Source organism: Acidovorax sp. NN32 (assembly GCF_057597245.1).
Window position 1 is genome coordinate 5,214,208 of the sequence record NZ_CP199679.1, and the last position, 55,504, is coordinate 5,269,711.

Here is a 55,504-nt window from a genome sequence, read left to right on the forward strand (position 1 = left end):
TGGTGCACAAAGCCCAGCTCACCCCCGATTGAGGCCCCAGAAATACCCTCGCACCCCTTTCAGATTTCAATCAGGCAGGAGACATCTATGAGAAAAAGAATAGGCAACATCGGTGCGCTTTGTGCCGCACTGGCCAGCAGCTGCATCGCGGCACAAACCAGCGGCGTCACGCTGTATGGAACCGTGGACCTGGGGCTGCGCCACGGCAGCGGCCTCACGGCGGCCAATGCGGCAGCCCCCGGTTCGTCGCATAGCCTGGGCAGCGGCATACACACCACCAGCCGCTGGGGGCTTCGCGGCAGCGAAGACCTGGGGGGCGGTGCCAACGCGCTGTTCCAGTTCGAGAGCGGACTGAACGCCGACACCGGCGCTTCTGCCAACGCCAGCAAGACCTTTGATCGCGCATCCTGGGTCGGTCTGGAGGGCGGATGGGGCACGCTGGCCCTGGGCCGCCAGACCACCACACTGGCGGATGCCATCTCGCCCGTGGACCCGCTGGGCATGCGCTTTGCGAGCTTCAACCCCAGCATCGGCGTGGCCGCGCTCAGCCAGCATGGCCTGGGCATCGAGTTCGGCAGTGCGGGGTCCACGTCAGGCTCGTACCGGCTGGACAACGCGATCAAGTACACAGCGCGATTTGGCGGCCTCACCGCACGGGCGATGTTGGGCACGGGTGAAGTGGCTGGAAAGACATCGGCCCTGTCGTCGCGCGGGGTCGGCATGGCCTATGCGGCCAGCGGCGTCACACTGTCGGGCGCATTCCAGACCTTCAAGGACACGAACCAGCGCACCCTGGACGGAGCCACCCTGGGCGCGGCCTACCAATGGAACACCGTGCGCCTGGCGGCCAACGCGGCACGCAGCGATGCCGAGACAGCGGTCGGCAAGCACACGGTGCAGCGCGTGTTCTCGGCAGGCGCGACCTGGTCCGTCACGCCCCTGTTCGATCTGACGGCTGCCTACTACAAGGTGGACCGCACCCGCACGGGCGCCGCCGACGACGGCTACGGCCGCCTGGTGGCGTTTGCCGAATACAAGCTCTCGCGCCGCACCAAGGTATATGCCGAGCTGGACAACACCCGCTGGCGCAACGGCTTCCAGGGTGCGGCGAACAAGGCCACGGCCACCGGCATCTCGGCCGGTGTGGTGCATACGTTCTGAACCTGCCTTACACGAACTTGCCGGTGATGCCCCCGTCCACCACCAGCTCGGTGCCGGTCACGTAGGCGGCGGCATCGCTGGCAAGGAAGGCGCAGGCATGCGCCACATCCCACGCCGTGCCCATGCGGCCCATGGGCACCTGCCGGGCGCGCGCGGCGCGGGCCTCGTCGAGGCTGGTGTCCGAGAACATCTTCGCCACCGTGGTGGCAATGCGCGGCGTGTCGATGAGCCCGGGCACCACCGTGTTGGCGCGCACGCCCTGGCCCGCGTACTGCTGCGCCACCATGCGTGTGAAGTGCGTGACGGCCGCCTTGGTCACGCCATAGGCCAGGTGCGGGTAGCCGAGGTAGCGCATGCCCGCGATGGACGAGATCGCAATGATGGAACCCCGCCCGCGCTCCACCATGGCGGGCAGCACCTGCTGGCAGGCCAGCAGCAGGCTGTTCACATTGACGGAATGGATGCGGTCGAAGTCTTCAACGCTCGTCTCCAGCGGGCCGCCGGTCTTGCCGATGCCCACGTTGTGGTGCAGCACATCGATGGCGCCGCCAAAGCGCTCGCGTGCCTCGGCAAACAGGCGCTGCACATCGGCCGCGTCCGCCACGTCGCCCACCAGGGTGGCGGCCGTTCCGCCCTCGGCGTGGATGAGCGCCGTGGTTTCTTCGGCCGAGGCTGCGTCGCGGTCCGCCACACACACGCTGGCACCCAGGCGCGCGTAGGTCACGCAGGCGGCGCGGCCAATGCTCCAGCCCGGGCCGGCAGACCCGCCTCCGGCCACAAAGACGACGCGGCCTGACAAATCGAGCGGCAGGGCAGGTGAATGGGCTGGCGGGGCGCTCATGCGTCCGTGCCCTGGCCGGCACTGCCGCCAACGAAGGGAATGGCGTGCTCCACCGTGTCCCAGATGAAGCGGCCCGAGGGGCTTTGCTGCTCTTCCACGATGTGCGCCACCAGCCCGGCCGCGCGCGAGATCACGGCAAAGCCGCGCATCACGGACGTGGGCACGCCGATCTCGCCCAGCAGCGCGGCCACCGCGCCGGTGGCGTTGATGGTGATGGGGCGGCCAGCCACCTCATCCACGGCCTTGGACAGCGTCTCCAGCGCACGGATCTTGTCGCCCTGCAGCTCGGGCTCGGCGCGGCCCATCTCCAGCAGCTTGTAGGCGCGTGGGTCCACGGGCTTGTGCAGGTGGTGGCCAAAGCCGGGCACGGGGGATTTGAGGCCCTTGTAGTCGCGCGCAATGGTGAGCGCTTCCGCCTCAGGGTCTTGCGCCGCTGCAATGCGGTCGAGCAGGCCCGAGCAGTTCTCCATGGTGCCCACGAAGGAGCTGCCCACGGCCAGCAGGCCCGCGCTTACGGCGCCCTGCAGGTTCTCGGGCGCGCTCATGTAGATGAGCCGCGTGACAATGGCGCTGGGCGTGAGGCCGTGCTCCATGAGCACGATGAGCACCACGTCGGTGATTCGCAGGTCCACGCCGCGCGGGGTGCGGCCCAGGATCTGCATGAGCATCACCTCAGTGAAGGTCTTCTTCCCCATCAAGTCCTCGACCAGGTCCGCATCGCGGTAATGCAGGCTGGTGAGGGTGTGGGTGCACAGGCGGGTGACGGGGGTCTTGGAAGCGGGGTGGGTCATGAAATGGGTTCCTTCATTCAGGCAGTGGCCGTACCGGCCGTGACGGCCATTGCCGCATCGCGCACGGCGGACTTGAGCACCTTGCCCACGGGCGAGCGCGGCAGGCTTTCGTGGAAATGGATGCGCTTGGGCGTCTGCACCGGGCCCAGGCGCTCGCGCACAAAGGCGATCAGCTCGGCCTCGCTCGCGTGCTCACCGTTGCGCAGCTGCACGGCGGCCTGTACGGTCTCACCCCACTTGTCGTCGGGCAGGCCGAACACGGTGCATTCGTGCACCGCAGGGTGCTGGCCCAGCGCGTTCTCCACGTCCACCGGGTAGACGTTGAAACCGCCAGTGATCACCATGTCCTTGAGCCGGTCCTTGAGGTAGAGAAACCCCCGCTCGTCGATCAGGCCCCGGTCGCCCGTGTGCAGCCAGCCGTCCACCAGGGTCTCGGCCGTCTTCTCGGGCAGGCGCCAGTAGCCGGTCATCAGCAGGTCGCCGCGCGCCACCACCTCACCCACTTCGCCCGGGGGCAGCAGGCGGCCATCGGGCGCCATGATGCCCACGTCGCTGAACCAGGTGGTGCGGCCCACCGAGGCCAGGTTGCGCTCGTCCTCGAAATCTTCGGGGCACAACACGGTGAGGATCTGCGGCGCCTCGGTCTGGCCGTAGGTGGTGCCCAGCACCGGGCCAAAGAAGTTGCGCACCTGGCGGATCTTGTCGGACGGCATGGGCGCGCCGCCGTAGATCAATCGGCGCAGGCGCGGAAAATCCGCGCGCGACGCGCCGGGCAGCGCCATCAGCATGTAGACCAGCGTGGGCGGCATGAAGCACACCGTGCCGCCGCGCTCGCGGAAGGCTGTTCGCACCGCCTCGGCGCCCGCGCCCGCCAGTACCACGTGGCAGCCACCCTGCGCCAGGATGGGCAGGATGTACGTGGAGGTGCCGTGTGTGATGGGTGCGGCCACGATGTAGCGCTCGTGCTCGTCAAAGCCCCAGGCGTGGATCTGGTTGGTGATGTTGGCCATCCACGCGCGGTAGGGCTGCATCACGCCCTTGGGTGCGCCCGTGGTGCCGCCAGTGAACTTGATGGCCTGGGTGGCGTCGTCCGGCAGGTCCAGCTGCGGGCGGGGTGCGCCAGCGTGCGCAGCGGCCAGGTTGGCCAGCGTGGTGGCGTCCTCGGTGGCCGGCGCCCCAGTCAGCACGCGGGCGCCGGGCGCGCCTTCGAGGAGGTCGGCGCACGCGGCGTCCAGCACCAGCAGGGTGGGCTCGGTGGCGTCGATGATGCGGCGGATCTCGGGCCGCGTGCTCTTGGGGTTGAGCGGCACCCACACCTTGCCGCAGGCCAGCACGGCCAGCAGCGCGGCGATGTGGTCGGCGCTGTTGCCCGCGCAGATGCCCACGCGGCTTTGGGGTGTGGGGTCGATGGCTGTGAAGCCCGCCGCGAGCGCTGTCACGCGGGCGGCCAGCGCGTCGTAGCGGATGGCGCCCTCGTGCGCGTCGATGGCAATGCGGTCGGGCCAGCGCTGGGCGGCCCGCCAGAAGAAGTCGATGGGGAACATGAAAGAGGTGAGGTTGTGTGGGTGATCTGTCACTCGGCGGATGCGCCCGACTCTTTCACCACTTCGCGCCAGCGCTTGATCTCGGCGGCGGCAAACTGGCGCATCTTGTCGGGGGTGCCACCATCGGGCGTGGCGGCCAGCTCCTGCAGGCGCGTGCGCACCTCGGGCTGGGCCAGCACCTTGTTCAGGGCCGCGTTGGCCTGCTCGATCACGGCGCGCGGCGTGCCCGCCGGTGCGGCCAGGCCAAACCACGACTGCACATCAAAGCCCGTGTAGCCCGACTCGGCCAGCGTGGGCACGTCCGGCAGCAGGGGTGAGCGCTGGGCGCTGGTGATGGCAATGGCGCGCAGCTTGCCCGCCTGCACATGCGGCAGGGCCGACGGCGTGTTGTCGAACATCGAATCCACCTGGCCGCCCAGCAGGTCGGTGACGGCGGGTGCGCTGCCCCGGTAGGGCACGTGCAGCATCTTGAGCTTGGACTGCATCTTGAACATCTCGCCCGAGAGGTGGATGGACGAGCCGCTGCCCGAGGATGCAAACGTGATGCCGTCCTTGGACTCCTTGGCGTAGCGCACGTAGTCGGCCAGGTTCTTGATGGGCAGCTTGGGGTTGACCACCAGGATGTTCGGAATCTTGGCGATCATGCCGATGGGCTCGAAGTCCTTGACCGGGTCGTAGCCCAGCTTGGGGTACAGCGTGGCGTTGATGGTGTTGGCGATGGTGTAGACGTAGAGCGTGTAGCCATCGGCCGGCGCGCGCGCCACGGCCTCGGCGCCCACGTTGCTGTTGGCACCGGCGCGGTTGTCCACCACCACCGGCTGGCCCAGCTGGTCACCCAGCTTCACGGCCACCAGGCGCGCGATCACATCCGTGGCGCCGCCTGCCGCATAGCCCACCACCAGCTTGACCGGCTTGGCGGGCCAGCCGGACGCATTGGGCTGGGCCTGCAATGGCATGGCAACGCCGCAGGCCAGGGTGGCCGCCAGCGCCAGCAGGGCACGGCGTGGCAGGGATGGCGAAGCTTTGCGCTGACCCAGCGCGGCGGGGGTGTGTGGGCTCATGGTGTCTGTCTCCGTTGGTTCTTGGAAAAATGCCGTCGTGGCGCCCTGCTGCGTGCCCTGCGGCACACTGCGCACTGGTTGCGTTGACGAACAAATTCTTTCCCATGCCCTCCCGACCTGCGAATTCAAACGTCCGACAACCGGACGAAAATGCGAGTACACGCACCCCCGACGAGCCGGTCGAAGACCCTGGCAGCCGCACGCTGCGCCGCGGCCTGCAGGTGCTGGACGCCGTGCTGGCCCATGGCCGCGACGGCGCGCGCGTGGTGGACCTGTGCCGCGCCGCTGCGCTGGAGCGGGCCCCCGTGTACCGGCTGCTCTCCACGCTGATGGAGGGCGGCTATGTGGCGCAGCGTGGGCGCTTTCGCTATGTGGCGGGCCCGCGCTTGGCCGCCCTGGCCGAGCCCCCGGGCCAGCCCAACCTGGCGGTGCGCCTGGCGCCTGTGCTGGAGCGCGTGAGCCGCGCCTGCGGTGACGCAGCCTTTGCCATCGTGCGCGAAGGCCCCACTTCGCACTGCATTGCACGCCATGTGGGCACGCACCCGGTGCAGATCCTGGTGATCCAGGTGGGCACGCGCCAGCCGCTGGGCGTGGGCGCTGCAGGCCTGGCGCTGCTGGCGGCGCTGCCTGATGCCGCTATGCAGGCCTGCATCAATGCCAACGCGCAGGAGCTGCCGCGCTACGGCGGCATGACGCCCGAGCGCCTGCAGATCCTCGTGCGCGCCACGCGCGAGCGCGGCTGGTCGGTGGTGGGCAACCATGCCACGCAGGGTGTGCTGGCGGCTGGCATGGCTGTGCGCAACGCGGCGGGCGAACCCGTGGCGGCGATCAGCGTGGCATCGACCGTGGACCGCATGCCGCGCGAGCGCCAGCAGCTGATTGCGCGTTGGATGCGCGAGGCGCTGTCGGCGCACCTGCCCAATGGCATCTGAGCGGGTCTGCGGCACACTCTGGCAAGCCGCAGACGGACGATGCCAGCCAGCCGACGCCGCGAACGCCACCGAAGCAATTACTATAAAAATGATAGCTCTCAGCGATGAATGGACCAGCGCCAGATGGCAATTTGGCTTCAAACCAATGCTTCCCCTGCATTTCCACCACCCTGTTGACCGCCCTGCATCCGAGTCACGCCACGCACCCTGAGGCACGCCCATGGAACTGAGACAACTGCGCTATTTCGTGCGTGTGGTGGAGCAAGGCTCCATGAGCCGCGCTGCGCTGGACCTGGACGTGGTGCAGTCCGCGCTGAGCCAGCAAATCACCCGGCTGGAGAGCGAGCTGGCCACGCGCCTGCTGCAGCGCACGCCGCGCGGCGTCACGCCCACAGAGGCAGGGCTGGCGTTCTTTCGCGAGGCGCAGCTCACCCTGCGCCATGCCGACCAGGCCGTGCGCGCGGCGCAGCAGGCGCGGCTGTCGGGCACCGTCACCGTGGGGCTGGCGCCCACCACCTCGGGCGTGCTGGGTCTGCCGCTGATGCAGGCCATGCGCACACGCTACCCCGACGTGCGGCTGCACATGGTGGAGAGCATGTCGGGCCACCTCACGGCCATGCTGCATGCGCGCGAGCTGGACCTGGCCGTGCTGTTCGACACCCGCCTGCACCAGGCACAACAGGCCACGGGCGCGCGCCGCTGGGACATGGCGCCGCTGCTGGAGGAAGACCTGTTCCTCATCTGCGCCCGTGACCGAGGGGAGGGCCCCGGCAACTCCCGCGGCCGGCAGCTGCCGGAAACCATCACCGTCGCCGAGCTGGTGCAAGAACCGCTGATCCTGCCCACCGGCCCACACGGCCTGCGCAGCACCCTGGACACGGCCTTTGCCCGCGACCGCGTGGCGCCACACGTGGTGCTGGAGGTGGACTCGCTCGCCATGGTGATGGCCGCCGTGGACGCGGGCCTGGGCTCCACCGTGCAGCCCTGGGCCGCCATGGGCCGCTACCCCGATGCGGCCGAGCGCTTTCAGTGCGCACGCCTCACCGATGCGCCCGCGCGCCGCGTCAACCTGCTGTGTAGCCTGCCCGACGAAGAACTCTCACCCGCCGCCCTGGCCGCTCGGGTGGTGCTGGCGGACTGCGTGCGTGAATTGGTCACTACGGGTCAGTGGTTTGGCACGACATGGATAGGCGGACAAGACACCAGCGCCTGAGCGGCCACCCCGCAGCCATCACGATCCGTGATACCCCCATGACCTGAACCCGCTGCACGGCGGGCCTGCGTCTCCCTACAGTCGCCATCACCCGATGAACGACACGGCGACCGCGCCAGGAGACACCCCATGGGCCCCACACCCCCTTCTTCATTCCCCCCCGCGCAGCGCACCGCCTGGAGCCACCAGCCATGAGCGGCGATGCTGTGGTCGATGTGCTGGTGATCGGTGGCGGCAACGCCGCCCTGTGCGCCGCCCTGATGGCACGCGAGGCGGGCGCCAGCGTGCTGCTGCTCGAATCCGCCCCGCGCGCCTGGCGCGGCGGCAACTCGGCCCACACCCGCAACCTGCGCTGCATGCACGACGCGCCGCAGGACGTGCTGGTCGATGCCTACCCCGAGGAAGAATTCTGGCAAGACCTGCTCAAGGTGACGGGCGGGTTGACCAACGAACACCTGGCGCGCCTGGTGATCCGCGCGTCGAGCACCTGTCGGCCCTGGATGCGCCGCCACGGCGTGCACTTCCAGCCCGCGCTGGCGGGCACGCTGCATGTGGCGCGCACCAATGCGTTCTTCATGGGCGGCGGCAAGGCGCTGGTCAATGCGTACTACCGCAGTGCGGAGCAACTGGGCGTGCAGATCCGCTACGAAGCGCCCGTGGAGCGCATCGAGATGGACGGCAGCCGCTTCATTGCCGCCCACCTGGCGAGCGGCGAGCGCATTGCCGCCAAGAGCTGCGTGCTGGCAGCGGGCGGCTTTGAATCGAACCGCGAGTGGCTGCGCGAGGCCTGGGGCCAGAATGAGCGCGGCGAGTGGCCGGCCGACAACTTCCTGATCCGCGGTACGGCCTACAACAAGGGGGTGTTGCTCAAGCACCTGCTCGACGACCATGGCGCCGACCGCATCGGCGACCCCACACAGGCGCACATGGTGGCCATCGACGCGCGCGCGCCGCTGTACGACGGCGGCATCTGCACGCGCATCGACTGCGTGTCGCTGGGCGTGGTGGTCAACCGCGCGGGCGAGCGCTTCTACGATGAGGGGGAGGATTTCTGGCCCAAGCGCTATGCCATCTGGGGCCGCCTGGTGGCGCAGCAGCCGGGGCAGATCGGCTACTCCATCATCGACAGCAAGGCCATCGGCCGCTTCATGCCGCCCGTGTTCCCGGGCGTGAAGGCCGACACCCTGCCCGAGCTGGCGCAAAAGCTGGGTCTGCCGGTGGACACCTTCACGCGGACGCTGACCGACTACAACGCCGCCTGCCGCGTGGGCCAGTTCGACCACACCACGCTGGACGACTGCCACACCGAAGGCGTGGCACCCGCCAAGACGCACTGGGCCCGGCCCATCGACACCGGCCCGTTCTATGGCTATGCGCTCAAGCCCGGCGTCACCTTCACCTACCTGGGCCTGCACACCGACGACACCGCTGCCGTGCGCTTTGGCAACGTGCCCAGCCCCAACCTGTTTGTGGCTGGCGAAATGATGGCCGGCAACGTGCTGGGCAAAGGCTACACCGCCGGGGTCGGCATGAGCATTGGCACCGCGTTTGGCCGCATTGCAGGCACGCAGGCGGCATTGGCATCAAAACAGGCCCCAGCGAACATCCCACAAGCGCAAACAGCTATAAAAACAGGAGTAAACGATGCAAACGCTTGAAGCCCTGGCGCGTGACGCTAAAGCGCTGGCGAATGGCGGCATTGTGCTGTCGGCCCCCGAAACCGAGGTGGCGCGCCAGCTGCAGATCTGCAATGCCTGCCGCTACTGCGAAGGCTTTTGCGCCGTGTTCCCGGCCATGACACGGCGGCTGGAATTTGGCAAGGCCGATATCCATTTCATTGCCAACCTGTGCCACAACTGCGGCGCCTGCTTGCACGCCTGCCAGTACGCACCGCCGCACGAATTTGCGGTGAACATTCCTCAGGCCATGGCCCAGGTGCGCGGCCAGACCTATGCGGACTACGCCTGGCCGCCCGCGCTGGGCCAGCTGTACCAGCGCAACGGCCTCACGTTGGCCCTGGCGCTGGTGGCCGGGCTCACGCTGTTCCTGCTGCTGGCCGTGGCGCTGCACGGGCAAGGGCTGGCGGCGCTGTGGCACGCGCCCGTGGGCGGCTTCTACGGCATCTTCCCGCACAACCTGCTGGTGGGCCTGTTCGCGCCGGTGTTCCTGTTCGCCGTGCTGGCGCTGGGCCTGGGCGTGCGCCGCTTCTGGCGCGATATCACACCTGCCACCAGCGGCGCGCCGCTGAGCGCGCCCGCCACGGCCGAGGCCACCGATGCCGTGCTGCGCCTCAAGTACCTGGACGGCGGCCATGGCGACGGTTGCCACAACGAGGACGACGCCTACACCTTGTCGCGCAGGCGCATGCACCACCTCACGTTCTACGGATTCATGCTGTGTTTTGCGGCCACCAGCGTGGCCACGCTGTACCACTACCTGCTGGCCTTGCCTGCACCGTACGACCTGCCCAGTTTGCCGAAGCTGCTGGGCGGCGTGGGCGGCATCAGCCTGGCGATTGGCACGGCCGGCCTGTGGCGGCTGAACCTGCGCCGCCACCCACAACACGGCGACGCCGCGCAAAAGCCCATGGACCGCGCCTTCATCGCCCTGCTGTTCCTCACCGCCACCAGCGGCCTGGCCTTATGGGCCGCGCGCGGCACCGCAGGCCTGCCGCTGCTGCTGTGCCTGCACCTGGGCGCGGTGATGGCGCTGTTCGCCACCATGCCCTACGGCAAGTTTGCGCACGGCATTTTCCGCACCGCTTCGCTGCTGCGCCACGCGGTGGAAAAGCGCCAGCCCCACCCCATCGGTTTGAGCGCCGACTGAGCCAACGATCCATACACCACCCACGATGAAGGAGACACCCATGAAAAAACGCACCCTGCTGCACTGTGCCCTGGCACTGGCAACCGCCCCCCTGGCGTTCGGCGCTGCTGCGCAAGACTTTCCGCCCAAGAAGCCCGTCACGCTCGTCGTGGGCTTTGCCGCGGGCGGTGCAGCCGACGCGGCGGCGCGACTGATTGCCAAGAAGCTGGGTGAGAACATCGGCCAGTCGGTGGTGGTGGACAACAAAGGTGGCGCCGGCGGCAATATCGCGCACCAGTTCGTGGCCAATGCGGCACCCGACGGCACGGTGCTGCTGTTCGGCTCGGTGGGCCCGCTCACCATTGCGCCGCACTTGATGAAACTCACCTACGACCCGTTCAAGGACCTGGCGGCGATCTCAGGCGGCGTGAACTTCCCCAACGTGCTGGTCGTGCACAAGGCTGCAGGCGCAAAGACGCTGGCAGAGTTTGTGCAGCTGTCCAAGAAGAAGCCTGGCAGCGTTGACTTTGCCTCCACGGGCGCGGGCTCGGCATCGCACCTGGCGGGCGAGCTGTTCAACCAGCGGGCGGGCATCGACATGACCCACGTGCCCTACAAAGGTGGGGCACCCGCCTTGCAGGATTTGCTGGGCGAGCGCATCACCTCCTACTTTGCAGCCCCACCCACGGCCCTGCCGCACATCGAAACGGGCAGGCTGGTCCCACTGGCCACCACGGGTCTCACGCGGCCGGCCTATCTGCCCAATATCCCCACCGTGGCGGAATCGGGCTTTCCGGGCTTTGAGGCGCTCAACTGGTATGCGTTTGTGGCGCCGGGCAAAACGCCGGTGCCGCTGCTGGAGCGCTGGAACCAGGAGATCGTCAAGGTGCTCAACGACCCGGCCGTGAAGGACGCACTGAACAAGCACGGCCTGACGCCCCAGCCCACCTCACGCGCCGAACTCACCGCCTTCATGAAGAAGGAGTCGACCCAGTGGGCTGCCATCATCAAGGAGCGCAAGCTCACGGCGGACTGAGCTGGCCTCTGCGGGAAAGCGGTGCCCCGCCGCCCCATGCAGGTCAGGCCATCTTCTTGCGCGCCGCGCTGCCGCGTGCTGAAAAGCCGGCCCGTTCGCTGCTGGCCTGGGCCTCACCCACCAGCCAGCGTGTGAACCGCGCGACCGCTTCGTTCTCGGCCAGTGCTGCACGGCTGCACAGGTAATAGCCCCGGTCCGTGTTCACGGCCGGGCTGAAGGGCAACACCAGCTGGCCCGACGCCAGTTCGGCTTCGATCAGCATGGGCTGGATCACCGTGACCCCCATGCCCGCACAGGCTGCAACGATCAGGTTGTTGCCCAGATCAAACCCCGGGCCCAGTACGGGGGCTAGGTCTATCCCTGCGGCCTTTTGCAGCCACAGCGCCCAATTGCCGGGAAAGTTGATGTGCTGCAGCAGCGTTGCCTTGAGCAGATCACGCGGTTGGCGCAGCGTGGCCGCCAGCGCCGGGGTGCAAGCGGGCACGATCTCCCGCCCCGTCAGGTAGCGTGCACGGATGCCGCGCGGCCAAGCGCGCCCGGGGCGCTTCACATTGACCCACAGGTCCACGTCGTCGCGCGTGAAGCTCTCATCGTGGTGGAACGGCCGCAGCTCGATCTCGATGTCCGGGTGCAGCATGTGGAACTGGCCCAGCCGTGGGACCAGCCAGCGGGTGGCAAGGGTGGGTACTACGCTGACCCGCAGCCGACGCTTTGTAGCGCGCACCCCGAACCGGCTCACGGCAGTCTCCAGGCCTGCCACATGGGCCTCCACCAATTGCTGGAACTCGCGGCCCCGCGCCGTGGGTAGCACCCGGGGGCCGGAGCGGTCCAGCAGCGTGCATTCCAGCCGCTGCTCCAGCCGCTGCACTGCCCGGCTGACAGCCGCCTGGGTCACGAACAGCACACCCGCCGCCTGTCGAAAACTGCCAAGCTGGCAGACCGCAAGAAAGGCGTGCAACTCGGGCAGCGAGGGGGACTTGAACTGCATGGTGGTGATTACATCCGGTTATCAGCGCAGATCAAATTGTCGTTTGCCCGCAGGCACCTGGCTCCCTACGCTTCGCCCATCTGTCCCACCTTGATTCCCGAGAACCATGCAGCTACCCGAAGCCCTTCTCCCCGCCGCGCCCGTCCAGGTGCTCCGGCCCGCCACCGATGCCCCCATCCCTTTGGTCTGCGACTCTCCGCACAGCGGCACCGACTATCCGCCCGACTTTGGCTATGCCGTCTCCACCGCCGATCTGCGCAAGTGCGAAGACACCCATGTGCACTGGCTGTGGGACGCCGTGCCGCGTGTGGGCGGCACGCTGGTGCACGCCACCTTTGCGCGCAGCTACATCGACCCAAACCGCCATGAGCACGACATCGACCCCACCATGCTGGCCGATGCCTGGCCCGGCAATACCGCCCCTACCGCCCGCACCCTGGAGCTGGGCATGGGGCTGGTTCCCAGCCACACCCCCACGCACCAGCCCATCTACGCGCGCCGCCTGTCGGCCCAGGAGGTTGCGCATCGCATCACCCACTACTGGCGCCCATACCAACATGCGCTGGCACAGGCACTGGAGGCCGCCGCCCAGCATGGCCCGCGTTGGCACCTGAACTTGCACTCCATGCCCAGCAACGCCTACGAGCGGCTGGGCCGCGTGGCGCCCGGCCCGCTGGCCGACGTGGTGCTGGGCGACCTGAACGGTCGCAGCTGCAGCAGCGCATTCACCCAGCGCGTGGCCGAAGCTTTCCGCCGCCGCGGCTACTGCGTGGCCATCAACGACCCCTATGCAGGCCAGGAGCTGCTGCGCCGGTTCGGGGCGCCTTCGCGGGGTCATGAAAGCCTGCAGATCGAGATCAACCGGGCCATCTACCTGAACGAGCAGACGCGGGAGCCGCTGCCACACGCTAACCGCGTGCGCGCGGACATCACCGACCTGCTGCACGAGATGGCCGCCCATATCCGCAGCGTTTGCCTGGACAACGCCTGATTTCAACCAAGAGGACCCACCATGCCCACCCCCATGAACCGCCGCCGTTTTATCGCATCGACCAGCGCCGTGACGAGCGCCATTGCCCTGCCGGCACTGGCCCAGGCGCCCGACCGCTATCCCACACGTCCGATCACGCTGGTGGTGCCGTTTCCGCCCGGAGGCGCCGTAGACAACTCCGGCCGGGCGATAGCCGACAGGCTGGGCCGAGTGCTGGGGCAGCCCGTGATTGTGGAAAACAAAGGGGGCGCTGGCGGCACCATCGGCACCACGCAGGTGGCCAAGGCCCAGCCCGATGGCTACACGCTGATCGTCACCTCGCAGACCACGCATGTGATCAACCCCGCCCTGTCGGCCAGTCTGCCCTACGACGCGGTCAATGACTTCGCCCCCATCACGCTGATTGATCGCCTGGCCAATGTGCTCTTGATCACCCCCGGCCTGCCCGTGAAGAACTTCGCCGAGTTCGTGAAATACGTGAAGGAGAACCCGGGCAAGCTGAACTACGCCTCCTCGGGCAATGGCTCGCTGGCGTACCTGAGCATGGAGCTGCTCAAGGCCAAGCTGGGGCTGTCCATCACCCACATCCCATACAGGGGCGCTGGCCCGGCGCTGACCGACCTGCAGGCGGGCCAGGTGCACATGACCTGGAACAACCTGTCCTCCAACCTCAGCATGGCTCAGAACGGTCGCCTGCGCGCTCTGGCGGTGGCATCGCCAATCCGCGCTCCCCAGCTGCCGGATGTCCCGACCTTCGACGAGCTGAAGTTGCCGGAGCTGAACCTGACTTCCTGGACAGGTCTTGCCGCACCTGCAAAAACGCCGGAATCCATCGTTGCGCAGCTCTACGAAGCGATGCGTACCGTGTTGCGTGATCCGCAAACACAAAGGGCATGGAATGACCGCGGCGCTATGCTGCCTGATACCGTGAAGCCCGCAGAGTTTCGCAAGGAGATTCAGCAGCGCATCGGTTTTTACAAGAACATCGTGAAGACCCACAAGATCTCCGTGGATCAATAGTGCCCACTCCCCATTCGTGCGGAATGGGCGAAACATATCCCCGACCTCGTGCGCATGCGGGCATGTGCGCAAGCCATCAGTACGTTGGAACATCGCCTTCAACTGGCCCATCCGCTCGCACCAGCCCATCATCCAGCAACTGCGCAAGCCAGCCGCCGAGCACGGTGGGGTCGCCTTGCCACAGGCCGCTGCCCAGCAGCGCCGCGCAGGCGTCGTGCACCGAGGCACCGGCGTGCAGCGCTTGCACCCAGGCGACCTCGGCCGCGTCGAGCGTGCGAAAGTGCGGCTGGTGGCCTTTGCGCCAGACCAGCAGCGTGGCCGGTGCAGGCAGGGCCACGGCCTCGGGCACGTCGTCGTCGGTATGGATGGCGTTCCACACCCCCACAACGTTCGTCGTGATCGCGCGCAGCAAGGCGCTGGGGTGCAGTACACCAGGGCGGGTGGTCCAGGTGTCCGACGCCTGAGCAGCCGCAGTCTCCAAGGTCGACACATCGGCACTGTCAAAGCGGGTGCGCAGATCCCAGTCGAGCTGGGCCAGTTCATGCAGCTCGGGGTTGTCGGGGTACGCCGCGCGCAGCGTGCCCACCAGGCCTTCGCCATAGCGGTTCAGGCTGCGCGTGCGCGGCGGATGGGCCACGGCGTAGTCGCGCGCATGGGCCTCGAAGGTGTCTGACCCCATGTAGAGGCAAGTCTTGGCATAGGTGTCGGCCAGCACCTCGGCCAGCCGGGCGCGGTAGGCATGGTGGTAGATGGGCAGGCGACCTGTGATGAGGTCTTCGGGCATTTCGGGCGGCAGCGCATTCGCCAGCACGCGGTCGGCAAAGTGGCGCTGCACCACAGCCAACCCTGCCGGTCCCACTATGGGGTCCAGGGTGATGGCGGAGATAGCGGGGATGGCGACGGGCACAAAAGAGGGGACAGGCGAGGCCACATGCTCCGCGGCAACGCGCCGGGCGATGGCCATTTCATCCAGCAGCTCGGCCAGCGGCGGGATGTGGTCGTCGCGCTCGATCATCGCGGCCACGGCGCCAAAACGCTGGCAGGCCTGTGCATACAGGTCCCACACCGGCAGCGCCACCGGGTGGTCGTGCGTGTCGATGATGTGGTCGCCGTTGTCGCTGTGCCCAGCCAGGTGAATTTGCTGCACCCGGTGTGCGGGCAGGGCATGCAGATAGCTCAGTGGGTCAAAGCCATGGTTCACGCTGCTCACGTAGATGTTGTTCACATCCACCAGCAACAGGCAGTCGGCCTCTTGCGCAATGTGGGCCAGAAACTGCCACTCGCTGGCGCTGTCATGCCGGTAGCGGATATAGCTCGACACGTTCTCCAGCACCAGCCTGCGTCCCAGCACATCCTGTGCGCGACGGATCTGTGCGATCACATGGCGTGCAGATTCGTCGGTGTAGGGCAGCGGGTACAGGTCGTGCAACTGCTCGGGGCCAGGGCCCGTCCAGCACAGGTGGTCGGACACCCACAGCGGCTCGATACGGTCAGCCAGCGCCTTCACGCGCTGCAGATACGGCACATCCACGCCCTGCGACGCACCGATGGACATGGCCACGCCATGCATGGCCACGGGGTAGTCGCGCCGGATGGCATCGATCACCGCCAGAGGTTTTCCACCGTCGATGAGGTAGTTGTCGGTGATGATTTCCAGCCAGTCGAGCGGCTGCTTGCGCGCGAGGAAATCGGCGTAGTGCTGCGTGCGCAGTCCCAGGCCAAAGCCGGTGCCGCGCGTAGCGATGAGGTCATGTGCCATGGCGAAATCAAGGTATCAAAGTGCGGGCACTGGGCATGATCGCCGAGACTGGCACGCCCTGATGCCAGCACCGCCGCGCAAGGGCCGCCCCGCCGCGCTGGCGGTGTCCCCCTGGGGGGATGGCGCGCAGCGCCTCAGGGGGGCTTGTTGCCTTATCCCTTGATGTCGCCGATGGTGCCCTTCTCCATCAGGCACTGAGCGGCTGTCTTGGCCTTGAAGCCGTGGCCCTTGCATGCGTTCTGGCCCTTGCAGCTGTGCTCGGCCGTGGAGCAGTCGCTATTGCCCTTGCAGTCGTGCACGTTGTAGCAGTGCACCTTGTCGTTGGCGCCGATGGCGGCGCCTTTGGAGCCCTTGGGCGCGTCGGCTGCAAAGCTGGTGGATGCCAGTGCCAGCAGCGCGGCAGACAGGGCGAAAGATGCAGTGGTCTTGGTGTTCGTGGACAGCATGGCGGGTAACTCCGTAGGCGTTAAGGGATGAGTAATCAGGTGGTTAGATCGCGCTGCACCGTGCCGCGCTCTCTGCCTGGTAATTCGTCCCCCGCACGCTGCGGGTTACATGCAGTCCAAAAAAACTTTTTTGCGTGGTGCCTCGGCGCTATTGCGCAGAAGGTTCGGTCACCGAAATGTCGGTGTGCACCAGCGTCAGCGGAAACCGCTGGCCCGCCAGGTAGTCCTCCAGGCAGCGCAGCAGCAGGGGGCTGCGATGGCGCTCGGGGCAGGCGCGGATCTCATCGGCCGTGAGCCACAGCGTGCGCACGATGCCGGTGTCGAGCGTGCGCCAGTCGTGGTGCGTGCCCAGCGAGCCCGCAAACGCAAAGCGCATGTAGGTGATGTCGTCGCCCGTGCGCGTCTTGATGAAGCGGTTGAGGTACACGCCGATCAGCGCCGTGGGCTCGAAGTCGTGCGCGGTTTCTTCCAGCACCTCGCGGGCGCAGGCCTGGATGGGCGATTCGCCCGGGTCCAGGTGGCCGGCAGGGTTGTTGAGCTTGAGGCCGTCGGTGGTTTCTTCCTCGACCAGCAGAAAGCGGCCATCGCGCTCGATGAGGGCGGCCACGGTGACGTTGGGTTTCCAGCGGTGGGGCATGGCGCGCATTATGACGAGGGGCGGTGACGCCAAGCCTACAGCGCTCGCGCCATGTACACCGCGCCTTCGCCGTAGCTGGCCAGGCGGGCCTGCTGGGTGGCGTCCTGCAAGGGGTGCAGCGCATAGCCCTGCCGCTCCCAGTAGGCCTGCGAGCCCTGCACCGAGACCAGCGCGCTGTGCCGCAGCCCTTCTGCGCGGGCCTGCGCCCACAGGGGCTGCAGCAACGCGTGGGCCAGGCCTTGCCCCGCATGGGCAGGGAGCACGGCCATGTCGTGCAGGTACAGCGTGTCGTGTAGCGCCACGGCCTCAAAGTCGCCGTGCAGCGGGGTGACCTTGCCGAGCACGCTGCGGTAGGCCGCCAGGTAGGCGCACACCGTGCCGCCGCGCTCCAGCACCACCGAGCAATTGGCGGGGCTGGCGAGGCGGCGGGCAAACACCTCGCCACTTTCCACAAACCCCTCGCCATAGCAGGCCAGCTGCACGGCCAGCAGGTCGGCCAGATCGCGCAGCGCCAGCGGGCGCACCACCACGGACATGAGTGAGCTTGGTTTTGGTCAATCAGTGCGGCAGCACGGGCGCCTGCACAAAGTCGTCGAGCGACAAGCCCTTTTCCTTCAGCAGCGCCTCCAGCACGGGCTGCAGGCGGCCCAGGCTCTCCTGCACGGCCTCGCGCACGGTGTCCACCACCACCTGGGTGCTGCGCTCGATCTCGATGTTCAGGCGGTCGCCCACCTTCTTGGCTTCAAACACCGTGGCACGGCGCGTTTCGGGAATCATCCAGATCTCGAACCAGCCCTCCTGCCGGTTCACCTCGGCCACCGTCAGGCTGGCCCCGTGGATGGCGATGTAGCCCTTGGCGAAGATGTAGCGGCGAAACGCCTCGGGCACAGCCACGCGCCACACCAGGTTGTTGTCGAACTCGCGCCGCTCGATGAGTGTGCCGGTGAAGTCCACATGGCCCGACAGCGGATGGCCGCCAATCTCGGCACCGTCCTTGGCCGCGCGCTCCACGTTCACGCGGTCGCCCTGGCCGTAGCTGCCCAGCGTGGTGATGTTCAGGCTCTGCAGCATCACGTCGAAGTTGGCCTGCGTGGGCGACAGGATCTCGGTGACCGTGAGGCACACGCCATCGGTGGCCACACTGGCGCCAATCGCCAGGTCCTGGCAGAAGCCTTCGGGAAAATCGAGCGTGAAGGTGCGCAACCCTGCGCGGTCGTGAATGGCGGCAATGCCTGCCGTGGCTTGGACGATGCCTGTGAACATGGTGGCGCGGCTTCCGGGTACGTTGGAACGGGAACCGGGAATTTTGCCACCCGGCCCCCACCGCGCGCTGGTGCCGGGTTACTTGGCGCGCAAGAGTTCGCCCACTTCCAGCAGCACCAGCTCGTTGTCATCCGCCTTGTTCGGCTCGCGACTGCTGCTCAAGGGCAGGTTGTTGTCGTTGCCCACCACGATGTGCGTGCTGTCCACGATGTCCACGTTCTCGATGGTGAAGAACGGGAAGGTCAACACACCGTTGTTCAGCGGCTTCTTGGCCAGGCGCTGCGGGTCCTGGATGTTCATGAGGTCGATGTAGCCCACCTTGCGGATCTCGCCGCCCACGTTGGCGTCGCTCATCTCCACCTTGTAGACGCGCTTGAACTTGGCCAGGTCGTGGAAGCAATCCGTGCGCTTCTGGCCTTCGGGGCAGGCCTTGTCGGCCGTGCCTTCGCCGTTGTCGCGCTCGATGATCAAACCGGTCGTGCCGTCGATCATGTTGAAGTCGCCAATCGCGTGGTGGTTGGCCTCCAGCACGTACTTCCAGTGGCGGCCGGTCCATTGCTCGGTCTTCACGTCGAACTCCAGCACGCGCAGGTACTGCTTGCCGCCCACGTTTTCATACGCCTTGGCGTCGTCGTTCCACAGCGCGCCTTCCAGCAGGGCGTAGAGCTTGCTGCCATCCTTGCTGGCGGCCATGCCTTCGTAGCCCTTGGAGCGCTTGACCACAAACGCAGTGGGCTTGGCATCAGGCGCGCCGGGCATGAGCACGCCGGGCGCATCGGGCGATCGCACGGTCTTGCCGTCCACCTGGGTCTCGAAAACGCCGAGCACCTTGCCATTCAGGTCGGCCTTGATGAGGAAAGGGCCGAACTCATCGCCAATCCACAGCGCGCCACCGGCGAACTGGAAGCTCTCGGGGTCGAAGTCGGCACCGGTCAGGTAGCGCTTGTCGGTGCCTTCGTGCGTGATGCGAAACGGGATCTTCTTGTCGGGGTCGTGCAGGAAGATGGTCTTGAGGCGATTGAACTGGCCGCTTTTGAAGTCCACGGTGTAGTGGCTCAGGTGCAGCATGAAGTCGGGCGAGTTGGCCTTGGAGCCGGCACCGTTGTCAGTCAGGATCCAGAACGATCCATCGGCCATGCGCTTGATGCCCGAGTGGCCCTGGATGGGCTGGCCCTGGAACGGCAGCGACACGCCGGTGTCGCGGCCGCCCGACTGGCCCATCACGCTGCCCACGGCGTCCACCCGGCGGGGCGTGGTGAACTTGCCCGCCACCTGCAGGTCGTGTGGCGCATCCTTGGGCGCGGCAATCATCGTCAGGGCGGGCAGCACCGCGTGGCCGGTCAGCGTGGCGGGGTAGGCCTGCTGGGCCAAGGCTGCAGAAGAGGCGGCACACAGCAGGGCTGCACTGGCAGCGATGAAGGAAAGTCGGGACATGTTCATGGGGAATAAAGCCAAAACCCGCACAATGCCGCGCCCTTGTGACGCCACCATGAAAGGCAGGCACCAGGATATGCCCTGGCATACAGCCGATGGACACGGACCTTTTGCCAGGTTCGAGAGTCACACCCGCCTTGCGCTCCCCCACCATTCCCCACCCACAACGCTGGACAGCACCTATTCCCTATGGACACCCTTTCTGCATTGCAATCCCTCGGTCTGGAACTGCCCAGCCCCGCCTACATCGCGGGCGCCATCGTGTTTGGCCTGATCGGCATGGCGGCTTTCTGGCACGGCAAAAGAGCGCAGCAGCCACGCACCCGCTGGTGGGGCGTGGCGCTCATGTTCTACCCCTACGCGGTTTCGCGGACCTGGATGCTGTTTGCGGTGGGCGTGGCGCTGTGTGCGGGTCTGTGGCTGGACATGCGGCGCGGCTGAAACGCAGGCCAGGGCTGCGCGCAAACGCTATGATTTTCATAGCTTATTGCGCTTGATGGATAAGCGACAGGGCCATTTTTAGTGAAAATTTCTGGCGCATCACACCAGCCGCTGCAATGCCTGGCGCCGCCATACCCCGTGGAAGTACAGCCCCTGCAGCACCAGGGCGCACAGGTACGTGGCGGGGTAGGCCACCCAGGTGGCCACCAGCCCAAACTGGCGCCCCAGCAGCCAGCCCAGCGGCACGATGAGGCAGGCCAGGCACCCCAGTGAAATGAGCGTGGGTGCCAGCACCGTGCCACTAGCACGCATCACGCCGGAATACACGCTGGCCCATCCAAAAAACACCGCGCCCCACACCGTGATGGGCAGCACGCGTGCGGCGATGTCGATCACGCGGGCATCGGCCACAAACAGGCCCACCACCCAGGGCGCAGCGCCAAACATCAGCAGGGCCAGGCCGCCGGTGAGGAGCAGGTTCATGCGCATGCCGGTGCGCGTGACGGCCGCCAGCTGCTGCCCGTGGCCCGCACCAATGGCCTGCGCCGCAAACACCGACGACGCAATGGCCACGGCCATCGCCGGGAACAGCACATACGACATCACCTGGCTGGCGGCCCCCCACGCCGCCGTGGCTGCCGAGCCGTGCGCGTTGACCAGGCTGAGCAGGCCCAGGTCGGCCAGCGAGCCGGTGATGAAGAACAGGCCCGTGGGCACGCCCAGCCGCACCAGGGTGCGCAGCAAGGCAGCGTCCAGCCGCAGATGCGCGGCCAGCGCCCGCGTGGGGGCCAGCACATGCGCGCGGCGCCGCAGGTGCCAGGCCGTGTAGCCCAGCGAGCACAGCGTGGCCAGCAGCAGCGCGGCCACGCCGCCCAGAATGCCCAGCGCAGGCAGCCCGAGGGCGGGCACGCCCCGGATGAACAGCGGCGCGCACACCAGCGTGACCGACAGCGACACCACCAGCGCGCGCAGCGGCGTGACGGTGTCGCCCGTGCCACGCAGCAGCGCCGCCGTGAGCATGGAGGTGAACAGCACGGGGAACAGCACCATCATCCCCTGCGCATAGACCACCGCCTGGGGCAGCACGTCGGCCGGCGTGCCCAGCAGCAGCATCAGGGGCCGCACGGCCAACAGCCCCACGGCGGCCAGCACCAGGCCCAACAGCACCCCGGCGCACAGCGTGGTGCCCGCCACGGCATGCAGCCGTGCGTGGTTGCGCGCGCCAAAGGCCTGGCCGACCAGGATGGACGATCCATTGCCCAGCCCGAAGATGAAGGCGCTGAGCAGCAGGAACAGCGGCATGAACGACGCCACCGCTGCCAGCGAGCCCGCACCCAGCAGCCGTCCCACATAGATGTGGTTCACCGTGCCGGAAAGCGCCTGCAGGATGTTGGTGAGCACCAGTGGCCCCAGGAAGCCGAGAAAGCGCCGGTCGAGCGAAGGCGGCGGGCTACCGGGGTGGGACTTGTCCGTCATGGTGCTGCGCCCTCCATGAGCCTGGGGGTCTGGGTGCTGTGGATGCACACCAGCGTGCCCACGGCCACCCGGTCAAACAGGTCGATCACATCGGCGTTGGTCATGCGCACGCAGCCGTGCGAGGCGGGTACGCCCATGGGCAGGCCATCGGGGCAGCCGTGCAGGTAGATGAAGCGGCGCAGCGTGTCCACCGGCCCGCCTCGGTTGAGGCCAGGCTCGCAGCCGGTGAGCCAGAGGATACGGCTCAGGATCCAGTCGCGGCCGGGGTGTGCTGCAGCCAGCTCGGGGGCATACAACTCGCCCGTGGCGCGCCGCCCCACAAAGACCGTGCCAGGCGCACAGCCCGCGCCCACCTTGGCGCGCACGCGGTGCAGACCGCGGGGAGTGCAGCCGCTGCCGTTGTGTTCGCCCACGCCGTTCAGGGCGGTGGATACCGGGTAGGTGCGCAGGATGGCCCCGTCCAGCATCAGGTGGAGCTTCTGCCGCGCCACGTCGATGTGCACTTCGGGGACTGCCATCGGCATTCAGCCCGCCGCCACCAGCCCGGCACCGTGCCCGCGCGTGAAGGCCTCTTCAAACACCGAATAGCCCGACCAGTCGCTGTGCGCAAACGCGAGCCGCGCCGTGGTGGGGGTGGGAATCCAGGGCGATTGCTCACCATTTGATAGCTGCTTGCGCTTACCTGATAAGCGCTGGAGGCCAATTTGGCTCAAAAACTGCTGTGTACCCGGCACCGGGATGGCCATGGCGTGGCCGTAGCGGGTGATGTCCACGCGTGTGGCGCGCTGGCGCAGGTCGGGGTGGGGCACGGCCAGGGTGGCCAGCGCGGCCTCGGCCCACGGTTGCCAGGGCTGGGTGGCCAGCTGCTGGCGGCCGCCCTGCACATCGCCCAGCGCCTGGTAGTAGGTGAGCACGGTGGGCCCGGCCAGCGCGGCGCCCGTGTCCAGCCGCTGGTGCCCGGCGTTCACGTACCCCAGGCCGCCCGCGGTGGGGTCGGCATAGAGCACGTTGTCCCACGCGGGGGCAGCGCCGGGGCGGTCGGTGAGCGGGCTGTCGATGTGGATGTTGGCCACCAGCCAGGGGGCCGACTGCAGGCGCTGCGCTGCGCCGGTCAAAAAAGCGGGCGGGTTGTGCACCACCCGCGCCGCCACGAACACGGGCAGCGCCACGACGCAGCGCGGCGCCTGCCACCGCTCCACGCTGTCAGTGGCATGGTTGAAGGCGTCCACCTCCACGCCGTGGCGGGTTTCGGTGATGCGCAGCACACTGGTGGCGGTGCGCAGCTGGCCGCCCCCATTCACAGTGTTGGCAAGCGGTTCGGCCAGGCGCTGGGTGATCCAGCCATTGCCTTCGGGCCAGGTGAGCACGCTTTCGCGCGCCTCATCCACCAACTCGCCGGGCGCGTGAAAGCCGTGGCGGCTGGCAAAGTAGTGGATGCCCGCCCAGGCCGACACGCGCGCGACGCCCGCGCCGTAGTCGTCGCGGCAGCAGTAGTTCAGGTACCAGAGCAGGTGCTCGTCATCCAGGCCCTCTTGCGCCAGCCAAACACTGAAAGTCATGGCATCCAGCGCTTGATGGGCGGGCGCTAGAGGCTTTTTTGGCCCCAACAGCTTGAGCGCAGGCATGGCAAACCGCGCGGCCTTCGCCTCTCGCTCCACCGCCTGTGCAAAGCGGCGGTATTGGGCCAGCGTGGCTTCGCCCACGCCGTGCACGGGCAGCAGGCCTTCTTGCCACTCGCCGTCAAAAAACAGGCGCTCCTGCGGGCTGTGGCACAGGTGGCGTTCGTCGTACTGCCAGCGGCCAGCCACGCGGCGGCGCAGGCCTAGCTCTTCCAGCAGATCCTGCACCTCGCGCGCATCATCACCGGGCACCGGCAGGTAGTGCGCGCCCAGCGGGCAGGCAATGCCGCTCACAGCCCCGCCCCGGCTGTTGCCGCCTGCGGTGTCTTCCAGCTCCAGCAGCGCAAAGTCCTCCACCCCCGCCAGCCGCAGCGACCGCGCCGCAGCGAGCCCCGCCACGCCACCGCCCGCGATGATGACCTGGGCACGGCGGACTACGCTGGGGGCGGGCAAGGTGCCGGTCTTGAGCAGGTCGCGCAGCTGGTGGCCCCGCGCCATGTCGATGCCGGTGAAGCCGCCTTCCAGCGCGCGTGGTGCACGGTCGCAACCCGGCAGCAGCATGCCCGTGGCGGCCGAGGCTGCAGCGGTGGCAAGGAAGTGGCGGCGTTGCATGGGAGGCTGATTCTGATTCAGCGTTGAAGGGCGCAGCGCTCGCAACCGGCACGCTCCGATGCCAGCGCACCCGTGGAACTGGCTCTGCCAGGCCACCGGGTGCGTCCCCCTGGGGGGAAGACGCGAAGCGGCTCAGGGGGGTGTCCCATCTAGTGCTTTCCCCATTCGCGTTCGTACGTGTGCACCAGCGCCTGGTTCGACAGCCGGTTCACCTCGGCAGGCACGCGCGCCATGTCGAGCGGAAAGTCGAACAACAGCGGCAGCGTGTCGGCACCCAAGAACCGCAAATCGGCTGGCAGTGCCTCCGGCAGGCGCCAGGGCCTGCGGCTGGCGATGATGAAACCCCATTCGCCAAAGCTGGGTACATGCGCGTGGTAGGGCGCCGTCTGCAGGCCGCTGGATTCGATGGTCTGCGCCACCGTCCAGTAGCTTTTGCGCGCGACCAGCGGGGAGGTGGTCTGCACCACCGCGTAGCCGCTGGCGGCCAAGCGCTTGTCCAGCAGCGCGTAAAAGCTGTTGGTGTAGAGCTTGCCGATGGAGAAATTGGTAGGGTCGGGAAAGTCCACCACGATGACATCAAAGGTGTCCGACCCATCCTGCAGCCAGCCAAATGCATCGGTGTTGACGATCTTCACCTTGGGGTTCTGCAGCGCGTGGCCGTTGAGCTGCGCAAGGCGCGGGTTCTCGCTGAAGATCTTCGTCATGGCTGGGTCCAGCTCCACCAGCGTCACGGACTCGACCGAGGGGTACTTGAGGATCTCGCGCACGGCCATGCCGTCGCCGCCGCCCAGCACCGCCACCTTCTTCGGTGCACCGTGGGCCGCCATCGCTGGATGCACCAGCGCCTCGTGGTAACGGTATTCGTCGGCCTGCGCAAACTGCAGGTTGCCGTTGAGGTACAGCCGGTGCCCCAGGCGGCCCTGTGTGACCACGATGCGCTGGTAGGGCGACGCAGTGCTGAAGACGATGCGGTCCTGGTAGAACTTGTCTTCGGCCACACTGGTGATCTGCTCGGCCCCCGCCAGCGCGGCCAGCAAGATGCCCAGCACCATCACGCAGGCCGCCAGGTGCGCCTTCAGGCGCCGCAATTCGTGCCGGAACAGCCACACCGCCCACAATGCCACGGCCGCATTCATCACGCCAAACAGCAGCCCCGTGCGGATGAGCCCCAGGTGCGGCACCAGGAGCAGCGGAAACGCCATCGACACCGCCAGCGCGCCCAGGTAGTCAAACGTGAGCACCTGCGAGACCAGGTCCTTGAGCGCCACGTTGCGCTTCAAGATGCGCATCACCAGGGGAATCTCCAGCCCCACCAGCGTGCCCACCATCAACACCATGCCGTACAGCAGAAACCGGAAAGCGCCGGGCGTGTACGCATTGGCCAGGAACAGCGTGGCTGGCAAGGCTCCGCCAATCAGCGCCACCAGCAATTCGATGCGCAAGAAGTGCGCGGGCAGTTGCCGCTCGAAGTACCGCGACAGCCACGAGCCCACGCCCATGGCAAACAGGTAGGTGCCGATGATGGTGGAAAACTGCAGCACCGAGTCGCCCAGCACATACGACGCCAGCGCGCCCGCCGCCAGCTCGTACAGCAGGCCGCAGGCGGCCACCACAAACACGCTGATGAGCAGGGCGATTTCGATGGGGCGGGGGCCGGCGGTGGCGCCCGGGGCCTCGGACGGCGAGGCAGGAGAAGTCAGGTCGGATTGCAAGGCAGGTACCGGCGCGCCGCAAGGGCGCGCGCCGTTTCAGGCAAGGTGCGTCAGTGAATGGCCGCCGCCACGATGATGCTGATCCCCAGGCACATCGCCGCCACCACCATGGCCAGGGCCTTGTTTTGTTTCTCGACGATCTCGCGCCACAGGTCGTAGGGCGTGATCTTGTCCACGATGACAAAACACAGCCAGAAAATGACCACGCCAATCAGCGCGTACAGCATGGACCCGAGGAAGGCTGCGGGCCGGAGCCATTCGATTCCCATCATGGTGTGAACTCCTTGAAACGGTGGTGTGTAGGTGGTGGTGGGGTGGTGAAGACGGGGCTCATGGATCTGTCTGCAGGCAGGCGCCTTGGAGCGCCCGCCTACTTGTGGCTTCCGCCGGACGAGTATCCGCCGAACGAGCCGCCCGAGCTGCGGTAGCCGCTGCCCGATGACCCCGAACAATTGCTCAGGATGATCAGCAGGATGATGATGATGATCGCAATCAGGATGATGGTGCCGCAGCCCAGGCCCGACTTGGCGGTGAAGGGGCCGGGGTCGTCGCGCTGCAGTACATCGGCCTTGTCTTCGAGCTTGAAGGCCTTGGCCACGGTGTCGCTGGCCAGCTTGTCACCGGCGGACCAGGTGACTTCGTTCGGCGTCTGCTCCAGCGACAGCAGGCCCTTGGCGCTCGCAAAGTCGCGGTTGCTGGTTTTCTGGCCCCGCGTGACCTGCCAGTAGAACTCGCCCAGCACGTAGGTGGTTTCAGCCTCGTAGGTGTACTTGAGCTCGTATTTGGTGCCCATGTAGGTGGCGGTGCGACCGTTGGAGGAGAGCTGCGGCGCGCCGGTGGTGGGGCGCACCATGCTCCAGCCTTCTTCGGAATCGACCAGGAAGGCAAACCCGCGCTTCTGGTTGTAGAGCAGGTATTCGCTCCAGCCAAAGTGCTCGTCGTCGCCCGGCTCCACGCCCATGCGGTGCTGAAAACCCACCACCTGCCAGTGCACACCCTGCAGCTGGCCCTTGCTGCCCAGCGGAATGAGGGGCTGCACGGGCTCGTCCTGCTCGGCCGAGCGCAGTTCGCCGCCCACGCCGCTATCGAGGCTGATGATGCTGGCGCAGGAACCGCAGGTGATGCTTTTGGTGCCCGCCAGCTTCACCTGCACGGGCGCGCCGCAGTGCGGGCAGTTGAACTGGCGGCCTTTTTCGTCCTTGGCGGATTCGTCCTTGAGGCCCTGGAGCTGCAGGTCTTCCAGCAGTACCGACTTGCCGCGCTCCACGTTGGGCGGGGTGTGGCCGTAGTCGATGCTGACCACTTCACCGTCGGCGCTGCGCAGCTCGACCATGCCAAAGGGCTGGCCCAGCGGCGGCAGCTTGGGCAGCTCGCCCTGGGCAGAGATCAGCGATGCCTGGCCGGTGTAGGCCACGCTGTAGGGCTTGCCGTTGATGGCGGTGGTGGTGCCGATGCGAAAGCGCTCGGGCGCAGGCATTTCGCGGCCGGGGTCGATGGGGCGCGTGAAGACATAGGCACCGTTGTCCTCGCCCAGCGTGGCCAGGGTGCCGTCGTTCAGGAAGGCGGCCCATTCGGTCCAGACCCCTGCATCGCCTTTGTATTGCAGGCGACCCACCAGGGTGAAGGGCACATCCTTGCCGTCGAGCTGGATGCGCCCGCTGGCCATGAGCTGCAGGGGGCTGTGGTCGTCGAACAGCTCGGCCATCTTGCCCAGGCGCGTGAGCACGTCGCCGCTGCGCACAACGGTGCTCTGGCAGTAGCCGCAGACGGCGTGCGTGGACTGCGCGCTGCGGAATTCAACCGGCGCGCCGCAGCCCGGGCAGGGCGCGCGGTAGTAACGCTGTGTGGGGTCGGTGGCCATCGTGGGGCTGCTGCCTGCGCCGCGCTACACGGCTTTGAGGCCTTTTTGGCCTCTAGCGCTTATCCCTCCAGCGCAAACAGCTATATTTATGATAGCAACCGGGTTCAGACCAGCTTCTTGAGCAGCTCAGCCTTCTTGGCGTCGAACTCTTCCTGCGTGAGGATGCCCTTCGACTTGAGTTCGCCCAGCTTTTCCAGCGTTGCCATGACCTCTTCGGGCTTGACACCCACCGGGGTCGCAGCGGCCTGCGCTGCCGCAGCAGCAGCGGGAGCCACCGGGGTCTGCAGGCCCTGCTGCAGGTTTTGCGCCAGCACCTGGCCCAGCGCCACGCCCGCGCCGAGGCCCATCGCATCGCCCGCAATGCCGCCACCACCGCCACTGGCTTCGGCGAACTTGGGGATGGCCTGCGCCGTCTGGTACTGCATGAATTTGGCCATGTCGTTGCCCACCATGCCCATACCGATCTTCTGGTCGAGGATCTTTTGCAGCTCTTCGGGCAGCGAGACGTTCTGCACCGTGAGAGATTCGATCAAGATGCCCAGCTTGGCAAAGATGGGCGCCAGTTCCTTGACCATCGCCTCCGCAAACATCACCTGGTTGGCCGCCAGGTCGAGGAACGGCAGGCCGCTGCCCGCAATGGCGTTGCTGATGTTCTGCAGCACCAGGCCGCGCAGCTGGCCTTCCAGGTCGGCCACGGGATACGACTCGCGCGTGCCCGAGATTTCGGTGTGGAAAGCCTTGGGGTCGGCAATGCGGAAGGCGTAGTTGCCGAACGCGCGCAGGCGCACGGCGCCAAAGTCCTTGTCGCGGATCGTGATGGGCTGGGGCGTGCCCCACTTCTGGTCGATCTGCTGGCGTGTGCTGAAGAAGTACACATCGCTCTTGAAGGGGGACTCAAAGAGCTTGTCCCAGTTCTTCAGGTACGTGAGCACCGGCAGCGTCTGCGTGGTGAGCTTGTAGGTGCCGGGACCAAACACGTCGGCTACCTGGCCTTCGTTCACGAAGATGGCCATTTGCGACTCGCGCACCACCAGCGTGCCGCCGTTCTGGATTTCCATGCCCGCCATGGGGAAGCGCCAGGCCAGCGTGCCGTCCCCCTCTTCGGTCCATTGAATGATGTCAATGAACTGTTTCTTGATGAAGTCCATGAGGGCCATGTGTGCTCCCAAAGCAAAAGGGGGGTTGAAAAGAGCGGCCATCATAGCAACGGGGGCATGGCGCGGAGCGGCTTTTTTTGAGCCCCATCGGTGAACTGGTTCACGCGCTGAATCAGTTTGGTTGGCATGGCGCCGCCCGACCGGGATGCATGGCCGCTTGATAGTGGCTATCTCCGGCTTAGTGATGATCAATTAGCCAACGCTATTGAGAATTACTACCATTTCAACATCCCTGCACACCACCGCAGGCCCTGATGAAGAAGTGAAAAGGAGTCCGCCATGTCCCACATCCGCCGCGCTGCCCGCCAGAACAAAACCATGCTGATGAAAACTGGCAGCTACTACGTGATCCACATCTGCGTGGCCGCCCTGGTGGCCTATGCCGTCACGGGCAACCTGTGGGCCTCGCTCACGCTGAGCCTGCTGGAGCCCACGGTGCAGGCGGTCGCGTTCTTCTTCCATGAAAAGGCGTGGGACCGGGCTGCGCGGCGCGGCGCTGACGACACCACACAGGCACCCAGCCCAGCCGCCTTGCAGGCCGTTTGAACCAACGTCTGAACCACCCGTACGAAGGAGCCCCCATGTACAGCATTCCCTTGCGCAGCCGCACCGCTACCGGCTTGGCCTTTCAACGCTGGCTCGTTCACCGGCTGGCCGGGCTGGTTGTAGCCAGCTGAGGTCGCCCGAGGCCACTCCAGCGCTGGCGCTGGCGCTGGCGCTGGCGCTGAAAACAACAATGCCCCGGCTGGCGGGGCATTGTGGGGAGCGCGGGAGAAACGACTCAGGCCTTTACGTCCAGCAGCGAACCCATCATTTCGTCTTGTGCCTTGATGGTCTGCAGATTGGCTTTGAAGGCGTAGGTGGCCGACATCTGCTCGACCGCCTCCTTCTCCAGCGCCACGCCCTCGGCCTCTTGCTGGCGCTGCACGGTGGCGCGCACGCCAGCGCTGTCGGCGGCCTCTTCCTGCGCCACCACCTGGCGGCGGTAGTTGGGGGTGTTCATGTTGGCCACGTTGTTGGCCGAGGCATCCAGCCGCAACTGCGCGGCCTGCAGGCCGGAACTGCCAATCGAAGAAATGGTTGCCATGGTGTGCCCCGCTCAAAAGCGCCAAAGAGTTGGCATTGTCTGCCTGCGCCGCGCTGCGGGCAAGTCATCAACCATGGGCCTCCAGTAGGCATTGTGCAAACGCCTGCGCCGCCCTCGGCGGTTGCGGCGACTTGCGCAGCACGCTCACAAACTGGCAGCGGTAGTGGAACTGCGCGGGCAGAACGGTCTGCATGAGCCCCTGGCGCTCGAAGCCTTCGGCGTAGTGGTCGGGCAGAAAACCCAGGTAGCGGCCTGAGAGGATCAGCGTGGCAATCGACTCCTGGTCGAACCCGGTGGCCTTGCGCGGCAGGCGGGTGCTGTGGCTCAGCTCCATGTTGGGCGAGTGGTAGCCCAGGCCCGCAAACTGGTAGGCGCGCAGGGATTCCCAGGTGAGCGCAGCATGGTCGGTGCCATACAGCGGGTGGCGCGCGCCGCAGTACAGCAGCATGGTTTCGGCGAACAGGTCGGCATAGACCAGGCTTTGCGACGTGCGGTGCGCCGGGATGATGCCCACGTGGAAGCTGCCGTCGATCAGCCCGCGCTCGATGGCCGGGATGGACGCCACGTGCATCTGCAGGCTGACTTCGGGCGCTTGGCTGGCAAAGAGCGCAATCGCATCGCCAATGTGCGCCGCCGGGTTGCTGGCCGTCTTGTCGAACACCGCCACCTCCAGCCGCCCGCCCATGCGGCGGTGGATGTCGTCGATGCTGCTGCGAAAGGCGTCCACGGCCGACAGCAGGCGCAGGGTCTCGTCGTACACGCGCTGCCCCTCGGCCGTGAGGGCAAAACCGGCCCGGCCCCGGCGGCACAAGGTGAGGCCCAGGCGGGTCTCCAGATCCTTCATGTGGCGGCTGACGGTGCTGGTGCCAATGTTCAGCTCCAGCTCTGCGGCCGACATGCCGCCGCACTCGACCACGCTCTTGAAGACCTGCAAGAGGCGCAGGTCCATGTCGCTGAGCTGGCCCAGTACGGCGCGGCGTTTGGGGGAAGGGTGGGGTGGAGGTGTTTTTACTTGCATAAACCGTCAAGTAAACATTGATATTGGAGTATTGGAGAGATTAACAGGCAGCGCAACAATGCCCTACGTCAAGCCCCAGACCGCTGGGGTTGCCCGCCTTTTGTCGCCGCCTTTGCACTGGAGAACCCCATGAGCTTCGTCAACATCGAAAAACCCGCCGCTGGTGCCGAAGGCCCCCGCATGGACGCCGAATGGCTGGACGCGCACTGGATGCCCTACACGGCCAATCGCCAGTTCAAGGCCAACCCGCGCATGATCGTGGAGGGCAGCGGCGCCTACTACACCGACGCGGACGGCCGCAAGATTTTTGATGGCCTCTCGGGCCTGTGGTGTGCGGGCCTGGGCCATGGCCGCCGCGAGATCGCCGAGGCCATTGGCAAGCAGGCGATGAAGCTGGACTACGCGCCCGCCTTCCAGTTCGGCCACCCGCTGTCGTTCGAGTTGGCCAACCGGGTCAAGGAACTGACGCCTGCGGGCCTGGACTATGTGTTCTTCACCGGCTCGGGCTCCGAGTCGGCCGACACCTCGCTGAAGATGGCGCGCGCTTACTGGCGCAACAAGGGCCAGGCGAGCAAAACCCGCCTGATCGGCCGCGAAAAGGGCTACCACGGCGTGAACTTCGGTGGCATCTCGGTGGGCGGCATTGTTGCCAACCGCAAGATGTTCGGCCAGGGCATTGAAGCCGACCACCTGCCCCACACCCAACCGCCCGCTGGCTCGTTCCACAAAGGCATGCCGCCTACCGGCAAAGAGCTGGCCGACCGCCTGCTGGACGTGATTGCGCTGCACGACGCATCGAACATTGCCGCCGTGATCGTGGAACCTTTCTCGGGCTCGGCCGGTGTGGTGATCCCGCCCGTGGGCTACCTGCAGCGCCTGCGCGAGATCTGCACGCAGAACAACATCCTGCTGATTTTTGACGAAGTGATCAGCGGCTTTGGCCGCAGCGGCGCCTGGACCGGGGCCGAAGCCTTCGGCGTGACGCCCGACATCCTGAACTTTGCCAAGCAGGTGACCAATGGCGCGCAACCGCTGGGCGGCGTGGTGGCCACCAAGGAAATCTACGACACCTTCATGGCGGCGGGCGGCCCGGAATACATGCTGGAGTTCGCGCACGGCTACACGTACTCGGCCCACCCTGTGGCCTGCGCGGCGGGCATTGCGGCGCTCGACATCCTGCAGAAGGAAGACATGATCGGACGCGTGAACGCGCTGGCGCCGTACTTCGAGCAAGCCGTGCACAGCTTGAAGGGCGCCAAGCATGTGGCTGACATCCGCAACTTTGGGCTGGCTGCTGGCTTCACCATTGCCGCGCTGCCGGGCGAGCCGGCCCGCCGCCCCTATGAAATTGCGATGAACTGCTGGAAGAAGGGCTTTTATGTGCGCTACGGTGGCGACACCATCCAGCTGGCGCCGCCCTTCATCAGCGAGAAGGCCGAAATCGACCGCCTGATCAACGCACTGGGCGATGCCCTGGCTGAAACGGCGTGATGACACACCCCCGGCCCTTGCACGGCGGCCGCTGGCCTGGCGCGCGCCGTTTCATCCGCCAGCGGGAATACTCCTGATTCAATAGCTGCTAGCGCTTTCTAGATAAGCGCTAGCAGCACTTTTTACCCATATTTTTGCCATGAACCACGACAAGAACGTCACCACCACCGTCGGCCACCTGATCGACGGCAAGATCGTTGCGGACACGGCGCGCACGCAGCCGGTGTTCAACCCCGCCACGGGCCAGTCGACCACCAGCGTGGCGCTGGCCAGCAAGGCTACTGTGGAGGCCGCCATTGCTTCGGCCGAAGCCGCCTTCCCGGCCTGGCGCAACACGCCGCCCCTGAAACGCGCCCGTGTGATGAGCAAGCTGAAAGTCCTGCTCGAAGAAAACGCCGACAAGATCGCCGCCCTGATCACCGCCGAACACGGCAAGGTGCTGGCCGATGCACATGGCGAGCTGCAGCGCGGCATCGAAAATGTGGAATACGCCAGCTACGCGCCCGAGCTGCTCAAGGGCGAGCACAGCCGCAACGTGGGCCCCAGCATCGACTCGTGGAGTGAGTTCCAGGCGCTGGGCGTCACCGCAGGCATCACACCCTTCAACTTCCCGGCCATGGTGCCGCTGTGGATGTGGCCCATGGCCGTGGCGTGTGGCAACACCTTTGTGCTCAAGCCCTCCGAGCGCGATCCATCCTCCACGCTGTTCATCGCCCAGCTGGCGCTGGAAGCGGGCCTGCCGCCCGGCGTGCTGAACGTGGTCAACGGCGACAAGCTGGCCGTCGATACGCTGCTGCAGGACCCGCGCGTGAAGGCCGTGAGCTTTGTCGGCTCCACGCCGATTGCCGAATACATCTACAGCGAAGGCTGCAAACACGGCAAGCGCGTGCAGGCCCTGGGCGGCGCCAAGAACCACGCCGTGCTCATGCCCGACGCGGATGTGGACAACGCCGTGAGCGCCCTGATGGGCGCGGCCTACGGATCGTGCGGCGAGCGCTGCATGGCCATCCCGCTGCTGGTGGCCGTGGGCGACGCCGTGGGTGACGCCGTGATCGCGGGCCTGAAGACCGAGATCGCCAAGATGAAGGTCGGCCCCGGCACCGACAACAGCAACGACATGGGCCCGCTGGTGACCAAGCCGCACTTCGAGAAGGTGAAGGGCTATGTCGACCAGGGTGTGGCAGAGGGTGCCACGCTGGTGGTCGATGGCCGCGGCGTGAAGGTTGCGGGCCATGAGGAAGGCTACTTCCTGGGCGCGTGCCTGTTCGACAACGTCAAGCCCGGCATGAAGATCTACCAGGAAGAGATCTTCGGCCCCGTGCTCGGTGTGGTGCGCGTGAATACGCTGCAGGAAGCCATGCAGCTCATCAACGACCACGAATACGGCAACGGCACCTGCATCTTCACGCGCGACGGCGAGGCCGCCCGCTACTTCACCGACCACATCCAGGTGGGCATGGTGGGCGTGAACGTGCCCCTGCCCGTGCCGGTGGCTTACCACTCGTTCGGCGGCTGGAAGCGTTCGTTGTTTGGCGACCTGCACGCCTACGGCCCCGACGCCGTGCGCTTCTACACCAAGCGCAAGACCATCACCCAGCGCTGGCCCAGCGCCGGTGTGCGCGAGGGCGCGGTGTTCAGCTTTCCGAGCAGCCGATAGAGCGCCGCGCACGCTCAGGGCCTGTTCAAAGTCCCTCCGATGGGGTGACGGGCCGGGGAGTGCGTTCGCGTGTGTGAAATGCCTCTTGCAGCATTTTCGTTGACCGCTCCCGTGTTGCCGTCATAGTATTCCTGAGCCTATCACTCACTAATGGAGGAGAACTCATGGACGCATTTATGGGGATGATCATGCCGGTCGGTTTCAACTACGCGCCGCGCGGCTGGGCGTTCTGCAACGGACAGACGGTTCCTATTCAGCAAAACTCAGCCATGTTCGCCTTGCTGGGAACCACGTACGGGGGGGATGGCGTGAACACCTTCGGCCTGCCGGATTTGCGAGGCAGGGTCCCCGTCGGATCACAAGCCCCTGGACCAGGATTGACCCCCATTGCACAAGGCGAGAAGGCGGGTACCAACAACAACACTGTGATTGGCACGGGCTCGGTGACGGTGACACTCAATGCCTCGAATCTGCCACCGCACACGCACCCGGCCACCTTCGACCCCGCAGGGCTCACGGGCACAACGCATTTGCAGGCGTCCACGGGCACCACGGGCACCAGCACGACTCCCGCCAATGGCTCTTTCCTCAGCGCATCGCCGAGTGGCCCGAGCAGCGCGTCCATCTACTCACCGACCGCAACGGGTCCTGTCAACCTGGGCGGCGTCAGCACCGCCATTGGTGGTACAGGTGCGGTGACGGTGGGCGCCAATACCGGCGGCCAGCCGTTGGCCGCCCCCGTGACGACCACAGCCATGGTGTCCAACATGCAGCCGTATCTGGGCCTCAACTACATCATTTGCATGGAAGGCATCTTCCCATCGCGCAACTGAGATCGTTGGACGGTCTCGCGCAAGCAGCGCTGCGGTCGCTGCGTGCGGCGTGGGCAGCTATGCGGCTGTCGCATAGCTGCGGTGGGGCATCTGGCCTGGGGCATGGATTGTCTGCAGCCAGGTGGCCAGCAAGCGCCGCAGCTTGTTCTGCGGCCCCCGGCACCGTGATCTACTTGCAGTGTGTCCCCGTTGTGGATGCAGGAACCGCCCCACGGATGGCGTTGCCTGCAAGCGCTACGCGGTCAGGCACACTTCATTTCCCCCGTCGAAGATGGCTTCAACAACGGGGCGATTGCGCTGGCAGGTCTCACTGCGAAGTGCTTCTCCAGATCATCTGTACGAACAGATCGTCTTCGGTCACGGAAGTGAATCCGCATTTTTGATACAGACACTGCGCTGGACCGTTGTATCGCCCTACCGCCAGACACAGTGGCAGGCCCTGCGCTGCTGCATGGCGCTGCAGCGCAGCCAACGCAGCCATTGCAGCGCCGCTGCGGCGAGCTGGCGGCGCAATGGCGATATCCACCAGACGCAATTGTTCGGGTGAGGGGTCTACCACCATGCGCCCTATTGGCTGGCCGGAACGCAGCAGTACCAACTGGCGGGCCAAGGGGAACTGGTGGCGGTAGCCGGTCTCCTGTGCATTGAACTGCATGGCTATCAACTGCTGGAGCATCGCGAGGTCGGGGATGGCCTGCTGGAGGTCATCGCGGGTAGATAGATAGAGTTCCAGCAGAAAAGGCTGATCGTCGTCGGCCCTCTCACGCAGGGCGAATGGTTCAGATAGCAAATACACAGTGGATTCTCGGCTGTAGGATGTTGAGTGGGTCGTGGATACCAGCCCATTCTGGCAACTCAATGGCCTGTATCCAACCCTTTTGTGATCCCTCAACACACGCCATCGATGAGCACCACTTTTGAATCCGTCAACACCCTGGTGGGCAGTCCCTTCGTCGCACTGACAGAGCATGGCCCTGTGGAGCTGGTTTTGGTAGAAGCTACCGAACGGGCGCGCGGCCATTTGCCAGAGCAATTTCGGACACCGTTCACACTGCTATTTCATGGACCAGATGTTCCAAGGCTTTCTCAGGCAACGTACACCCTGAGCCACCCGCAATTGGGAAGTGTGCAGTGGATGCTGGTGCCGAGCATGCCGGATACGCGCTCGCCGAACATCGCCCGCTATGAGGCGCTGTTTGGCTAACAGCTTGCCCCCATGGGAAGCACCGCTAACGATAGCGCCCGCTTCGATCTGTTGCCCGCTGGAGCTGGAAACGAACTGGAAACCGTCGATGACAGAAGGACCGCTGCAGTCCATTTCAGCGGTCTTTTTTCCGTATCTCGGCCATGGACTGCGCTGACTGCAAAACAGCCCTGGCTAGGAACGATTGTGGTGAAGCCCACGGTTTAGCAGCTTGAAGCCCAGGCTGGACGGGCTCGAAGCGGAGGTCCAGACCACTTCGGCAGCGGTTGCATAAGGGTTGCACCTCGCGCTGGAGCGATCCGCCGCATTCCAACCCAGACGGCAAAGCTGAATTTCCCATGTAAGCAGATTCGCTTACTAGGGTTTTTACCGAACGCGGCCTACAATCGCCCACCCTTACGAAAGCTGACAACCTGCGCCGGACCTGCTTGAACCGGCGTGGCATTGACACCCCAAGCTGGAGACAATTGAATGCCCGAAAACACCACGGCCCAGAACAACAACGATTCCGACAAGCGCGCCCAGTTGCGCCGTGCCGCTCTCGAGTACCACGAGTTTCCCAAGCCCGGCAAGATCGCCATTGCCGCCACCAAGCAGATGGTCAACCAGCATGACCTGGCGCTGGCCTACTCGCCCGGTGTGGCCGCACCTTGCGAAGAAATCGTCAAGGACCCGGCCAATGCCTTCCGCTACACCTCGCGCGGCAACCTGGTGGCTGTCATCACCAACGGCACCGCCGTGCTGGGCCTGGGCGACATCGGTGCGCTGGCCTCCAAGCCGGTGATGGAAGGCAAGGGCGTTCTGTTCAAGAAATTCGCCGGCGTGGATGTGTTCGACATCGAGATCGACGAAAAAGACCCCCAGAAGCTGGTGGAAGTGATCGCCGCGCTGGAGCCGACCTTCGGCGCCATCAACCTCGAAGACATCAAGGCCCCCGACTGCTTCTACGTGGAGCGCGAGCTGCGCAAGCGCATGAAGATCCCGGTCTTCCACGACGACCAGCACGGCACGGCCATCACGGTGGCGGCCGCCATCGTGAATGCGCTGAAGGTGGCGGGCAAGAAGATCGAGGAGGTGAAGCTGGTCACCAGCGGCGCGGGTGCAGCGGCGCTGGCCTGCCTGAACCTGCTGCTCAAGGTGGGCGTGCAGCGCAAGAACGTGTTCGTCACCGACCTGGCAGGCGTGGTCTATGAAGGCCGTGAAGAGCTGATGGACGACGACAAGCGCCAGTTCATGCAAAAGACCGACGCGCGCAAGCTGGCCGAGGTGATGGTGGGCGCGGACGTGTTCCTGGGCCTGTCGGCGGGCAATGTGCTCAAGCCCGAGATGGTGGCCACCATGGCCGAGCGCCCGGTGATCTTCGCGCTGGCCAACCCCAACCCCGAAATCACGCCCGAGCTGGCGCACAGCGTGCGCAGCGACATCATCATGGCCACGGGGCGTTCGGACTACCCGAACCAGGTCAACAACGTCCTGTGCTTCCCGTACATCTTCCGTGGCGCGCTGGACTGCGGCGCCACCACCATCACCGATGAGATGGAGATTGCCGCCGTCCACGCGATTGCCGAGCTGGCCCAGGCCGAGCAGAGCGAAGTGGTGGCCGCCGCCTATGTGGGCGAGAAGCTGTCGTTCGGCCCCGAATACCTGATTCCCAAGCCGTTCGACCCGCGCCTGATGATGAAGATTGCGCCGGCCGTGGCCCAGGCCGCCATGGACAGCGGCGTAGCCCAGCGCCCCATCGCCGACATGGACGCTTACCGCGACCGGCTGCAGACCTTTGTCTACGCCTCCGGCACGACGATGAAACCCATCTTCGACGCCGCCCGCACTGCCGCCAAGAAGCGCGTGGCCTACGCCGAAGGCGAAGAAGAGCGCGTGCTGCGCGCCGCGCAGATCGTGGTGGACGAGAAGGTGGCCCGCCCCACGCTGATCGGCCGCCCCGCCATCATTGCCCAGCGCATCGAAAAGTTTGGCCTGCGCCTGAAAGAAGGCGTGGACTACGACGTGGTCAACACCGACTTCGACCACCGCTACCGCGACTTCTGGCAGACCTACCACCGCATGACCGAGCGCAAGGGCATCACCCAGCAGGTCGCCAAGATCGAAATGCGCCGGCGCCTCACGCTCATCGGCGCCATGATGCTGCACAAGGGCGAGGTGGACGGCCTGATCTGCGGCACCTGGGGCACCACGGCCAACCACCTGCTCTATATCGACCAGGTGATCGGCAAACACGCGGGCGGCGCCGACAGCACGGCGCAGGATGTGCCGGTATACGCCTGCATGAACGGCCTCATGCTGCCCGGGCGCCAGGTGTTCCTGGTGGACACCCACGTCAACTACGACCCGACCCCCCAGGAGCTGGCCGAGATCACCGCCCTGGCTGCCGAGGAAATGATGCGCTTTGGCGTCAAGCCCAAGGCCGCGCTGCTGTCGCACTCCAACTTCGGCACCAGCAACCACCCCAGCGCCGTCAAAATGCGCCAGACGCTCGAACTGCTGCGCCAGCAAGCCCCCTGGCTGGAAGTGGACGGTGAAATGCATGGCGACGTGGCGCTGGACGGCAAGGCCCGTGCGGCCCTCATGCCCAGCAGCGAACTGACGGGTGACGCCAACCTGCTGGTGTTCCCCAACATCGACGCAGCCAACATCGCCTACAACCTGCTCAAGACCGCCGCAGGCGGCGGCATCGCCATCGGCCCCGTGCTGCTGGGCGCGGCCAAGCCGGTCCACATCCTGACGCCCAGCGCCACCGTGCGCCGCATTGTGAACATGACAGCACTTACCGTGGCCGATGCCAACGTGTCAAGATAAGCCAAAAATTGATAGCAAGCGCTAACTTAAAGAGCTTGTTTTTCCCTTCAGCGTCTGCCCAATCTTTGTGCAGACGCTTGCTTTTTGGGGGCCGTTGAGCGACACTAGCGGCTCGAAATTTCGGGTTAACCCGTAGTTTCTGAAAGGTTCGTTGATGCTGAAGGCTGTAGCCACCCGGGCGCGCAAAGCAGGGTTTTTGTGTGTTTTGGGTGTTGCGTTCGTGTTGTCCCCGGTAGCGGGGCATGCCCGGAACTCCCCGTCCACCGACGGCTCCATCCCCCCTATCGCATTGGCCGAGTTGCCGCCCCAAGGGCGGGCGACGTATGCGCTGATCCGTGAAGGAGGGCCCTTTCCGTATGACAAGGACGGAACAGTTTTTGGCAATCGCGAGCGGCTGTTGCCCGCCCACAAGCGGGGCTACTACCGTGAGTACACCGTCAGAACACCAGGATCGCGCAACCGGGGAGCCCGGCGCATTGTGTGTGGCGGCAAGCCCCGGGTTCCGGACGCCTGCTACTACACCAGCGATCACTACGCCAGTTTTCGCGAGATCGTCGAGTGACCCCCGTTGCGCTGCACGCAGGCCAGAGATACGCTGGCAGCGGTAAGCGCGCCCCCTTGAATCCCCCACCCGCAGGCTGCATCCCGCAGCCCTGCGAAATGCCAGAAGTTTGTGGACTTTAAAAAGAAAGAGTAGCGGAGATGCAGACGCCACTTCGTAAAGACCTGGAAACGCCACTGCGTGGCGTGCGCACCAACATCGTGCAGTCCATTCGCGCTTTCCGCGTGCAGGACCTGCAGGATGCGGCCACCTCCATGGGTCACCATTTCTTGTACGCCAACCTGGCCCACGCGCAGTCCAAGCAGGATGTGCTGGACCTGATTGCCGGGCAATTCACCTTCCCGTCGCACTTCGGCAAGAACTTTGATGCGTTGTACGACTGCATGACGGATCCCTTGCATAAATCGGGCCCGCAGCCTGGTTTCATCGTGGTGCTGGAGCAGATCCCCGCCACGGGCAAGTTCGACAAGGAAGCGCGTGAACAACTGCTCGATATCTTCCGCGACGCCGCCGACTACTGGGGCGACCGCAAGATACCGTTCCGGTGTTTCTATTCTTTTCTGTAGCCCGTTCTGCATCCACCAGCCAAGCAGAACGGGCGAACGAGGCTACCGGCACCCAACAAGGTGTCGAGGGCATTGAAATCGGCACGGATTCCGCCGAAAAAATGCCGACCGACAAGCTTGTCGATGTCTCCCCGATGGCGCTGCGCATGAGCAGCCCTTTCAACGCGGGTTACTGGCTGAGCGCGGCGTAACAGAGACATCCCCCTGAGGCGCTTTGCGCCTTCCCCCTTCTCTCGAATTGCTGCGCAATTCGGGAAGGTGGACGATGCCCTCGCGGCGGGGCGGCCCTTGCTTGGCATCTCTCGCCTGGGGCGCGCCAGCTGTTGACGCTTTGCAGCCAAATCAGGCACTAGCGCTTATGCATCAAGCGCTAGCAGCTATTGATTCATGAGCATTCCTGCGCCAGAGCGACAAACTCGCTCACCGGCACTTCCTCGGCGCGGCGCTGGGTGTCGAAGGTGCCAGCGAACTGGCGCGCTTCGAGCCAGCGGCCCAGGGTGTGGCGCAGCAGCTTGCGGCGCTGGCTGAAGGCGACCTGCACCAGTTCTTCCAGCAGGGGCACCGACAAAGGCGCAGGCTCTGCGTGCGGCACCATGCGGACCACGGCGCTGTCCACGCGTGGGGGTGGGTCAAAGCTCTCAGGCGGCACGAACAGCACGTTTTCCATGGCGTAGCGCCACTGCAGCATGACTGACAGGCGCCCATAGTCGCTGGTGGCGGGCTTGGCCACCATGCGATCGATCACTTCCTTTTGCAGCATGAAGTGCTGGTCTTCAATCACCTGCACATGGTCCAGCAAGTGGAACAGGATGGGCGTGGAGATGTTGTAGGGCAGGTTGCCCACCACGCGCAGCTTGAGGCCGGGCAACGCGGCTTTCTCGCGCATGGCCAGTGCCAGCGCGGTGAAGTCCACCTTGAGCACGTCGGACTCGATCACTTCCAGCTGGCCGTGCAGCCGCAGGCGCAAGGCCAGATCGCGGTCCAGCTCGATGACCGTGAGGCGCCCCAGGCGCTCGACCAGGGGCTGGGTCAGCGCCGCGAGGCCCGGCCCGATCTCAACCATGGGCTGGCCCGGCTGGGGTGCAATGGCCTGCACGATATCTTCGATGATGCCCTTGTCGGACAGAAAATGCTGCCCGAAGCGCTTGCGGGGGATGTGTTTCAACGCGTGCTTACCTGTCTGATCATCGATCGGTCACTGCGGTGGGTCGCGGTATTCGACATACGCGCGTCCGCGCAGCTCCTGCGCCCAGGTGGCGTAGGCCTCGTCCAGTTTCTTCTCGCGCACGGTGTCGCGCGCCATGTCGCGCTGCTCGCGCTGGGTGAGCTTGGCCTCGCGGCGCTCCAGCAGCTGGATCAGGTGCACGCCGAAACGCGAAACCACGGGTTCGCTGATGTCGCCGGGCTTGAGGGCGTTCAGGGCCTGCTCGAACTCAGGCACATAGCGGCCGGGGGTGGCCCAGCCCAAGTCGCCACCTTCCTTGGAGCTACCGTCCTGCGAGTGCTCACGGGCCAGCGTCGCAAAATCGGCCTGCCCCATCTGCACACGGCGGCGGTAGTCGGCCAGGCGAGCGGCGGCGGCGCTTTCGGAAAGTTGCGGCCCCGTGCGCAGCAGGATGTGGCGGGCATGGTTTTGCACCACCGTGGTGGGCACGCCAGCCGTGACTCGCTCGATCACCTTGAGCACGTGGAAGCCCGCTGGCGAGCGCACGGGCCCGACGATGCTGCCCACAGGCAGGCCCAGCGTGGAGTTCACAAACAGCTCGGGATACCGGTCGGCCGGGCGCATGCCCAGTTGGCCGCCCGCGCGCTGTCCCTCGGGTGCATCCGAAAACTCGCGGGCCACGGCCGCAAAGTCTTCCCCCGCGCGCACCTTGTCGGCCGCGCGCTGGGCGCGTGCCTGGCGCTCGGCCACCTGCACGGGGCTCGCGTTCTCGGGCACCAGCACCAGCACATGGCCCAGGTTGATCTCCATCGAAGCGACGTCGTTGCCCTTTTGCTGCTCGCGCAGGTACTGGTCGATGTCCAGGTCGGTGACTTTCACGCGCGCCTCCACCTCGCGCTCGCGCAGGCGCTGCAGCAGCAACTGGTTGCGCAATTCCTCGCGGAAGCGCTCCTTGCCCATGCCGTCCCGCGCCAGGCGGCGGTAGAGGTCATCGACCGACATGTTGTTCTGGCGGGCCACGCCCTGTTCGGCCTGCGACACGGCGTAGTCATCCACCTTGAGGCCCGATTCCTTGGCTTGCTGCAGCTGTGCGCGCTCCAGGATGATGCGCTCCAGCACCTCGCGCGCCAGCAGCTCCCGGGGCGGCATGGCACCCCCTTGCTGGGCCAGCTGGGCTTCGGCGCGGGCCAGGCGCGCGCGGACCTCGTTGTTGGTCACGGGCTCGGAATTGACCACGGCGACAATGAAATCCGCCTGCCGGGGTGCCGAGCTGCTGCTACCACTCGCCGTTTCTGCAGGCAGCGTGATCGATGGTGCGGCCGCCGGGCGCGCCGTCAGCCCTTTGCCCGACGGTGCGCCGGAAGGGCGCAGCCCTTGGGCCAGGGCGCCCTGGGAGAGCAGGGAAGCCAGGGTGGCAATGGCCAGTGCAATGACACGGTGATTCATGGCGTTAAGCGTAGGAGCGTTGGGCGTTAGTCGTAGTTGCTGAAACGGCTGGGCGTTGTGACCTGCTCGCGCAGGTTCTGGTAACGCGGCACATTCTGCTTGAAGGTGTCCAGGGGGCTGGAGCCCAGGCTCAGGCGCGAGAAGCCGACGAACTCGATCTGGAACAGCAGGCGGGTGTTGGAGGTGGTCACGCTGCTTTGCAGGCGCTCCAGCACCACACGGCCAATCCAGCAGCAGCTGTCGTACTCCAGGCCGACCACAGTGTCCACCAGCTTGCGGTCCTGCAGGCTGTAGTTCAGGCGGCCTACGCTGTACCAGCGCCCGCCGCCCTGGCCACGGCCTGCGCCCAGGTCTTTGCCCTTGTCGCCCCACAGGTCGTTCAGCGGCCACTGCCAGCCGATGTCGATCTGCTCGCTGGTGCCACGCTGCAGTCGGTAGGCCGCGCTCACGGTGCGGTAATTGCCGGGGCTGTAGCGCGCGCCGATGGTCGAGCGGATGGAGCGGCCCGTCTTGGGGTTGTACTGCACGGTGGAGTCAAAGCCCCACTGGGGCGTCCAGCTGATGCCCGCGCCCAGCAGCAGGTCCGACAGGCGCTCGCTCACGGGGGTACCGCCGGGCAAGGTGACCTTCTGGTCCGAGAACCGCAGCCGCTGGGCAATGCCAAAGCGTGCGGCCTCGGCGCCCGTGTTCGGGTCCAGCAGCCGCGTGGTCACACCCAGTGTGAGCAGGTTGTTGTCGGCCAGCCGGTCGTTACCCCCGAAAGCGTTCTCGGTGTAGATGGTGGCGAAGTTGAAATCATTGGCCGCCGTGTCGTACACGGGCAGCATGCTCTGGTCACGGTAAGGCGTGTAGGTGTAGAACGCGCGCGGCTCCAGCGTCTGCAAAAAGGCGCGGCCAAAGTAAGCGGCATCGCGTTCGAACACCAGCCCGCTGTCCAGGCTGAAGGTGGGCAGGGTGCGGTTGGCTGAACGCTGCCCGTTGGATAGCGCCGAGTCAAACTGGTACTGCGTGGCGTGCAATTGCAGGCGCGGGGTCACGAAGCCACCGGGCGCCAGAAACGGCCGGCTGATCTGCGCCATCGCATAGCTGCGGTTGGCATTAGGCTGGCCTGTCAGCTCGCGGGCGGCCTGGAAGCGGGTGGTGTCCAGCTCCACGCTGGCATCGAGCCCGCCACCCAGCTGCGACGGTGCATAGCGCCACTGCAACTGGGGCAGCCGGTCATACGGCGGCACGATGGGCGAGGTCACGTCCTGCAAGGTCTGCCACTTGAGGGTGCGCACGCTGGCGGACATGTCATTGCGCGCCCACGACAGCGTGGCGTCGCCCGGCAGCAGGCGCTGGCGCAGCAGGTCGGACGCCCGGCCAAAGTCGCGCCAGTAGTTGTCGTCGCTCACGCGGTTGACGTTCAGATTGAGCCCCAGCCCGCCCATCGGCGTGTCAAAGGCGCCCTGGTGCTGGCCCGAAAAGCTCCAGCGCATGCGGTCGCGCAGGCGGTCGGTGGGCATGACATCGGCACTGATCTGGCCGGTGTAGCTGGGCTCCAGGTAACGGAATTCGCCGCCCAGGTTGGCGCCGCGCTTGGTCATGAGGGCGGCGCGCAGCGTGGCGTCGCGGTTGGGCGCGATGTTCCAGTAGTAGGGCTGGATGTACGCCACCCCGTCGCGGCTGTCCAGCCCGATGGTGGGCGGCAGCAGGCCGGACTTGCGCTTGTCCGACAACGGGAAGGTGATGTACGGAATGGGCAGCACAGAGACGCCCTTGAACTCCAGCACCGCGTCTTCGGCGGTGCCGACCTCTTCCTCGTTGTCGATGCGAATGGTGGCGGCGCGCAGCACCCAGTCGGGCTGCCAGCTTTCTTCATTGCCGCGCTCGCAGGTGGTGTAGGTGGCGTTGTGCACCACGGCACGGTCGCGGTCGATGAAATCCACGCGCGTGGCATCGCCGTGCGCCTGGGTGGCCAAAAATTGGTAGCGGGCGTCGCTGAAGAAACCTTCGAAGGCATCCACCCGCAGCTCCAGCGCCGTGCCTTCGTACACGTTGCCCGCGCGGTTGATGCGCACCTTGCCGTTGGCCTTGGCCAGGTCTTCGGGCACGTTGTAGTCCAGGCGGTCGGCACGGATCACGGTGTCGCCCCGGCGCAATTCGGCATTGCCTTCGATGACGGCGTTCAGGTCGGTCTGGCCGCTGATCCGGTCCCCCGTCACAAAAACGGGGAGCTGGGGCCTGACCGCCTCGGGAATCTTTTCCTGAAGCAGGGGCGAGGTTCGCAGCGCAGGGGGTGCATCCCAGGCGCTGGCAGGCGGGGCAGCGTCAGGCGCCTGCGCCAGCACGGAGAGCGGCAGACCGCACCAGGCCAGCGCCACGCCATAAGCCAGGGCCCGGGGTACGGGAGCGCGCAGCCGCTCGGGCTTCGCCTTGGCGGGCCGGGGCCGGAGGGAGGATGTCTGCACGGTGGGGGGCTTGCAGCGTGGCACGTGGGGCGGTGGGCAGGGGCGGATCAAAGAAGGAGGAACCCGCCCACCTCAGAGCCTGGGGGGAGCGGGTTTGTAAAATCGGATTATCCATGAGCCACCCATCTTCCCCTTCTCCCGCCTGCCCGCCCCCGGGCACGGCCGTGGCAACCCCCGCAACTTCCACCGTGGCCTGGCCCGATGCGGCCCGCCAGACAGCCTTCGAGGCCTGGCTGGCGCCCCTGGTGGGCCCGCACCAGCTACTGCCCGCCACGCTGCGCCCCGCCTCGGCGGACGCGAGCTTTCGGCGCTACCTGCGCATCGACAGCGCCATGGGCTGCAGCCGCATCGTGATGGATGCGCCGCCGGACAAGGAAAACTGCAAGCCCTTCGTGCAGGTGCAGGGCCTAATGGCCGCCGCCGGTTTGAACGTGCCCGAGATCCTTGCATACGATGAACCAACCGGCTTCATGCTGCTGTCCGACCTGGGCCACCAGACGCTGATTGAGCTGCTGAACCCCGAAAAGCCCCAGGACGCCTACGCCTGGTACCAGCAGGCCACCGACGTGCTGCTGGACTGGCAAAAAGCCTCCCAGCCGGGCGTGCTGCCGGCCTATGACGAGGCGCTGCTGCGCCGCGAACTGGCGCTGTTCCCCGACTGGTACCTGGCCAGGCACCGCAGCGTCACGCTGGACGACAAGCAGCAGGCCACGCTGGCCAGCGCCTTCGATGCCATCGTGGCCCACAACCTGGCCGCCCCCCAGGTCTATGTGCACCGCGATTTCATGACCCGGAACCTGATGGCCCCCACCGAACAGGGCGCGCCCCTGGGGGTGCTTGACTTCCAGGACGCCGTCTACGGCCCTATCACCTACGACATTGCCAGCCTGCTGCGCGATGCGTTCATCAGCTGGGAAGAGGAATTTGTCATCGACATTACGGTGCGTTACTGGGAGAAGGCGCGCAAGGCCGGACTGCTGGGCGCCCGCAGCGCCAGCGGCTGGGGCGATGACTTCGGCGAGTTCTACCGTGCCGTGGAATGGATGGGCCTGCAGCGCCACCTCAAGGTCGCGGGCATCTTTGCACGCCTGACCCTGCGCGACGGCAAGCCCAAGTACCTGGCCGATGCGCCGCGTTTCATGGCCTACATCCGCGCCACGGCCAACCGCTACCGGCAGCTGGGGCCGCTGCTCAAGATGCTCGACCAGATCGAAGGCACCGAGCCCGTCACGGGCTTTGCGTACGGACGGATGTAGCGCAGTAAACACCCCCTGAGTCGCTGCGCGGGAGGGGGACAACGCCAGCGCAGCGGGGCGGCCCTTGCGCGGCGTTCGCTGGCAGAGGGCCGTGAGAGTTTCGAGGCTGTGCCCCGTGCAAACCACGTGCGCAGTCGATATGAAAAATGGCTTTAGCGCTTTATGGAAAAGCGCAAACAGCTATCAATTAAGTAGCAAATGCCCCGTTTCCACTGCCCCGCTGACCTGGCCCCTGGTGCCGAAATCGACCTGCCCCCTGGCGCTGCACGCCATGTGCAGGTGCTGCGCCTGCAGCCCGGCGACAGCATCACCCTGTTCCACGGCGGACAGAACGCGGGCGACCCGGGCGGCGAGTTTGACGCCACCGTGCTCAAGATGGGCCGCAGCGATGTGCGCGTGCTGGTGGGGGCGCACCACGCCATCGACCGCGAGGCGCCCCGCGCAGTGCACCTGCTGGCGGGCATCACCGCCAACGAGCGCATGGACTGGCTGGTCGAAAAAGCCACCGAGCTGGGCGTGGCCAGCATCACCCCGCTGGTGGCAGAGCGCAGCGTGCTCAAGCTCAAGGGCGAGCGCGCCGACAAGAAGATCGCCCACTGGCAGGCCGTGGCCGTGGCCGCCTGCGAGCAATGTGGCCGCAACCGCGTGCCCCTGGTGCACCCGGCCATCGATCTGGCTGGCTGGCTGCGTACACCAGGGCAAGGGCAGGGGCACGGCCTGACCTCCCCAGAGACGCAGGACACTCCCCAGCGCTTGCTGTTGGCGCTGCGGCCCGGCACCGTGTCGCTGCGTGAAGCCACTGGCGGCGAAGGTGCCCAGCGCCCGGTGCTGTTCCTTTCGGGCCCTGAGGGTGGCCTGAGCCCTGTGGAAGAAGACCTGGCGCTGCAACACGGCTTTGCCCCGGTCACGCTGGGCCCCCGCGTGCTGCGCGCCGAGACAGCCCCGCTGGCCGCCCTTGCAGCGCTCACCCTGTAGGGCGGCAACCCTGCCCAGTAGCCCGCGCTCGCCGCGTGGGCCGCATGCCCAGCCAGGGTCGGGGGACTGTACGCACAGCACTACCTCACCGTAAAATCGCCGACTGGTCGGTAACCCAGGACAGCAGGGTTTTCGTGCCAATCCGCCCGCGCGCAGCGCGGCCCTCCCTCCTGGCCGGAGCCCCACCTTGCGCCCACCCGCCCGCTGGCAGCGCCTCAAGGATGTGATCCTCTCCACCGACCCGCGGCGGCGCACGCTGGTGGGCATGGCCTTGCTGGCGCTCACGCTGATGACCGGCAGCGCCGGGGTGATGCTGCTGGTGGCGCATTCCAGCACCACCGTGGACCAGACCGCCGTGCAATGGTGGGCCGCCCTGTCGGTGGGCGGCCTGGTGGTCATGACGGCCTTCATCCGCTCCGGCGAAACCGCCCGACTGCGCGACCCCTCGCTCACCATCCCGCAGATGGTCTGGACCATCACCAGCGGCGCTGTAGCGTATGTGCTGGCGGGCGATGCGCGAGGGCTGGTGCCCAGCGTGCTAGCGATGATCCTGTTCTTCGGTACCTTCGGCCTCACGGTGGCCGAGGTGATTGGCATCGGGGTGTACGCGCTGCTGGCGTTTGCCAGTGCCATCGGCGTCAGCTCACGCTTCAATGCCAACGCTTCGGGTTACCTGGACACCGCCTATGCGCTGATGGTGCTCATCGTGCTCAGTGGCTGCATTGCGCTGAACCTGCGCATCCAGCGCATCCGCGCCAAGCTGCAGCAGCAGCGCGAGGCACTGGCGCAGGCGCTCGAAGTCAACCGCGAACTGGCCACCCGCGACGAGCTGACGGGCCTCATCAACCGCCGCGCCATGCTGGACCTGATGGCACTGGAGCACCGCCGCAGCCTGCGCAGCGGCCGCCCGATGCTGCTGGCACAGCTGGACATCGACCACTTCAAACCCATCAACGACCGGTATGGCCACGCCACCGGCGACCGCGCGCTTCAGGCGTTTGCGGGCACGGTGCGCGCCAGCGTGCGGGACACTGATGTGCTGGCCCGCTGGGGCGGCGAGGAGTTTGTGCTGATGCTCTCCGATACCTCGGCAGAACATGCGCGCGACCTGCTCGAGCGCATCCGCCAGGCGGTGCAGGCGCTGGAGATTGCCCACAGCGCAGGCTCGCTGCAGCTCACGGTGTCCATCGGCATCGCGCAGCACCTGTCCGGAGACACGTTGGAGCACACCCTGGAGCGCGCCGACCAGGCGCTGTACCACGCCAAGGCCCTGGGCCGCAACCGCGTGGTGATGGCGCCCGCAGCCCACCGCGCGGCGGCGGCAGGGGTTAACGCACGGGCTTGAGCGTGCCGCAGTCGGCCGCGAGCCACTTGCCGTTTTGCACCATGTCGATCTGCTCAGGCTTGCCGTTGGAAGTGGTCTTGACCTTGAAGTTGCCCGCATAGGCGGTGGGGCCCTGAAAGGTCATCGTCCCCTCGCCCGTGGTAGGTGGCTGGCCCTGGGTGCCCTTGCAGCTGAACGTCATGGCCACCGCGTTGGGGCCGGTACGTTGCACGTTCTGCGTGCAGCCTTCCTGCGCCGGAATGCGGTCCAGATCGGCCTGTTCGGGGCTGATGCAGACCTTCACCGTGTTGCCGCTGGGCCCCATGCTAACGCCCTGCTGGGCCATGGCCTGCTCCATCTGCTTGCGCTGCGCGGGCGTCAGGCTGGCCATGGACTTTTGCATCTGCGCCATGGCGGCCTCCAGCTGGCCGCTCTGGCTTTTCATGGTCACGCTGTTCTCCCACAAGCCCGGCCGCAACTTTTGGGCCTGGGCATGGGCAGCGCCCCACATGCCCGGCAAAAACACGGCGGCGGTGAGGGCAACTGCCAGGGTGCGGGGAATGGTGTGGTGCATGGCGGGACCTCGGGGAGGTGAACTGCGAGGCTTTCAGTATCCGCAACCGGCGGCCTGCTGCCAAGTGCCGAAGCCTGTCCGAAGGTGCCATCACGCACCACCCCAGCCGGGTGCTCCCTGCCGTTGCCTTTCAGGCGCTCAGGTGCGGCGGCGCACGCAGCTGCTCCGGGGTGGTGAAGTAAGCCGCCGACGCCCCAAGGCCCGCGCGCGCCTGGGCCAGCTCGTGGCGCGCCACAGTGCGCAGGTGCACCTCGTCGGGACCATCCATCAGCCGCAGCGCGCGGCCCCAGGTCCAGAACGCCGCCAGCGGCGTGTCGGGCGACAGGCCCATGGCACCGAAGATCTGCATGGCACGGTCCACCACGCGCTGCTGCAGGCGCGCGGCCACCACCTTGATGGCGGCGACCTGGGCACGCACAGTGCGCGCATCCGCAGCGTCGCCCTGGTCCAGCAGCCAGGCCGCATGCAGCACCAGCAGGCGCGCCTGGTCGATCTCGATGCGCGACTCGGCCAGCCATTCCTGCACATTGGCCTGCTCGGCCAGCGGCTTGCCAAACGCCGTGCGCTCCAGCGCCCGCTCGGTGGCCAGGGAGAGCGCCAGCTCGCACTGGCCGATGGTGCGCATGCAGTGGTGCACACGGCCGGGGCCCAGGCGCGCCTGCGCCATCGCAAAGCCGGCGCCCCAATCGCCCAGCAGGTGGTCCGCAGGCACACGCACACCCTGCAGCAATATCTCGCAATGCCCCTCGGGCGCATGGTGGTGCAGCACGGGGATGTTGCGCACGATCTGCACACCCGGCGCGTCCACGGGCACCAGCACCATGCTGTGGCGATGGTGGCTGTCGGTCTGGTCGTCACCTGCATTGCGGCACAGCACGATAAGCAGCTGGCAATGCGGATGCGCCGCGCCGGTGATGAACCACTTGCGACCGCTGAGCACCAGGTGGTCACCCTCGCGCCGCACCTTGGTCTGCAGGTTGGTAGGGTCGGACGAGGCCACGTCGGGCTCGCTCATCGCAAAGGCCGAACGCATCTGGCCGTGCAGCAACGGCACCAGCCAGCGGGCGCGCTGGGCGGGTGTGGCAAAGCGGTGCAACAGCTCGATGTTGCCGGTGTCCGGCGCGTGGCAGTTGAACACCTCGGCCGCCCACGGCAGGCGGCCCATGGCCTCGGCCAGCGGCGCGTAGTCGAGGTTGGACAGCCGCGTGCCGGGCTCGTCGTCCTCAAGCGTGGGCAGGAACAGGTTCCACAGGCCTTCTTCGCGCGCCAGCGCCTTCAGGTCCTCCACAAAAGGCGGCGGGTAGTCGCCCGCCAGCACGGCCGCATGCCAGGCAGGGTTGTAGGGCAGCAGATACCGGTCCATGAACGCCAGCAGGCGATCACGCCATTGAAGGGCCAGAGGAGAAGGTGCGAAGTCCATGCGGACATTGTGAAAACAGCGCCAGCGCGCGTCACAACGCAGGCGACAACGGGCTTGATGCAAGTCAGGACCGGGCCGGATGGGTGACACAGCGGGCTCGAAAATGCTTCTGTTTTTATAGCTGTTAACGCTTATCAAACAAGCGCTAGAGCCCTATTTCATGCAAGAAACCTCAACGCCACACGCTACCATCGCCCCATGAGCACCCATTACGAAACCCTGCCCCACGCCGACACCTACCGCGAGGCCTTTGCGGTCGAGCCACCGCAGGCCCTGGGTGAACGCCACCTGTGGCCACGCAAGCCCGGCTTCTTCATCGTGCATGCGGCCACGGCAGCCGCCATTGCCCAGCCAGTGGTGGCCAAAGCGGCGGCCGACGCCGAACCCAGCCCCCCGGCAGACACGCCCACAGACGCACCCGCCGCCAGCACGGAACGCGTGCTCGTGCCCGCGCAATGGGGCCTGGTGCCGCACTGGGTCAAGTCGGCATCCGATGCCAAGCTGCGCGCGCCCAAGCTGGTCAATGCCAAGTCCGACACCGCCTCCACCGGCACCGCGTTCCGCGACGCGTGGCTGAACGGCCAACGCTGCATCGTGCCCATGGTGGCGTTTTACGAAGACGACCTGCGCAGCGGCAAGGCCGTGCCCACCCGCGTGGCGCGCGTGGACGGCAAGCCCATGGGCGTGGCGGGCCTGTGGGCGCGCTGGCAGGGGGCCGATGGCGAGGTGATCATCAGCTACTGCCTGCTCACGGTGAACGCCAACAACCACGCACTGCTGCACCGCTACGGCCAGCCCGGCAGCGAAAAAAGCATGCCCGCCATCCTGAACGAAGGCGCCTACGACGCGTGGCTCACGGCCCGGCCAGAGAAGGCCAAGGAGTTCATGCGCCAGTACGCGGCCCAGTGGCTGCTGGCCAACCCGGTGGAGAAAAAGGCAGACAAGGTGCCCAAGGGGTGGCTGGGCTAAGGAGGGCCAACAAAACACCCCTGGCGTCGTTGTCTCGCCTTGTCGTACTGCTTGTACTGCCTGGGGCGAAACGCCTAGGGAAATCCTGCGAAAACTCCTCTGATGTTTGGCAAGCGGCAGTAGTCGTGACATTCATTGAGGCCATGACTGACCGGGATTGGTCACACTGGCCGCGAGGTTTTGCAGGATTTCCTTAGCGGCCGCCCGCTATCTGCTGGCCGGAATGCTGTAGGCTGGCATTGTCCGGATTCTTCCGAATGAAATCCTGGGCTTTCGACTCAATAACTTCCCATTGGACCGTGTTCCTTTGGGCAGAGGTCAGCGAGTTTGCATAAGGAGACGTGGCAAGTGCTACGAGAGCCCTTGGGTCGGTTTTAGGGTCAAGGAGCTTTTCCGCCACATATGCCTCGGTACTCGTAGTCCCTGTACTCTGCGCCAATTTGGCACTGGCAAGGAGCCACTGCTCATACCGTATTGCCTCAAATTGACCAAACGAGTCTGCAGCGCCCGAAAATATTGGTTCGTTGGTTTTAAGAAATTTTTGCAAATCTGTCTTTTCCCCGTCCGATAACGAAAGATTTTCTGCCCCGTTGAGAGTGCTTGCGACGATATCGACAGCATATCTGTTGTGACTGGTAGCTATCTGGTTCACGATGCCTTCACGAACGTCCGCTGGCGCACCGGGAAAAATATGCGCCAGCTCACCATAGTAATCATCGAAGGACAAAACTCCACGATCGTATGAATCCTTCAAATTGGGCAAGGTTTGCTCATTGAAGTAGAGTCGTGAATGGCTTAACGCTAGGGCGCGCGCAACCTCTGGGGTGCTTTCAGATTTTAAAAAAATGGATAAAGTTTCGGATATTTTTTTTCGAAGATCACCCGATTGAGCTCGAAAGTATGCATCGTTTAAGTCACGAGCTCGCTTAATCCGATCTTCACCTGTACTATTGGGAGAAAATTCTACGAATTCCGCGAGCATAGTTGCGATTTCTGCGTCTCCTTGCGGGGGCAGTTTCTCAAATTTTGACGCTGGCACCAGTACTTGCAGCCCTTCCTGGAGCGACTGGCTGGCAGGATTTTTCATAAAATAGAATCCCACACCAAAACCCATAAAAATCAACATCGAAACGCGTAAAACTGGAACTTTTTTCATCAAAACAACCTGATCTTTTCAAGCATATTTGAAGGCAAAATTACACCATCCAGCAGACTACTGACTTTATTCCTCCAAGAGGGGTTGATGTTGTATACATCACGCCATGGGAAAACACCACTCAAATTGATGTCGGTACTAGCTCGGAATGCGTCGTATACAAACGTGTCACAGCGATATTGTCCACGTATTGCAGGTCTTCTCCAGTTTGGAGTCGTATAGTCCGTCATCGCGGGTTCTGCGTTGCTATAAAATTTAGTCAAGGTGTAGTCAGAGCCAATCAAGTAGACTTGAAAAGCACGTCTCACAACGGCCTGTTGTGCAGATACAAGTTGCTGATCGGGGCGATTGCTATTTATGTCGCATGAGGAGTTCCAGCAAGTTTTAATGGTATGCCCAGGATAAGCTGGAAATGCAGTATTCCAAGTTACTGCATCCCGTGATTTAAAATTTTCCCAAGTATTTGTGAAAACTCGGTTGCCGGATCCCTCGTTGAGCATTTCAATGACTCGAGAACCGTCCCACACTCCAATATGACCTGTCCACCCGAGGCCTTTCTGGGCTAGTTCGCGACCAACAATATCCCCGACAGCGCGCGGGGCGATGGCGTTATTCGAAGAGCCTGGAAACTGCACACGCACTGGCCCACCGGGAAACGGAGCAGGATTGCCAGCATGATCGATGGTGTAAAGCGTTACGCCGTGAACTTTACCATCCATTAATTCTGGCTTTTGCTCAATGCTGAGATTGAATCCATGGGAGCTGTGAGGGCTACCACATGCCGCACCGACTGCCGCTTCACGCGGGTTACTCGCAACGACGCCGCCTAGAAACTTGCCATCATCTCGCCAGGCATGCACGGGGACCTGATAGCCAGGTACCCCTGGGTCGCAGGCCCACCCTGAATACAACCAAGCTGACGCAGCATCAATATAGCCTGTTCCCAGTGCAAAGGCACTCTGAGAAATAAGTAATGTAAATAAAATTATTAGTATGTTTTTCATCACTAATTATTGAAATATGGCGTGATTCGGTGATGTTCTATTTTATGAAATCTGCCGCGAAGTGCGTGATAATTACTTGACATCACATGAGAATTGCACAAGACGTGTGCTCTCTCCAACATACTACGATTTATGGTAGGTGTTTTGGATATTGAACTCTGTTAAGGAAATCCTGCAAAACCTCGCGGTCGGTCGTGGCTTCCTCGCAAGCCACGAAACAAAGCAGCCTTGACCTGAACTGAGCACCAAGAAGGCACGCAAGCATGAACTGCTGGCTCAGATGGATCGGGTGGTTCCATGGGCTGCATTGGTCGAACTTATTTCCCCGTATTACCCAGAGGGCAAGAACGGTCGTCCACCCTTTGCCCTGGAGACCATGCTGCGCATCCACTGCATAGCAATGGTTCACCTTGTCGGATCTGGCGATGGAAGAAGCCTTCTTTGACACCCCGCTCTACGGGGAATTTACAGGCCTTGATGCCCATGGTCGAATGCCTGACGAGAGCGCTATTTTCAGGTTCCGCCATCGGCTGGAGAAACACAAGCTGGCCGAGCAGATTGTGGCCACCGTAAACGAACTGCTGGCAGCGCAAGGCTTGCTGCTCAGGGCTGGAACTGCGGCAGACGCCACGTTTATCGCAGCGTCCAGCTCTACCAAGAACAAGGACAGAAAGCGCGACCCAGAGATGCGCTCCAGCCAAAAGACAATCAATGGCACTTTGGCATGAAGCGAAGGCCCACATTGGCGTGGACGCAGACTCAGGATTGGTGCACACCGTCATCGGAACCTCTAGCAACGTGGCGGACGTTGTAGAAGGCAACAGCGTGCTGCAGGGTGAGGAGAAAGACGGGTTTGGTGACGCAGGCTATCAGGGCGCGCGTAAGCGCCCTGATGCCCGGGCGGTCGTGACGTGGCATAGAGCAATGCGCCCAGGTAAACGCAGAGCGGTGGACAAAGAGAACAACCCCGTTGACGCGCAGACAGACCAAGTGGAGAAGACCAATGCAAGTATCCGTGCCAAGGTGAGGCACCCGCGCTTCGGGTGATCAAGCGGCAGTTTGGATACACCAAGGTGCGCTACCGGGAATTAAAGAAGAACACGCTGCAGCTCAAGACGCTGTGTGCGTTGTCCAATCAGTGGATTGGTGCGCCATCAATTGCTGGAGGTGCAGGCATGAGTGCGCTAGCAAACAGCCAGGCAGCACCGGCGCAAGCGGCCCGAAAGAGGGATGCAAAACAAGGCCCAACCAATGGCAAAACGGTAGCCATCGCGTTATCTGAAAACATTTGCTCTGTAGCACTCATGAATTCGAGCTATTCAGGACATCCTTAGCCAGGGCGCTTCGCTGAGTCTTGTTAGCCGCTCTCAACCCGCGCCGCGCTGCCAGCGCGGGCGGCGCTCAGGACGGCCGCTTCATCTGGCAGGACGTGGGCTGGGCGCTGATGTAGTTGTCCCAGGCCACTTCGGAGCGGAAGCCGTAGCCGGTCTTCTCCGCGTCGTACTTCACGCCCTTGCTGCCCTGCTTGGCCCAGATGCCCAGGTACAGCGGCGCTTCGAGCTGGTGGTCGGTCTTGCGCATGCGCACCTCGCCCATGGGGCTCTTGTAGGTCATATTTTCCAGCGCAAAGGCCACCTTCTTCGCATCGGTGGACTGGGCCTTGCGCATGGCTGCACGCAGCATGTGCATGCTGTTCCAGTGGGCCGCAAACACAAAGTCGTCGCCGGTCTTCT

The 55,504-nt window shown here is 65.4% G+C and carries 52 protein-coding genes and 1 pseudogene (2 of these 53 running past the window's edge); 24 read left to right on the forward strand and 29 right to left on the reverse strand.

Features of this window, described 5'->3' with window-relative positions:
* Positions 1 to 32 carry the final stretch of a Bug family tripartite tricarboxylate transporter substrate binding protein gene (locus ACT89O_RS24100; RefSeq protein WP_487261405.1) on the forward strand. It extends 967 nt beyond the left edge of the window, so only the last 32 of its 999 coding nucleotides appear in the window; its start codon lies off the left edge, out of view; its stop codon occupies positions 30 to 32.
* Positions 33 to 87: 55 nt separating this feature from the next.
* Positions 88 to 1,161, forward strand: a complete 1,074-nt coding sequence (locus tag ACT89O_RS24105; protein ID WP_487261406.1) for a porin — start codon at positions 88 to 90, stop codon at positions 1,159 to 1,161.
* A 7-nt stretch (positions 1,162 to 1,168) separates the two neighbouring features.
* On the opposite strand, the gene ACT89O_RS24110 is transcribed toward ACT89O_RS24105, so the two are convergent.
* Genes ACT89O_RS24110 through ACT89O_RS24125 form a run of 4 tightly spaced genes read right to left on the reverse strand, consistent with a single transcriptional unit; the run spans position 1,169 to position 5,398 of the window.
* The gene (locus ACT89O_RS24110; RefSeq protein ID WP_218300805.1) at positions 1,169 to 2,002 is read right to left on the reverse strand and encodes an SDR family NAD(P)-dependent oxidoreductase; all 834 of its coding nucleotides are present in this window, start codon (positions 2,000 to 2,002) and stop codon (positions 1,169 to 1,171) included.
* Positions 1,999 to 2,793 carry a citryl-CoA lyase gene (locus tag ACT89O_RS24115; RefSeq protein ID WP_487261407.1) on the reverse strand — a complete coding sequence of 265 codons (795 nt, stop codon included), beginning with the start codon at positions 2,791 to 2,793 and terminating at the stop codon, positions 1,999 to 2,001. The genes ACT89O_RS24110 and ACT89O_RS24115 overlap by 4 nt, the downstream gene beginning before the upstream one ends.
* A gap of 17 nt (positions 2,794 to 2,810) precedes the next feature.
* Entirely contained in the window at positions 2,811 to 4,337 is a 1,527-nt protein-coding gene (locus ACT89O_RS24120; RefSeq protein WP_487261408.1) for a class I adenylate-forming enzyme family protein, read from the reverse strand.
* Positions 4,338 to 4,366: 29 nt separating this feature from the next.
* Positions 4,367 to 5,398, reverse strand: a complete 1,032-nt coding sequence (locus tag ACT89O_RS24125; RefSeq protein WP_487261409.1) for a tripartite tricarboxylate transporter substrate binding protein — start codon at positions 5,396 to 5,398, stop codon at positions 4,367 to 4,369.
* 104 nt (positions 5,399 to 5,502) lie between these two features.
* Here ACT89O_RS24125 and ACT89O_RS24130 point away from each other — a divergent pair, with 104 nt between their 5' ends.
* The 5 genes from ACT89O_RS24130 (at position 5,503) to ACT89O_RS24150 (ending at position 11,384) form a co-directional block, all read left to right on the forward strand.
* A complete protein-coding gene (locus ACT89O_RS24130) occupies positions 5,503 to 6,330 on the forward strand; it encodes an IclR family transcriptional regulator (protein ID WP_487261410.1) in 828 nt (275 codons plus the stop codon).
* Between the two features lie 220 nt (positions 6,331 to 6,550).
* On the forward strand, positions 6,551 to 7,543 hold the full coding sequence (locus ACT89O_RS24135) for a LysR family transcriptional regulator (protein ID WP_487261411.1): 993 nt from the start codon (positions 6,551 to 6,553) through the stop codon (positions 7,541 to 7,543).
* Between the two features lie 191 nt (positions 7,544 to 7,734).
* Positions 7,735 to 9,201 (forward strand): FAD-dependent tricarballylate dehydrogenase TcuA, encoded by a 1,467-nt coding sequence (gene tcuA, locus ACT89O_RS24140; protein ID WP_487261412.1) that lies wholly within the window; start codon positions 7,735 to 7,737, stop codon positions 9,199 to 9,201.
* On the forward strand, positions 9,188 to 10,369 hold the full coding sequence (gene tcuB / locus ACT89O_RS24145) for a tricarballylate utilization 4Fe-4S protein TcuB (RefSeq protein ID WP_487261413.1): 1,182 nt from the start codon (positions 9,188 to 9,190) through the stop codon (positions 10,367 to 10,369). Before tcuA ends, tcuB begins: the two co-directional genes overlap by 14 nt.
* 40 nt (positions 10,370 to 10,409) lie before the next feature.
* Positions 10,410 to 11,384, forward strand: coding sequence for a Bug family tripartite tricarboxylate transporter substrate binding protein (locus tag ACT89O_RS24150; protein WP_487261414.1), 975 nt, complete (start codon positions 10,410 to 10,412; stop codon positions 11,382 to 11,384).
* Positions 11,385 to 11,427: 43 nt separating this feature from the next.
* On the opposite strand, the gene ACT89O_RS24155 is transcribed toward ACT89O_RS24150, so the two are convergent.
* The gene (locus tag ACT89O_RS24155) at positions 11,428 to 12,372 is read right to left on the reverse strand and encodes a LysR substrate-binding domain-containing protein (protein WP_487261415.1); all 945 of its coding nucleotides are present in this window, start codon (positions 12,370 to 12,372) and stop codon (positions 11,428 to 11,430) included.
* A gap of 106 nt (positions 12,373 to 12,478) precedes the next feature.
* Between ACT89O_RS24155 and ACT89O_RS24160 the strand changes: the two genes are divergently transcribed.
* Positions 12,479 to 13,363, forward strand: a complete 885-nt coding sequence (locus ACT89O_RS24160; RefSeq protein ID WP_487261416.1) for an N-formylglutamate amidohydrolase — start codon at positions 12,479 to 12,481, stop codon at positions 13,361 to 13,363.
* Positions 13,364 to 13,384: 21 nt separating this feature from the next.
* Positions 13,385 to 14,383 (forward strand): Bug family tripartite tricarboxylate transporter substrate binding protein, encoded by a 999-nt coding sequence (locus ACT89O_RS24165; RefSeq protein WP_121508130.1) that lies wholly within the window; start codon positions 13,385 to 13,387, stop codon positions 14,381 to 14,383.
* A 76-nt stretch (positions 14,384 to 14,459) separates the two neighbouring features.
* Here the strand turns inward: ACT89O_RS24165 and bufB are convergent, their stop codons facing one another.
* From bufB to ACT89O_RS24195, 6 genes are all read right to left on the reverse strand, one after another.
* A complete protein-coding gene (gene bufB / locus ACT89O_RS24170) occupies positions 14,460 to 16,142 on the reverse strand; it encodes an MNIO family bufferin maturase (protein ID WP_487261417.1) in 1,683 nt (560 codons plus the stop codon).
* A 152-nt stretch (positions 16,143 to 16,294) separates the two neighbouring features.
* On the reverse strand, positions 16,295 to 16,588 hold the full coding sequence (bufA2, locus tag ACT89O_RS24175; RefSeq protein ID WP_121508129.1) for a BufA2 family periplasmic bufferin-type metallophore: 294 nt from the start codon (positions 16,586 to 16,588) through the stop codon (positions 16,295 to 16,297).
* Positions 16,589 to 16,736: 148 nt separating this feature from the next.
* Positions 16,737 to 17,225 (reverse strand): NUDIX hydrolase, encoded by a 489-nt coding sequence (locus ACT89O_RS24180; protein WP_487261418.1) that lies wholly within the window; start codon positions 17,223 to 17,225, stop codon positions 16,737 to 16,739.
* A gap of 35 nt (positions 17,226 to 17,260) precedes the next feature.
* A complete protein-coding gene (locus ACT89O_RS24185; protein ID WP_487261419.1) occupies positions 17,261 to 17,761 on the reverse strand; it encodes a GNAT family N-acetyltransferase in 501 nt (166 codons plus the stop codon).
* Between the two features lie 22 nt (positions 17,762 to 17,783).
* Complete coding sequence (locus ACT89O_RS24190) at positions 17,784 to 18,488, reverse strand: riboflavin synthase subunit alpha (protein WP_121508127.1); 705 nt, start codon at positions 18,486 to 18,488, stop codon at positions 17,784 to 17,786.
* 78 nt (positions 18,489 to 18,566) lie between these two features.
* Positions 18,567 to 19,922 carry an esterase-like activity of phytase family protein gene (locus tag ACT89O_RS24195; RefSeq protein ID WP_487261420.1) on the reverse strand — a complete coding sequence of 452 codons (1,356 nt, stop codon included), beginning with the start codon at positions 19,920 to 19,922 and terminating at the stop codon, positions 18,567 to 18,569.
* A gap of 189 nt (positions 19,923 to 20,111) precedes the next feature.
* Between ACT89O_RS24195 and ACT89O_RS24200 the strand changes: the two genes are divergently transcribed.
* Entirely contained in the window at positions 20,112 to 20,363 is a 252-nt protein-coding gene (locus ACT89O_RS24200; RefSeq protein ID WP_121421666.1) for a hypothetical protein, read from the forward strand.
* 99 nt (positions 20,364 to 20,462) lie between these two features.
* Here the strand turns inward: ACT89O_RS24200 and ACT89O_RS24205 are convergent, their stop codons facing one another.
* From ACT89O_RS24205 to ACT89O_RS24235, 7 genes are all read right to left on the reverse strand, one after another.
* The gene (locus ACT89O_RS24205; RefSeq protein ID WP_487261421.1) at positions 20,463 to 21,839 is read right to left on the reverse strand and encodes an MATE family efflux transporter; all 1,377 of its coding nucleotides are present in this window, start codon (positions 21,837 to 21,839) and stop codon (positions 20,463 to 20,465) included.
* On the reverse strand, positions 21,836 to 22,357 hold the full coding sequence (locus ACT89O_RS24210; protein WP_487261422.1) for a L,D-transpeptidase family protein: 522 nt from the start codon (positions 22,355 to 22,357) through the stop codon (positions 21,836 to 21,838). Before ACT89O_RS24210 ends, ACT89O_RS24205 begins: the two co-directional genes overlap by 4 nt.
* A gap of 6 nt (positions 22,358 to 22,363) precedes the next feature.
* Positions 22,364 to 24,070, reverse strand: a complete 1,707-nt coding sequence (locus tag ACT89O_RS24215; protein ID WP_487261423.1) for an NAD(P)-binding protein — start codon at positions 24,068 to 24,070, stop codon at positions 22,364 to 22,366.
* Between the two features lie 149 nt (positions 24,071 to 24,219).
* A complete protein-coding gene (locus ACT89O_RS24220) occupies positions 24,220 to 25,782 on the reverse strand; it encodes a polyamine aminopropyltransferase (RefSeq protein WP_487261424.1) in 1,563 nt (520 codons plus the stop codon).
* Between the two features lie 50 nt (positions 25,783 to 25,832).
* On the reverse strand, positions 25,833 to 26,054 hold the full coding sequence (locus ACT89O_RS24225) for a DUF350 domain-containing protein (protein WP_055398038.1): 222 nt from the start codon (positions 26,052 to 26,054) through the stop codon (positions 25,833 to 25,835).
* Positions 26,055 to 26,152: 98 nt separating this feature from the next.
* Positions 26,153 to 27,643 carry a DUF4178 domain-containing protein gene (locus ACT89O_RS24230; protein ID WP_055398036.1) on the reverse strand — a complete coding sequence of 497 codons (1,491 nt, stop codon included), beginning with the start codon at positions 27,641 to 27,643 and terminating at the stop codon, positions 26,153 to 26,155.
* A 104-nt stretch (positions 27,644 to 27,747) separates the two neighbouring features.
* Complete coding sequence (locus ACT89O_RS24235) at positions 27,748 to 28,800, reverse strand: SPFH domain-containing protein (RefSeq protein WP_055398033.1); 1,053 nt, start codon at positions 28,798 to 28,800, stop codon at positions 27,748 to 27,750.
* A 279-nt stretch (positions 28,801 to 29,079) separates the two neighbouring features.
* Between ACT89O_RS24235 and ACT89O_RS24240 the strand changes: the two genes are divergently transcribed.
* Positions 29,080 to 29,346, forward strand: a complete 267-nt coding sequence (locus ACT89O_RS24240; RefSeq protein WP_487261425.1) for a DUF2061 domain-containing protein — start codon at positions 29,080 to 29,082, stop codon at positions 29,344 to 29,346.
* Positions 29,347 to 29,581: 235 nt separating this feature from the next.
* On the opposite strand, the gene ACT89O_RS24245 is transcribed toward ACT89O_RS24240, so the two are convergent.
* Both ACT89O_RS24245 and ACT89O_RS24250 read right to left on the reverse strand, forming a co-directional pair.
* Positions 29,582 to 29,887 (reverse strand): flagellar basal body protein, encoded by a 306-nt coding sequence (locus ACT89O_RS24245; RefSeq protein ID WP_055398029.1) that lies wholly within the window; start codon positions 29,885 to 29,887, stop codon positions 29,582 to 29,584.
* Between the two features lie 67 nt (positions 29,888 to 29,954).
* Positions 29,955 to 30,905 carry a LysR family transcriptional regulator gene (locus ACT89O_RS24250; RefSeq protein WP_487261426.1) on the reverse strand — a complete coding sequence of 317 codons (951 nt, stop codon included), beginning with the start codon at positions 30,903 to 30,905 and terminating at the stop codon, positions 29,955 to 29,957.
* Between the two features lie 129 nt (positions 30,906 to 31,034).
* On the opposite strand from ACT89O_RS24250, the gene aptA reads away from it, so the two are divergent.
* From aptA to ACT89O_RS24265, 3 genes are all read left to right on the forward strand, one after another.
* Positions 31,035 to 32,396, forward strand: coding sequence for an omega-aminotransferase AptA (aptA, locus tag ACT89O_RS24255; RefSeq protein ID WP_055398024.1), 1,362 nt, complete (start codon positions 31,035 to 31,037; stop codon positions 32,394 to 32,396).
* A gap of 139 nt (positions 32,397 to 32,535) precedes the next feature.
* Positions 32,536 to 34,053, forward strand: coding sequence for a CoA-acylating methylmalonate-semialdehyde dehydrogenase (locus tag ACT89O_RS24260; RefSeq protein ID WP_487261427.1), 1,518 nt, complete (start codon positions 32,536 to 32,538; stop codon positions 34,051 to 34,053).
* Between the two features lie 164 nt (positions 34,054 to 34,217).
* The gene (locus ACT89O_RS24265; RefSeq protein ID WP_436129412.1) at positions 34,218 to 34,886 is read left to right on the forward strand and encodes a phage tail protein; all 669 of its coding nucleotides are present in this window, start codon (positions 34,218 to 34,220) and stop codon (positions 34,884 to 34,886) included.
* A gap of 307 nt (positions 34,887 to 35,193) precedes the next feature.
* Here the strand turns inward: ACT89O_RS24265 and ACT89O_RS24270 are convergent, their stop codons facing one another.
* The gene (locus tag ACT89O_RS24270; protein ID WP_487261428.1) at positions 35,194 to 35,745 is read right to left on the reverse strand and encodes a GNAT family N-acetyltransferase; all 552 of its coding nucleotides are present in this window, start codon (positions 35,743 to 35,745) and stop codon (positions 35,194 to 35,196) included.
* Positions 35,746 to 35,790: 45 nt separating this feature from the next.
* On the opposite strand from ACT89O_RS24270, the gene ACT89O_RS24275 reads away from it, so the two are divergent.
* From ACT89O_RS24275 to ACT89O_RS24295, 5 genes are all read left to right on the forward strand, one after another.
* Positions 35,791 to 36,090: a DUF6916 family protein gene (locus ACT89O_RS24275; protein ID WP_158603284.1), complete on the forward strand. Its 300-nt coding sequence runs from the start codon at positions 35,791 to 35,793 to the stop codon at positions 36,088 to 36,090.
* A gap of 471 nt (positions 36,091 to 36,561) precedes the next feature.
* A complete protein-coding gene (locus ACT89O_RS24280; protein ID WP_121421673.1) occupies positions 36,562 to 38,904 on the forward strand; it encodes an NADP-dependent malic enzyme in 2,343 nt (780 codons plus the stop codon).
* A gap of 154 nt (positions 38,905 to 39,058) precedes the next feature.
* Positions 39,059 to 39,466 (forward strand): guanyl-specific ribonuclease, encoded by a 408-nt coding sequence (locus ACT89O_RS24285; protein ID WP_055398013.1) that lies wholly within the window; start codon positions 39,059 to 39,061, stop codon positions 39,464 to 39,466.
* A gap of 140 nt (positions 39,467 to 39,606) precedes the next feature.
* Complete coding sequence (locus tag ACT89O_RS24290) at positions 39,607 to 40,032, forward strand: barstar family protein (RefSeq protein ID WP_010464776.1); 426 nt, start codon at positions 39,607 to 39,609, stop codon at positions 40,030 to 40,032.
* Positions 40,011 to 40,223, forward strand: a complete 213-nt coding sequence (locus ACT89O_RS24295; RefSeq protein WP_147433275.1) for a hypothetical protein — start codon at positions 40,011 to 40,013, stop codon at positions 40,221 to 40,223. The genes ACT89O_RS24290 and ACT89O_RS24295 overlap by 22 nt, the downstream gene beginning before the upstream one ends.
* Positions 40,224 to 40,417: 194 nt before the next feature.
* Here ACT89O_RS24295 and rsmA read toward each other — a convergent pair whose 3' ends face one another.
* The 3 genes from rsmA to ACT89O_RS24310 are packed head-to-tail and all read right to left on the reverse strand — an operon-like array spanning position 40,418 to position 45,042.
* Positions 40,418 to 41,197, reverse strand: a complete 780-nt coding sequence (gene rsmA, locus ACT89O_RS24300) for a 16S rRNA (adenine(1518)-N(6)/adenine(1519)-N(6))-dimethyltransferase RsmA (RefSeq protein WP_487261429.1) — start codon at positions 41,195 to 41,197, stop codon at positions 40,418 to 40,420.
* A gap of 30 nt (positions 41,198 to 41,227) precedes the next feature.
* Positions 41,228 to 42,643: a peptidylprolyl isomerase gene (locus ACT89O_RS24305; RefSeq protein WP_487261430.1), complete on the reverse strand. Its 1,416-nt coding sequence runs from the start codon at positions 42,641 to 42,643 to the stop codon at positions 41,228 to 41,230.
* Positions 42,644 to 42,669: 26 nt separating this feature from the next.
* The gene (locus ACT89O_RS24310) at positions 42,670 to 45,042 is read right to left on the reverse strand and encodes an LPS-assembly protein LptD (RefSeq protein WP_487262905.1); all 2,373 of its coding nucleotides are present in this window, start codon (positions 45,040 to 45,042) and stop codon (positions 42,670 to 42,672) included.
* A 164-nt stretch (positions 45,043 to 45,206) separates the two neighbouring features.
* Between ACT89O_RS24310 and ACT89O_RS24315 the strand changes: the two genes are divergently transcribed.
* The 3 genes from ACT89O_RS24315 (at position 45,207) to ACT89O_RS24325 (ending at position 48,669) form a co-directional block, all read left to right on the forward strand.
* Positions 45,207 to 46,349 carry an aminoglycoside phosphotransferase family protein gene (locus ACT89O_RS24315; RefSeq protein ID WP_487261431.1) on the forward strand — a complete coding sequence of 381 codons (1,143 nt, stop codon included), beginning with the start codon at positions 45,207 to 45,209 and terminating at the stop codon, positions 46,347 to 46,349.
* Between the two features lie 198 nt (positions 46,350 to 46,547).
* Positions 46,548 to 47,324 (forward strand): 16S rRNA (uracil(1498)-N(3))-methyltransferase, encoded by a 777-nt coding sequence (locus ACT89O_RS24320; protein WP_487261432.1) that lies wholly within the window; start codon positions 46,548 to 46,550, stop codon positions 47,322 to 47,324.
* A 187-nt stretch (positions 47,325 to 47,511) separates the two neighbouring features.
* On the forward strand, positions 47,512 to 48,669 hold the full coding sequence (locus ACT89O_RS24325; protein WP_306555533.1) for a diguanylate cyclase: 1,158 nt from the start codon (positions 47,512 to 47,514) through the stop codon (positions 48,667 to 48,669).
* On the opposite strand, the gene ACT89O_RS24330 is transcribed toward ACT89O_RS24325, so the two are convergent.
* Together ACT89O_RS24330 and ACT89O_RS24335 are read right to left on the reverse strand one after the other, a co-directional pair.
* On the reverse strand, positions 48,653 to 49,222 hold the full coding sequence (locus ACT89O_RS24330) for a DUF3617 domain-containing protein (protein ID WP_487261433.1): 570 nt from the start codon (positions 49,220 to 49,222) through the stop codon (positions 48,653 to 48,655). The genes ACT89O_RS24325 and ACT89O_RS24330 overlap by 17 nt on opposite strands.
* Positions 49,223 to 49,352: 130 nt before the next feature.
* Positions 49,353 to 50,642 (reverse strand): acyl-CoA dehydrogenase family protein, encoded by a 1,290-nt coding sequence (locus tag ACT89O_RS24335; protein ID WP_487261434.1) that lies wholly within the window; start codon positions 50,640 to 50,642, stop codon positions 49,353 to 49,355.
* A gap of 198 nt (positions 50,643 to 50,840) precedes the next feature.
* On the opposite strand from ACT89O_RS24335, the gene ACT89O_RS24340 reads away from it, so the two are divergent.
* The gene (locus ACT89O_RS24340; RefSeq protein ID WP_487261435.1) at positions 50,841 to 51,611 is read left to right on the forward strand and encodes an SOS response-associated peptidase; all 771 of its coding nucleotides are present in this window, start codon (positions 50,841 to 50,843) and stop codon (positions 51,609 to 51,611) included.
* Positions 51,612 to 51,804: 193 nt separating this feature from the next.
* On the opposite strand, the gene ACT89O_RS24345 is transcribed toward ACT89O_RS24340, so the two are convergent.
* Both ACT89O_RS24345 and ACT89O_RS24350 read right to left on the reverse strand, forming a co-directional pair.
* The gene (locus ACT89O_RS24345; protein ID WP_487261436.1) at positions 51,805 to 52,767 is read right to left on the reverse strand and encodes a hypothetical protein; all 963 of its coding nucleotides are present in this window, start codon (positions 52,765 to 52,767) and stop codon (positions 51,805 to 51,807) included.
* A complete protein-coding gene (locus ACT89O_RS24350) occupies positions 52,767 to 53,771 on the reverse strand; it encodes a hypothetical protein (protein WP_487261437.1) in 1,005 nt (334 codons plus the stop codon). The genes ACT89O_RS24345 and ACT89O_RS24350 overlap by 1 nt, the downstream gene beginning before the upstream one ends.
* Before the next feature lie 233 nt (positions 53,772 to 54,004).
* On the opposite strand from ACT89O_RS24350, the pseudogene ACT89O_RS24355 reads away from it, so the two are divergent.
* A pseudogene (locus ACT89O_RS24355) lies at positions 54,005 to 54,946 on the forward strand (IS5 family transposase); the annotation flags it as partial.
* Positions 54,947 to 55,172: 226 nt separating this feature from the next.
* Here the strand turns inward: ACT89O_RS24355 and ACT89O_RS24360 are convergent.
* Positions 55,173 to 55,504, reverse strand: the end of a protein-coding gene (locus tag ACT89O_RS24360; RefSeq protein ID WP_487261438.1) for a branched-chain amino acid ABC transporter substrate-binding protein. The gene runs 928 nt beyond the window's last position; 332 of the gene's 1,260 nt are visible here — the last part of the coding sequence; the start codon falls outside the window, past its right edge; the stop codon is at positions 55,173 to 55,175.

What these genes read in the sequence shown, in the direction of transcription:
- ACT89O_RS24105 (WP_487261406.1), top strand. Translation starts at nt 88, where the DNA reads ATGAGAAAAAGAATAGGCAACATCGGTGCGCTTTGTGCCGCACTGGCC.
- ACT89O_RS24110 (WP_218300805.1), bottom strand. Translation starts at nt 2,002, where the DNA reads ATGAGCGCCCCGCCAGCCCATTCACCTGCCCTGCCGCTCGATTTGTCA.
- ACT89O_RS24115 (WP_487261407.1), bottom strand. Translation starts at nt 2,793, where the DNA reads ATGACCCACCCCGCTTCCAAGACCCCCGTCACCCGCCTGTGCACCCAC.
- ACT89O_RS24120 (WP_487261408.1), bottom strand. Translation starts at nt 4,337, where the DNA reads ATGTTCCCCATCGACTTCTTCTGGCGGGCCGCCCAGCGCTGGCCCGAC.
- ACT89O_RS24125 (WP_487261409.1), bottom strand. Translation starts at nt 5,398, where the DNA reads ATGAGCCCACACACCCCCGCCGCGCTGGGTCAGCGCAAAGCTTCGCCA.
- ACT89O_RS24130 (WP_487261410.1), top strand. Translation starts at nt 5,503, where the DNA reads ATGCCCTCCCGACCTGCGAATTCAAACGTCCGACAACCGGACGAAAAT.
- ACT89O_RS24135 (WP_487261411.1), top strand. Translation starts at nt 6,551, where the DNA reads ATGGAACTGAGACAACTGCGCTATTTCGTGCGTGTGGTGGAGCAAGGC.
- tcuA (WP_487261412.1), top strand. Translation starts at nt 7,735, where the DNA reads ATGAGCGGCGATGCTGTGGTCGATGTGCTGGTGATCGGTGGCGGCAAC.
- tcuB (WP_487261413.1), top strand. Translation starts at nt 9,188, where the DNA reads ATGCAAACGCTTGAAGCCCTGGCGCGTGACGCTAAAGCGCTGGCGAAT.
- ACT89O_RS24150 (WP_487261414.1), top strand. Translation starts at nt 10,410, where the DNA reads ATGAAAAAACGCACCCTGCTGCACTGTGCCCTGGCACTGGCAACCGCC.
- ACT89O_RS24155 (WP_487261415.1), bottom strand. Translation starts at nt 12,372, where the DNA reads ATGCAGTTCAAGTCCCCCTCGCTGCCCGAGTTGCACGCCTTTCTTGCG.
- ACT89O_RS24160 (WP_487261416.1), top strand. Translation starts at nt 12,479, where the DNA reads ATGCAGCTACCCGAAGCCCTTCTCCCCGCCGCGCCCGTCCAGGTGCTC.
- ACT89O_RS24165 (WP_121508130.1), top strand. Translation starts at nt 13,385, where the DNA reads ATGCCCACCCCCATGAACCGCCGCCGTTTTATCGCATCGACCAGCGCC.
- bufB (WP_487261417.1), bottom strand. Translation starts at nt 16,142, where the DNA reads ATGGCACATGACCTCATCGCTACGCGCGGCACCGGCTTTGGCCTGGGA.
- bufA2 (WP_121508129.1), bottom strand. Translation starts at nt 16,588, where the DNA reads ATGCTGTCCACGAACACCAAGACCACTGCATCTTTCGCCCTGTCTGCC.
- ACT89O_RS24180 (WP_487261418.1), bottom strand. Translation starts at nt 17,225, where the DNA reads ATGCCCCACCGCTGGAAACCCAACGTCACCGTGGCCGCCCTCATCGAG.
- ACT89O_RS24185 (WP_487261419.1), bottom strand. Translation starts at nt 17,761, where the DNA reads ATGTCCGTGGTGGTGCGCCCGCTGGCGCTGCGCGATCTGGCCGACCTG.
- ACT89O_RS24190 (WP_121508127.1), bottom strand. Translation starts at nt 18,488, where the DNA reads ATGTTCACAGGCATCGTCCAAGCCACGGCAGGCATTGCCGCCATTCAC.
- ACT89O_RS24195 (WP_487261420.1), bottom strand. Translation starts at nt 19,922, where the DNA reads ATGTCCCGACTTTCCTTCATCGCTGCCAGTGCAGCCCTGCTGTGTGCC.
- ACT89O_RS24200 (WP_121421666.1), top strand. Translation starts at nt 20,112, where the DNA reads ATGGACACCCTTTCTGCATTGCAATCCCTCGGTCTGGAACTGCCCAGC.
- ACT89O_RS24205 (WP_487261421.1), bottom strand. Translation starts at nt 21,839, where the DNA reads ATGACGGACAAGTCCCACCCCGGTAGCCCGCCGCCTTCGCTCGACCGG.
- ACT89O_RS24210 (WP_487261422.1), bottom strand. Translation starts at nt 22,357, where the DNA reads ATGGCAGTCCCCGAAGTGCACATCGACGTGGCGCGGCAGAAGCTCCAC.
- ACT89O_RS24215 (WP_487261423.1), bottom strand. Translation starts at nt 24,070, where the DNA reads ATGCAACGCCGCCACTTCCTTGCCACCGCTGCAGCCTCGGCCGCCACG.
- ACT89O_RS24225 (WP_055398038.1), bottom strand. Translation starts at nt 26,054, where the DNA reads ATGATGGGAATCGAATGGCTCCGGCCCGCAGCCTTCCTCGGGTCCATG.
- ACT89O_RS24230 (WP_055398036.1), bottom strand. Translation starts at nt 27,643, where the DNA reads ATGGCCACCGACCCCACACAGCGTTACTACCGCGCGCCCTGCCCGGGC.
- ACT89O_RS24235 (WP_055398033.1), bottom strand. Translation starts at nt 28,800, where the DNA reads ATGGCCCTCATGGACTTCATCAAGAAACAGTTCATTGACATCATTCAA.
- ACT89O_RS24240 (WP_487261425.1), top strand. Translation starts at nt 29,080, where the DNA reads ATGTCCCACATCCGCCGCGCTGCCCGCCAGAACAAAACCATGCTGATG.
- ACT89O_RS24245 (WP_055398029.1), bottom strand. Translation starts at nt 29,887, where the DNA reads ATGGCAACCATTTCTTCGATTGGCAGTTCCGGCCTGCAGGCCGCGCAG.
- ACT89O_RS24250 (WP_487261426.1), bottom strand. Translation starts at nt 30,905, where the DNA reads ATGCAAGTAAAAACACCTCCACCCCACCCTTCCCCCAAACGCCGCGCC.
- aptA (WP_055398024.1), top strand. Translation starts at nt 31,035, where the DNA reads ATGAGCTTCGTCAACATCGAAAAACCCGCCGCTGGTGCCGAAGGCCCC.
- ACT89O_RS24260 (WP_487261427.1), top strand. Translation starts at nt 32,536, where the DNA reads ATGAACCACGACAAGAACGTCACCACCACCGTCGGCCACCTGATCGAC.
- ACT89O_RS24265 (WP_436129412.1), top strand. Translation starts at nt 34,218, where the DNA reads ATGGACGCATTTATGGGGATGATCATGCCGGTCGGTTTCAACTACGCG.
- ACT89O_RS24275 (WP_158603284.1), top strand. Translation starts at nt 35,791, where the DNA reads ATGAGCACCACTTTTGAATCCGTCAACACCCTGGTGGGCAGTCCCTTC.
- ACT89O_RS24280 (WP_121421673.1), top strand. Translation starts at nt 36,562, where the DNA reads ATGCCCGAAAACACCACGGCCCAGAACAACAACGATTCCGACAAGCGC.
- ACT89O_RS24285 (WP_055398013.1), top strand. Translation starts at nt 39,059, where the DNA reads ATGCTGAAGGCTGTAGCCACCCGGGCGCGCAAAGCAGGGTTTTTGTGT.
- ACT89O_RS24290 (WP_010464776.1), top strand. Translation starts at nt 39,607, where the DNA reads ATGCAGACGCCACTTCGTAAAGACCTGGAAACGCCACTGCGTGGCGTG.
- ACT89O_RS24305 (WP_487261430.1), bottom strand. Translation starts at nt 42,643, where the DNA reads ATGAATCACCGTGTCATTGCACTGGCCATTGCCACCCTGGCTTCCCTG.
- ACT89O_RS24315 (WP_487261431.1), top strand. Translation starts at nt 45,207, where the DNA reads ATGAGCCACCCATCTTCCCCTTCTCCCGCCTGCCCGCCCCCGGGCACG.
- ACT89O_RS24320 (WP_487261432.1), top strand. Translation starts at nt 46,548, where the DNA reads ATGCCCCGTTTCCACTGCCCCGCTGACCTGGCCCCTGGTGCCGAAATC.
- ACT89O_RS24330 (WP_487261433.1), bottom strand. Translation starts at nt 49,222, where the DNA reads ATGCACCACACCATTCCCCGCACCCTGGCAGTTGCCCTCACCGCCGCC.
- ACT89O_RS24335 (WP_487261434.1), bottom strand. Translation starts at nt 50,642, where the DNA reads ATGGACTTCGCACCTTCTCCTCTGGCCCTTCAATGGCGTGATCGCCTG.
- ACT89O_RS24340 (WP_487261435.1), top strand. Translation starts at nt 50,841, where the DNA reads ATGAGCACCCATTACGAAACCCTGCCCCACGCCGACACCTACCGCGAG.
- ACT89O_RS24345 (WP_487261436.1), bottom strand. Translation starts at nt 52,767, where the DNA reads ATGAAAAAAGTTCCAGTTTTACGCGTTTCGATGTTGATTTTTATGGGT.
- ACT89O_RS24350 (WP_487261437.1), bottom strand. Translation starts at nt 53,771, where the DNA reads ATGAAAAACATACTAATAATTTTATTTACATTACTTATTTCTCAGAGT.